Consider the following 53,248-nt stretch of genomic DNA (forward strand, 5'->3'; position numbering starts at 1 on the left):
ACTTCTTCTCCAGCACGACGTTGCGGCCGCGCGGGCCGAGCGTCACCTTGACGGCGTCGGCGAGGGTGTTCATGCCACGCTCGAGCCCGCGGCGCGCCTCCTCGTCGAACGCGATCTGCTTCGCCATGGGGGTGTAGTCCTCCGATTGGGATGACTTGAAGTCACGGTGTCGAGCGCGGCGCCCGCGACGGACGATCGACAACCCTGAGCCGATCTCACCCGCCCGACGACTGGCACTCTACCGTGCCGAGTGCCAGTGCCGGTTTTAGCACTCGGGACATACGAGTGCAAGGCGCCGAGCCCGACGCTACCTGGACCAGTTCACCGGCACCGCGGCACGAGGGTTACGCGCAGGTCAGGTTCCACACCCGGTCCACCCGGTCGTTACCGGCGGATCCGAAATACGTGATCTTCTGGCCGGGGCGCAGCGTGGCGACGAGCCGCTTCGAGCCGGTCCCCTTCACGTTCCAGAGCTCGACGGTGTACGCCGACCGGTTGTTCGCGGAGGTCCAGTGGCCGTCCTGCACATCCAGCGGGACGCAGTCGTCGAGGTTCCCGTTCGAGAGCCAGTGGGAGCCCGAGTGGGGCTCGAGGCCGATGTCGCGGTAGAGGCAGAGGTGTCCGGAGTTGCAGGTGGCCTCGGCCGCGGCGGTGCCGTTGAGACCGAGCACGGCCACCGAGACCGCGGCGAGGACAGCGAGAACGCGGTTCATGGTCTCCCAGATCGTCCAGGCGGCGCGAACGCCGATCCGTTCCGCGAACCGGGGTCGCCGCGGCGGGAGCTCGCCCGGTGATCTTCGGATCGCACGTGGATGCTCGACGAGCCGGCCGGTTCGGCGAAAGGTGCGAGCCGGTCGCGAAGCGCATGGATCTCGCCATTCGAGGAGAGACCCGCTCGTCCACCCGACGATCGGTACGGTAAGCGGTATGGCAACGAGGAAGGTCACCGTCTCGCTGGACGAGTCGGCGCTCGACCACGCGGAGCGCGCCGCACGCAAGGCGGGGCTCTCGCTGTCGGCGTGGCTGTCCCGGGCCGCTCGGCGGGAGGCGGTGCGGACCGGGTTCGGCCCCGGGCCGGCTGAAGCCGCGGTCACCGATGCGCTGGCCGACGAACGCGAGCACGAACTCGCGGAGGAGGACCTGCGTGCGGCGGGGTGAGCTCTACACCTACGAGCCGCAGGGCTCCCCGCGCCAGCAGCTCGTCGTGATCGTCTCCAGTGACGGGGTCAACGACTCGACGCGGCCGTGGCTGCTCGGCGTCCCCGTCCGGGCCGACGACCCCGAGGACATCCTCGCCGTACCGATCGATCACCACGGGTGGGCCGACGTCGCCTCGCTGACCCGCTTCTACCGACGGTGGCTCGCCAAGCGCGTGGACGCGCTCGATCCGGCGCTCGTCGACCGGATCGACAGCGCGCTGCGCGCCGCGCTCGACCTGTAGGGCCGAGGTCGCCCATGAACGCAACAGGGGGACCGGCGCAGCGCCGGTCCCCCTGTTGACGTTGACACCGTGACACCGCTGGAGCGGTGCCGTCGCCGGGTTCGGAGTTACCCGATCCGGCGGACGGCGTCGGCCTGGCTACGGCCGTCGCGGCCCGCCGTCGTCTCGAACTCCACGCGGTCGCCCTCGTCCAGGGTGCGGAAACCCTCGGACTGGATAGCGCTGTAGTGGACGAAGACATCCGGCCCACCATCGGTGGCGATGAAGCCGAAGCCCTTCTCCGCGTTGAACCACTTGACCGTGCCCTGGGCCACGGCACCTCCATGTTGCAGTGCTGCTTGCGCATGGTGCTGAACTGACCGCGCCGACGCTACCCCAGATCCGACCACTCGTCCGGGACGAAGACTCGCGGTCCGGCAGGATTGCTCCCGTGGCGAGCTCCCCGAGATCAGTCGACGAGCACCGCGCGGTCGTCGCCGCGCTGCTGGCCCCGATGCCGGTAGAAGACGTCCCCGTCGCGCAGGCCCGCGGCCGCGTGCTGGCGGCGGACGTCGTCGCGGGGGTCGCGCTCCCCTCGTTCGACAACTCCGCGATGGACGGCTACGCCGTGCGGGCGGCAGACCTCGCGGGTGCCCCCGTCGAGCTGCCGGTGGCCGCGGACATCCCGGCCGGGCGCACCGACGTCCCCCCGCTGCAGGCCGGCACGGTCCACCGGATCATGACCGGCGCCGCCCTGCCCGCAGGCGCCGACGCCGTCGTGCCCGTCGAGGACACCGACGGCGGCCTCGAGCGCGTCCGGATCGAGAAGGCGCCCGCCCCGGGCGCGCACGTGCGGCGCGCGGGCGAGGACGTGCGGGCGGGCGACGTCGTGCTGCCCGCGGGCACCGTGCTCGGCGCGCCGCAGATCGGCGTGGCCGCCGCGGTCGGCTGCGCCACCGTGCCCGTCCGGCGCCGACCCCGCGTGCTCGTGCTCTCCACCGGGTCGGAGCTCGTCGCCCCCGGCACACCGCTGCGGCCCGGCCAGATCTACGAGTCGAACGGGCCGATGCTCGCCGCCGCCGTCGAGGACGCCGGGGGCAGCGCCGAGCTGCTGCGCTTCGTCCCCGACGACGTCGAGGAGTTCCTCGGCCGGCTGCGCGAGCGGCTCACCGACGGGCCCGTGGACCTCCTGCTCACCTCCGGCGGCGTGAGCGCCGGGGCCTACGAGGTGGTCAAGGACGCCTTCACCGGCCGCGGGGTCGAGTTCGTCAAGGTCGCGATGCAGCCCGGCGGGCCCCAGGGCGCGGGCCGCGTCGCCGAACTCGAGGGCACCGGCGTCGTCACCCTGCCCGGCAACCCGGTGAGCTCCCACGTCTCCTTCGAGGTGTTCGTCCGGCCCGCGCTGCGGGCCGCGCTCGGCCATCCACACCCCGATCGGCCCATCGTCACCGCCACGCTGGGTGAGCGCTGGACCTCACCGCCCGGGCGCCGCCAGTTCCGCCGCGGCGTCCTCGACGCGGTCACCGGCACGGTGCGGGAGCTCGGCGGGCCGGCATCGCACCTGCTCGGAGCTCTCGCCCGGGCCGAGTGCCTGGTGGTCGTGCCCGAGGACGTCACGGAGGTCCCGGAGGGAACAGCCGTCGAGACCTGGTTGCTAGATGGGTGACAGCCCGGGTAGATTGTGGCCGGGATCACAATCGAAGACGGCAACGTTCATGGCTCTCGGAGCGTCTTACTGGTGAGCGTTCGGCCGATCGGTGCACATAACGGGGTTCCTGGCCCCGTGACCTGGACGATTGAACGGGGGCTCGGGGATAATTCGGGGGTGGACCGGGTAACCGGCTCACAACGCACAGGACCTACCGCCCGTCGCTGGGGAGCGGACGAGCGGTTCCACGGCCGGGGTCGTCGTCTCGGGGGATGGCGGCCCCGGCCCTTTGCGTTCTGCGGCTCGTCCCGCCCGCCCGGGTCTCCCCACGTCACAGCCCTCGTGGCGGAATGTGACCACGGCCGCACGCGGCCACCCCCGCTGGCGTACCGTAGCCGCCGCCACCGCGGCCCGACCGGGTCGCCACGCCGGAGGAGCCGATCCGCTTCCATGCACGACCCGACGCCACCTGTCGAGCCCGCGCCCGCCGCACCCGGCGCCGTTCCGCGGGGAAGCGGAACGGGGTTGTCGCTCCCGCACGTCGCCGGCCTGATCCGGGCCGCCGTCCCACCCATGCACCCAGGCGGGCGGCCGCTCGTCGCCGCGGTCGCGGGCGCGGCCGCCGCCCTCCGCCTCGCCACCGGGCGCGGCGCCGTCACCGGCCTGCTCGCCACCGCCGCCACCGCACTGTTCTTCCGCAACCCCCGCCGCGTGCGCCCACCGCTCACCGGCGTCGCACTCGCCGCGGCCGACGGCACCGTCGCCACCGTCTCCGACGTGCTCCCGCCCGCCGAGCTGGACCTGCCCCGCGAGCCCGCCCCCCGCGTCAGCGTGTTCCTGTCCGTGCTGGACGTGCACGTGCAGCGGGTGCCCGTCGACGGGCACGTCGTCGACGTCGCCTACCGCCCCGGCACCTTCCTGTCCGCCGACCTCGACAAGGCCAGCGAGGACAACGAACGCAACGCCGTCCTGTTCGAGGCCACCGACGGCAGCCGGATCGGCGTCGTCCAGATCGCAGGCCTCCTCGCCCGCCGCATCGTCTGCGACGTCGCCCCCGGCGACGAGGTCGCGGCAGGCGAGACCTTCGGGCTCATCCGCTTCGGCTCGCGCGTCGACGTCTACCTGCCCCGCGGCTCACGCGTCACCGTGGCGCCGGGGCAGCGCACGATCGGCGGCGAGACGGTGCTGGCCGAACTCCCCAGGAGCGACTGATGTCCGCCCCCCACTACCCCGCCGGGGTCCGGCTCCTGCCGAACGCCGTCACCGTCCTCGCACTGTGCTCCGGCCTGTCCGCCGTGTACTTCGCCCTCGGCGGGCGGTTCGAGCTGTGCGTCGCCGCCGTCGGCGCGGCCGCCCTGTGCGACGCCCTCGACGGCCGCCTCGCCCGCCTACTCGACGCCACCACTCGGATCGGCGCGGAACTCGACTCGCTCGCCGACCTCGTCTCGTTCGGCGTCGCGCCCGCGCTCGTCATCTACATCTGGGCGCTCGAGGGCAGCCAGTTCGGCTGGATCGTCGCCCTCGTCTTCGCCGTCTGCATGATGCTGCGGCTCGCCCGCTTCAACACCCTCCTCGACGAGGAGGACGAGTTCCCGTTCACCCGCGAGTTCTTCGTCGGCGTCCCCGCCCCCGCCGCCGCCCTGTCGGCGGGCATCCCGCTGTACGCCACCCTGCACTTCGGGCCCGGCTGGTGGTCGGCACCGATCCTCGTGGGCGTGTGGGCACTCGTCGTCGCGTCGCTCATGGTGAGCAGGTTCCCCACCCTCTCCTTCAAGAGCGTGCGCGTGTCGCCCAACTACATCGCGCCCCTGCTCGTCCTCGTCGCGATCGCCGCCGCCGTGCTCATCACCGTCCCGTTCCTCGGCCTGGCCATCGTGGCGCTCGCCTACCTCTGCTCGGTCCCCTACACCGTCCACCGCCACCACTGGCTCACCCAGCACCCCGAGGCGTGGGGCGTGCCGGTCCGCGAACGGCGCGCCATCGCCCGCGCCGCGCGCTCGGCCCGGCGGCTCGGGCTACGGTCCCCGCTGCGCCATCGCGTCGCCGGGCGCGCCAGCGCCGTCGCCCGCGCCGTGCGCCGGTTCGGCGACGACCCCGCGGGCGTCATGCAGCGCGCCGCCCGCCCCGGCAACGGCCGCGTACCCGGCCCCGGCCCTGGCCCCGCGGCGTCGTCCCAGTCGGCGCGCAACCGCCTCCGCCTCGGCCTCCGCCGCGCCCGCCGCCGCTGACCGGCGAGTCCCGCACCCCGAAGCGCGAGTCCCCACCCGGAGGCGCGAGTCCCCCGTCTCGGTGGGCGAGTCCCGCATCCGGCGCCGAGTCCCCCACCCAGGGCGCGAGTCCCCCGTCCGGTAGGCCGAAGAGCGCATCCGAAAGCACGAGTCCCGCGAACCCCGACCACCCGCGAGTCCCGCATGTGGTGGCTCGGTTCCACCTTCCAAGCGCGAGTCCCCCACGGCAAGGCGTGGGTTCCGCGTACGGCAGCGCGAGTCGCACATCCGGCCGCCTGAGTCGTCCGTTCACACCGCGAGTCCCGCATCCCGCGGCCCGAGTCCCGCGTCCAACGACGCCGGTCCTCGGGTGCGCATGCTGCGAACTGCAGTAGACGGCGCGCCGTTCGCGCGACTCGGCCGCCGAGTCGGGGACTCGCCCCGTTTGTTCGCGGGACTCGGCCTCCGAAACGGGAGACTCGCGTCTCCGGGGTGGGGCTCGAACTTCGAGGTGGGGGACTCGCCGGGGGCGGTGGGGGACTCGCCGGGGTCGGGCCTGGGGGTGCCCCGATAGCGTCTGCCGCGTGGTTCCCTCCATCACCCTGGTCGCCCGGCTCGCCGCCTCGGCGGCAGACGCGCGGCGCGGCGTCGTCCGGCTGCACCCCGAGGTCATCGACGCGCTCTGCCTGCGCTCGTGGGACGCGGTGACACTGACGGGCTCCCGGGTGACCACCGCCCTCGTCGCCCCCGCGACCGGGCCTGCGGGGCAGGCCACCCTCGACGACGTCACCCTCTCCAACGCGGGGCTCGCCGACGGTTCCACCGTGGTGGTGGCGCCGGCGCGGGTGGAGCCTGCGCGCAGGGTGCTGCTCACCGGGTCGCGGCTCGCTCGGGCCGCGCTCACGCCGGAGACGATCCGGCTGGCGCTGGTGGGCAAGGTCGTCACGGGCGGGGACGCGGTGTCGCTGCTCCCCCAGGACATCGAGCCCGCCCCTGGCCTGGACGCCCCCGCGGCCCGGCAGCGGGTGGCCGGAGCGCTCGGCAGCGCCTGGACCACCGAGCTGCTCACCGTGGCGTCCGTCGAGCCGGCGGGTGCGGTCGCCGTGCGCCCGAGCACCGTGGTGGGCTGGGAGGGTGGCCCGGCCACGGGGGCGTCCGCGCCGATCGCCGCCACACCGCAGACCACGAACGCTGCGGCACCGGCCCGGCCCGCCGCGGCCGCCGCGCCGCCCGAGCCCGCGCTCCCGGTGGAGGAGCTCGTCGGCAACACCGACGCCGCCCGCAAGCTGGTGGAGTGGCTCGAGCTCACCCTCGACCGCCCCGAGCTGCTCACTCGCCTCGGCGGAGCCGCCCGCCTCGGGGTGCTGCTCGTCGGCCCGGAGGGCGTCGGGAAGCTCACGCTCGCGCGCAGCACGGCCGCGGCCGTCGGCGCCACCACGGTGGAGCTCACCGCTCCGGGCGTCGCGGCGCTCGAGGCCGCCACCGCATCGCAGCGGGTGCACGAGATCATCGGCAAGGCCCGGGCCGGCACCCGCACCGTCCTGGTCGTCACGGACGTCGAGGCACTGCTCCCCGCCGCGTCCCCGCCGCCGCTCGCCACCGTCGTGCTGGACGCGCTGCGCACCGCGGTGGCCACGCCGGGGCTCGCGCTCGTGGCGACGACGTCGGCACCGGAATCGGTCGACCCGCGGCTGCGGGCTCCCGACCTCGTCGACCGCGAGCTCGGGCTCGCCCTTCCCGACCTGCGCACCCGGGCCGAACTGCTGCGCCGCCTGCTCGCGGGCGTCCCGCAGGCCGACGGGGTGGACCTCAAGGTGGTGGCCGAGCGCGCGCCCGGCTTCGTGGCCGCCGACCTGGTCGCGGTGCGCCGGGAGGCGGCCGTGCAAGCCGCGCTGCGGCACCCGGGCGAGGGCGAACCCCGGATCACGCAGGAGGACCTGCTCGACGCCGTCGGCTCGGTGCGCCCGATCTCGATGTCGTCGTCGGACACTCTCCAGACCGGGGGGATCACGCTCGACCAGGTCGGCGACATGACCGAGGTCAAGCAGGCCCTCACCGAGGCGGTGCTGTGGCCGTTGCAGTACCCGGACTCGTTCGCCCGCCTCGGCGTGGACGCCCCGCGCGGGGTGCTCGTCTACGGCCCGCCGGGCTGCGGCAAGACGTTCCTGCTCCGCGCACTCGCCGGCACGGGGCAGCTGAACGTGTTCGCCGTGAAGGGGGCCGAGCTGCTCGACAAGTACGTCGGTGAGTCGGAGCGCGCGGTCCGCGAGCTCTTCCGCAAGGCGGCCGACGCCGCGCCCGCGCTCGTGTTCCTCGACGAGGTGGACGCGCTGGCACCGCGGCGCGGGCAGTCGTCGGACTCGGGTGTGGCCGACCGCGTGGTCGCGGCCCTGCTCACCGAGCTCGACGGTGCCGAGCCGCGCCGCGACGTGATCGTGGTCGGTGCCACCAACCGGCCCGAGCTGATCGACCCCGCGCTGCTGCGTCCCGGGCGGCTCGAACGGCTCGTGTACGTCCCGCCGCCGGACGCGGCCGCGCGCACCGAGATCCTGCGGGCGGCGGGCCGGCACACCCCGCTCGCCCCGGACGTCGACCTCACCGAGCTCGGTGCCGAGCTGGAGGGCTACTCCGCCGCCGACTGCGCGGCCGTCCTGCGCGAGGCCGCGCTCACGGCGATGCGGGAGTCACTGGACGCGGCCGAAGTGACCGCCGCTCACGTCGCGGCGGCCCGGGCCGCCGTGCCGCCCTCCCTGGACCCGCTGCAGCTGGCCGAGCTGCAGGCCTACGCGGACCGCCGCCCGAGCTGAGGGGCTCAGCGCCCGTAGTCGTTCGTGACGATCACGATGATGCCGGGCGAGGCGTGCTGCAGGCCCTCGAAGCGCGGGTTGGCGCGCATCCCGAACTGCTCGGCCAGCGCCTTGGCGGCCGCTTCCTCCTCGGTGCCCGGCCGGTAGTAGACGGTGGTGGTGGGGATGATGCCGTGCGGGTAGTTGCCGATCTCGTCGATCGGCCAGCCCGCCCTGCGGAAGTCCTCGGCCGCACGCGTGGCCAGACCGCTGATCGTGCTGTTGTTGTAGACGCGCAGCGGCAGGTGGGCCACGGCCGTGCCACCGCCGCCGCTCCTCCCGGCGCCGGTGTCGCCGCCACCCGAGCGGGCGTTCCCGCTGCTGCCGCCACTGGGGGCTGGGGCCGGGGCAGCCATGGGGTCGCTGCCGCCTCCCGACGGGGCGGGAGGCGGAGCCTGCTGCGCGGCGGGACCGCCCGGAGGCGCCTGCTGGGGTGCGGGTGCTGGTGCTGGGGCCGGTGCATCGGGCGCGGGCGCGGGTGCCGGGGCGTCCGGACCAGGAGCGGGGGCGGGGGCACCCGGGTCGGCGGGCGCGGGCGCCGGAGCCGGGGCACCCGCCTCGGGCGCCGGTGCGGCGGGCGGGGGCGCGGCCTGGGGTGCCGGGGCGCCGGGCGGCAACTCAGCACCGGGTGCCGCCGGGTCTGGCGCGCCGGGCGGGAGGGCACCCGGGGCCGGCTCGGTGACCGAGGGGACCGGCAGCCCGGCCGCGTCGGTGGGCAGCGGCTCAGTGGGCAGCGGCTCAGTGGGCAGCGGCTCGGCGGGCGGCGCCGGGGGCGGCGGCTCCACGGCGGGTGGGGTCGTGTCGTTCGAGGCGTCGGCCGACGGGACCGCGGTGGGCTGGTCGCCGCTCGTGGCCGTGCTCGCCAGGCCGATGACGGCGGCGACCACCGCGACCCCGATCAGCCCGAGCCCGCCGAGCCGCAGCGGGGACGGTCCGCCTCCGGCCCCCGGCGTGGTCACGACCGGACCTCGACGACGGTCGCGAGCTCGATCACGCTGGCCTCCGTGTGCGTGGGGATTCCGGTCAGTGAGGGGTCGCCGGAGCGACCGGGTTGGTGATCATGCTGCCGTCACCACGGCTCGATTCCCAGGCGGCGCGCCGCACGGGTGCGCTGCCGGCTGGCGCGCAACCGGCGGAGGCGCTTGACGAGCAGCGGGTCGACCGCGAGCGCCTCGGGCTTGTCGACGAGGGCGTTGAGCACCTGGTAGTAGCGGGTGGCGGACATGTCGAACAGCTCGCGGATCGCCTGCTCCTTGGCGCCCGCGTACTTCCACCACTGGGCCTCGAAGGCCAGGATCTCGCGCTCCCGGCGCCCCAGTACCCGTGCCGTGCCGCCGACGGGAGGGCGCCCGCTGGTCTCGGTGGCCGACTCCATCACGCTCCTCGGGGGCCTCGCTCAGGACGAATAACAGTCCTGTCATTCGCGTCGGCCATTGAACCACGCGACCCCGACGAGAACGGGGGAGGCGCGCGCTGCCCGATCGGGGAACGCAGGCACCACGTAGGGTCGACTTGTGTCCGTCCGTCCCATCCGCATCATCGGCGACCCCGTCCTGCACCGGCCCACCCGCCCCGTCGAGTCATTCGACGACGAGCTGAAGGCGCTGGTCGAGGACATGTTCGACACCATGGCCGCCGCCGACGGGGTCGGGCTCGCGGCAAACCAGATCGGCGTCGACCTGCGCCTGTTCGTCTACGACTGCCCGGACGAGCAGACGCGCACGCGGGTGCGCGGCGTCGTCGTGAACCCGGTGCTGGAGACCTCAGAGCGGCCCGAGTCGATGCCCGACCCGGAGGACGACGAGGAGGGCTGCCTGTCCGTGCCCGCCGAGCACTTCCCGACGGGCCGGGCCGAGTGGGCCCGCGTCACGGGGGTGGACGCCGACGGCAAGCCGGTCGAGGTGGAGGGGCGCGGATTCCTCGCCCGGTGCCTGCAACACGAGACCGACCACCTCGACGGTCTCCTGTACATCGACCGACTCGTGGGTCGCAACCAGCGCGCCGCGAAGAAGGTGCTCAAGCGCAACGGCTGGGGCGTGCCGGGGCTGTCGTGGGACCCCGCCACGGAGGAGGCCGAGGACGTCTAGTCCCGGCCGGGCGCGACGCGGCGAGCCGCACACAGGGGCCGCCGCGGCGACCGTCACGTCATGCTCGCGCCGAGCGGCGGCGTTGGATCAGCGGGACCCGGGCCGACGATGCGCGATGGCAGCGAGCCGCACACACGTGTCGCCGCGACATCCGCAAGGTGCTGTTTGCGCCCTGATCAGCCGCGCCCGATCGAGCCGAGCAGCACACCCCTGCTGACGCCGCAACAGCGCAGTACGACTCGCGCCAACCGACGGCGACCGATCACGCCGAACAGCACCCCACAGCAGCACGCACAACCACCAAGTCCTTCCCGACGACTCCGCCCCGGCCGGCGAACGCGACGACAGCGAGCCGCACACGCGTGTCGCCCCGACAGCCTCCACGTGCTGATCGACGCCGGTCCGTTGATCAAGACCCGGCACCGCGACGGTGGTGCGGGAAGTACGCTCCGGCCGCATGCGGATCTACGCCGAGCGCCCGGGCCGGGCCGGGCTCCAGCTGCTGGCCGACCTGCTGGCGCTCGGTTGGATCTGGCTGACCGCCTTCGTCGCCCGCACGGTGCACGACTTCGTGCTCGCGATGCAGGGGCCTGCCCGGACGCTGGCGGGGGCGGGTGAGTCGGTGCGCGGGGCGTTCGACGACGCAGCGCGCACCGCGGCGTCGCTGCCGTTCGTCGGCGACGACCTCGCGCGGGCGCTCGGCGCAGGCACCGGCGCGGGCGAGTCGCTGGTGGCGGCGGGGCAGGAGCAGATGGAGGCGATCGCGCGGGTCGCGTTCGGGACCACCGTGGCCACGGTGGTGCTCGGGGCGATGCCGGTGCTGTTCGTGTGGCTGCCGCTGCGGGTGCGCTACGCGCAGCTGGCGCAGTCGGCGGTGACGGCCCGCGCCGTCGACTCCGACCTGCTCGCGCTGCGAGCGCTCACCCGCAGGCCGGTGCGGCAGCTCATGCGGGTGGCGCCCGACCCGGCGACATCGTGGCGGCGCGGCGAGCGTCCTGTGCTGCACGCGCTGGCGGCGCTGGAGTTGCGCAGCCTCGGCCTGCGCGCGCCGCGGACTCCGCCGGACTGAGCGCACCCGCGGTTCAGAACGCCACGTTCCTGAACCTGGGGTACAGCAACGTGGCGTTCCTGAACTTCGGGGCCTCACCCCGACACCGTCACCCGCTTGTCGTCGGACAGCACCGGGCGGCCCTCGCCGTCGGAGGGGTCGTCCTCGCTGATGCGCACCGTGTACTGGCCGGGTTCGAGGGTCACGGTGAAGGCGAAGGGGGCGAAGCGCTGGCCCTCGGCCGTGCTCGCGACGCCCTCGCGGACCACGGCGCCGTCGCGCAGCACCGCCCAGCGCACGGTGGCCTCCCACACGGCCGCCTCGCCGCTCACCTCGACCTCGCGGCCGACCTGGGTGTCGTCGGCGGGCGAGTCGATCTGCACGAGCGAGCGCACGGCGTAGGGGTCGCCGCGCCCGATCGGGGCGGAGGTGTCGACCGAGCCCCAGAGGGCGGACTCGGTGGAGCCGTCCACGAGGATCCGCACCGGGTCGGTCGACTGCATCGCGCCCTGCACCGTGTAGACGAGCTGCTGCACGGTGAGCTCGGCGAGGTGCGGGTCCGACGGGCCGGACCCGACGCCGGTGAGGTCGACGACGATGGCTCCGCCCTCGCGGCGCACGGGCCCGCGCAGGGCGCTGCCGGCCGGCCAGTGGCTGCGGTAGTCGGGGTCGATGCCGGTGGGGGCGGCGAGCATCTCCTGCACGGCCGCGCTCGCCGGGTCGTCCGTGACGACGGCGTGGAATTCCCGCTGCAGCCGCGGGCCCGCCGCGGTGTCGGCCACGTAGTACACGGGCACGGCGACACGCTCGCCGCCGCCGTCGGGCTGCGGCGCGGGGGACGGCCCGGGCGCGGGCTCGGGTGGGGCGGACGTGCCGGGGACGGGGGCGGGTGGCGTCCCGGGCACGGCGCTCGGCGGGGCCGTCACCGGCCCCGGAGCGGGGTTGCCGCAGCCGCCCAGCAACGCGAGGACGACGAGCACCCACCCGTGTCGCCCGTCCATCCGATCACCTCCGGGCACAGGTTCCCGCGAGCCGGTCGGGTCACCCGTCCGGCACGCCGCACCCGCTCGGGTGGCTGCCTCAGACGTCGACCTCGGGCGAGGAGGCCTGGGCCCAGTAGCGGCGGGGGATGCGCCCGGCGAGGCGAGCGGCGCGGCCCGCCTCGACCGCGAGTCGCATCGCGTGGGCCATGCGCTCCGGGTCACGCGCGCGGGTGACGGCGGTGGCGAGCAGTACGGCGTCGCAGCCCAGCTCCATCGCCTGGGCGGCCTCGGACGCCGTGCCGATGCCCGCGTCCAGCACGACCGGCACGCCGGCCTGCTCCACGATCATCTCGATGTTGTGCGGGTTGCGGATGCCCAGCCCGGTGCCGATCGGGGAGCCCAGCGGCATGACGGCCGCGCACCCGACGCCTTCGAGCTTGCGGGCGAGCACCGGGTCGTCGTTGGTGTAGGGCAGCACCGTGAACCCGTCGTCGACGAGCTGCTCAGCGGCGTCCAGCAGCTCGATCGGGTCGGGCAGCAGGGTGCGTTCGTCGGCCACCACCTCGAGCTTGACGAGGTCGGTCTCGAGGGCCTCCCGGGCGAGCCGGGCGGTGAGGACGGCCTCGGCGGCGGTGCGGCAGCCCGCGGTGTTGGGGAGGACCTCGATGCCGAGGCGGCGCAGGAGATCGAGCACGCCGGTGCCGGTGACGGCGTCGATGCGGCGCATGGCCACGGTGGTGAGCGCGGTGCCGGAGGCGACCAGGGCGCGTTCGAGGATCTCCAGGTTCGACGCGCCACCCGTTCCCATGATCAGCCGGGACGGGATCTTGCGGTCGCCGACGACCAGCATTTCGTCCATGGTCAGCCTCCCTGCACCGCTGTGAGCACCTCGACACGCGCACCGTCGGCGAGCTCGACGGACGGCCAGTCGGCCCGCGGCACCACCTCGCCGTCGACGGCGACCGCGACCCCGTGCTCCGGGGCGCCGAGCACGGCGAGCGCGTCACGCACGCGAGCACCGTCTGCGAGCTCGCGCTGCTCTCCGTTGATCCACACCTGCACGTGCTACCTCCTCACCATCGAGAACCGGGCGGGGTCTGCGGCGCGCACCGGCTCGGGGACGGCGCCGCCGCGCAGCAGGGCGAGCACGGCGTCAGCGCTGACGGGCGCGAGCAGCATGCCGTTGCGGTGGTGGCCGGTGGCCACGAGCAGGCCGTGGGGGCCGAGCGCCCCGATCAGGGGCAGGTTGTCCGGGCTGCCGGGCCGCAGCCCCGCCGCGCTCTCCACCAGCGCGTACTCGGCGATGCCGGGCAGGATGCGTTCGGCGTCGCGCAGCAGGTCGCGCACCCCGCCGACGGTGACCTGCGTGTCGAAGCCGAGCTCCGCCTGCGTGGCGCCGATGACGAGCCCGCCGTCGTCGCGGGGGACGACGTAGACCGGTCGGCCGTCCACGAGCGCCCGCACCGTGCGCTGCGGCGGCGGGAAGGCCCCTGCCCGGTGCGCGATACGCAGGATCTCCCCCTTGACCGGGCGCACCAGGCCGTCGAGGGCCGGGTGCAGCGCGGCCGAGTGGGCGCCCGCGGCGACGAGCACGAGGTCCGACTCGACGTCGCCGCCGTCCGTGCGCACGCCGGTGACCTGCTCGCCGTCGTCGAGGACGGCCCGGACGGGCTGCTCCACGACCCTGGCGCCCGCCCGCTCGGCCGCGACGCGCAGCGCGGCCAGCAGCACGCGGTTGTCGACGGCGAGGTCGCTGGGCACCGACAGACCGCCGCGCACGTCCGGGCCCAGCGCGGGTTCGAGGCGGCGCAGCTCCCGCCCGGAGAGCCGCTGCACGTCGCGGCCCAGCCGGCCCAGGAACGTGGCGAGGGTGTCCAGCTCGGCGCGGTCGCCCGAGCCGGTGGCAGCGACCACCGTGCCGTCGGTGCGCAGCCCTGCCGGGCGCCCGGCGGCGGACTCCAGCTCGGCGGCGAACGCGGGCCAGGCCCGCACCGCGGCCTCGCCGAGTTCCAGCAGCTCCTCCTCGCCCGGCCACGCCTCCGTGACGGGCGCGAGCATGCCCCCGGCCACCCAGGAGGCCCCTGACGAAGGCGCGGGGTCGAACACCGTGACCCGCAGTCCGGCCTGCGCCGCGCGCCAGGCGCAGGACAGGCCGATCACGCCTGCCCCGATCACCGTCAACGAGTTCGACATCATCTCCGCTCCCTGCGCCGGCATGACCCGGATCAGGTTCGACGGTCGGGATCTGTCGGATCCCCTCTCAGCCCGCAGTACGGACTCCCGTGCGCCACCTTGCTCTTCACCCTACGCCGTGTCGTTGGCCTCCGCTTCGCTCCGGCGGGCTCGCAGGCTCTCCAGGCCCGCTCGCTCGTCGCCGATGCCTCCCTCGTTCCCGAGGCAACGCGTAGGGTCGCCGAGCGTGCCTGCCCTCGACGGCGCCACCGTGCGCAAGCGACTGGACGACGCCCGCCTCTACCTCTGCACCGGCGCCCGCCGCCGCACCGGCGATCTCGCCGGGTTCGCCGACGCCGCGCTGGCCGGGGGCGTCGACATCGTCCAGTTGCGGGACAAGGGCCCGGACGGCCCGCTCGAGGCCCGCGACGAGCTGGCCGCGCTCGAGGTGCTCGCCGAGGCGTGCGCCCGCCACGGCGCGCTGCTGGCCGTGAACGACCGCGCCGACGTCGCGCTCGCGGCCGGGGCGGACATCCTGCACCTGGGCCAGGACGACCTGCCCGTCCGGTGGGCCCGCGAGGTGGTGGGGGACGAGGTGGTGATCGGGCGCTCGTCGCACAGCCCGGAGGAGACGGCGGCCGCCGCCGACGAGCCGGGGGTGGACTACTTCTGCGTCGGCCCGTGCTGGCCCACGCCCACGAAGCCGGGCCGCCCCGCTCCGGGGCTCGATCTCGTGCGCACGGTGGCGAGTCGCGCGCCTGAGCGCCCGTGGTTCGCGATCGGCGGCATCGACCACGCCCGTCTCGACGAGGTGCTGGCGGCGGGTGCGAAGCGCATCGTGGTGGTGCGCGCCATCACCGAGGCCGAGGACCCACGCGCGGCGGCGGCGGCGTTCGCGGAGAAGCTCCGCAGCTGACGTCCCCACGGTACGAGCGGCACCTCCGTCCGATAGAGCGGTACGGGTGTGCCGTTCGTCCGGCGGTCAGCGGGTGCGGAGCGTGCGGCGGGCCGCCCATCGCGCCCGGTACCAGCGGAGCACCCAGAGCCAGCCCGGCCGCTCGGCTCGCGCGCGATGGCGGCTGCCCACCGGTCGCCGCCGCGTGCTGCGGTGGCTCGTGGTGCCCACGACGCGGTCGAGCGGCGGGCGGTGCAGCGCCGAGTCGCCACGACGTTCTCCGACGAGCACCCACGCACGGGTGCCCGACCGCTGCCAGATCCGTGTTTCCGGCGCGGTCTGCGTGTGCGCGGCGACCTCCACGACGTCCAGGATGTCCTCCGGCCGCGCCCGAGTCGTCACGGCTCGCGGGCATCTCCACTACCGGCTGGCGGGGGTGCACGGCGCCGTTCGCGAGACGTAAGGATCATGCGCCCCGGTCCGGGGCTAGCGTCCTCCCGTGCCGGTCACCGTCGCGCGGAGATCGCGGATCTCCGGGAGCGCAGCCGATCTCGCCGTGGTGCTGGCGGCCGCGCTCGTCGTGGTGGCCGCGGCGGTGGTCGGACGGGCGCTGCTGGCGGGCGGCACCGACATCTTCCTGCCGTTCCCGCCCCTGCTCGCCGAGTGGCTGCCGCACGCGGGCCCGGGCACCCCGGCGGCCCTGGCCGTCGCGGCGCTGGTGGTGGCGCACGGGCCCGCGCCGGCGCAGCGGCTGACCTGGGGCCGGCTGCTCGCCGTGGCGTACGCGGGCGCGGTGGCGTGGACGGTGTCGCTCGCGCTCGTGGACGGCTGGCAGCGCGGGGTGGTCGAGCGGCTCACCAGCAGCCAGGAGTACCTGCACGACGTGCCACGCGTGGGCGACGTCGGCACGCTGCTGCGCACGTTCGCCGACCACATCCTCACCGACCGGCCCGGCTTCTGGACCACGCACGTGGGGGCGCACCCGCCCGGCGCGCTGCTCACGTTCGTCTGGCTGGACCGGCTCGGCCTGGGCGGCGGTGGTGCCGCGGGGCTGTTCGTGATGCTGGTGGGGGCGTCCGCGCCGGTCGCGGTGGCGGTGGCCGCGCGGGCCCTCGGCGCGGAGGACCTCGCCCGCCGCGCGCTGCCGTTCGGCGTGCTGCTGCCCGGCGCGGTGTGGGTCGGGGTCTCGGCGGACGGGATGTTCGCGGCCGTGCTCGCCTGGGGCGTGGCGCTGCTCGCGATCGGGAGCACCGGGCGGGGCCTGCGGGCCGACCTCGCGGCGGTGACGGCCGGGGTGCTGCTGGGCTGGTGCCTGTACCTGTCGTACGGGCTGGTGCTCGGCGGGCTGCCCGCCCTCGCGGTGCTCATCCACACCCGCAGGCTGCGGGCCGGCCTGTTCGCGGCCGCCGGGACGCTCGCGGTGGTCGCCGCGTTCACCGCGAGCGGGTTCTGGTGGTTCACCGGCTTCGAGCACGTCCGGGTGATCTACGCGGCCAGCATCGCGCAGACGCGGCCGTACTCGTACTTCGTGTGGGCCAACCTGGCCGCGGTGGCCTTCACGGTGGGGCCCGCGGTGGTGGCGGCGCTGCGGCGCGCCCAGGCCCTCCCCACCGGGGTCGTGCTGCTGGTCGGGGCCGCGGTCGCCGCGATCCTGCTGGCCGACCTGTCAGGGATGAGCAAGGCCGAGGTCGAGCGGATCTGGCTGCCGTTCGCCGGGTTCCTCGTGCTCCCGTGCGCCCTGCTCCCGCACCCCCGGCGCTGGCTCGGGGCGCAGGCAGCGCTGGCGCTCGCGGTCAACCACCTGCTGCTGACGGTCTGGTAGCGACGCCGAAGAGGAACAGGTGGACACCGGCCGCGACGGTGACGGCGATCTCCTCGTCGGTGGGCACGGCGCCCCGGTAGGACGGGTTGTCGGCCGCGATCAGCCGCATGAGCTGGAGGGCGGCGCGGTCGGGTTGGTCGATCCGTAGCAGCCCTCGCCCGGCCAGCTCACGCAGCCGCTCGCCCAGTGCACGGCGCACGCGGGCCGGCCCGATCTCCTGCCACGCGTCGATCGCCTCCTGCGGGATGTGCCCGACCTCGGCGTTGACCTGGCGGACCAGCGCGAAATGCGCCCCGTGCTCCTCCCGCACGGGGCCGGCGAAGGCGATCCCGAACTCGACGAGGTCGGCCTCCAGGTCGACCACCCGGTGCAGGTAGCGCTCGATGATCGCGATCTGGGCGTCGGCCACGCGGGCGGCGCTGTGCTGGATGACCGCGCTGAACAGCTCCGCCTTGTCGGTGAAGTGGTTGTAGACGGTGCGCGTCGACACGCCCGCCTCGGCGGCGATGGCGTCCATGCTCGCCCGGGTGTAGCCGTCGCGGGCGAAGACGGTGAGCGCGCCGTCGACGACCGCGCTGCGCTTGTCGCCCCTGACCATCGCCCCATCCTTCGTGTTGCCACGCTCGTTGTACTTATTGCTACGCTCGTTGTACTTTGACGCCATGGTACGCATCGCCATCGTCATCGGGAGCACCCGTCCCGTCCGCCGCACCGAGGTCGTCGCCCGCTGGGTCGCCGAGGCCTGCGCGCGGCACCCGGTCGCCCAGGCCGGGAAGGCGAGCTTCGACGTCATCGACCTCGCCGACCACGACCTGCCCGTGCTCGACGAACGCGCCGCCGCGCTGTGGGCCGACTACCGCGGCGCCCACACCCGCCGGTGGGCCGCGACGATCGCCCCGTACGACGGGTCGTCTTCGTCACCCCGGAGTACAACCACTCGTTCCCGGCCGCGCTGAAGAACGCGATCGACTACCTGTTCGCCGAGTGGAACGACAAGGCCGCCGGCTTCGTCAGCCACGGCGTGCACGGCGGGGTCCGCGCCGTCGAGGGGCTGCGGCTCGTGCTGGCGGAACTGAAGGTCGCGACGGTGCGCAGCCAGGTCGTCCTCAACACCTTCACGGACTTCGAGCTCACCGCCCCCGGCGACCCCGGGGTCTGCCGGCCCGGGGAGCACGAGCAACAGGCGCTGCACGACATGCTCGACGAGCTCGTGGCCTGGGCGGCGGCGCTCAAGCCGCTGCGCGAGACCGCGAGCGCGGCCTGAGCAGCAGCCGCACCGCGTAGAGCAGACCCGAGAGCACGAACATCGCGGCCACCAGGGCCAGCCATCGGCCCAGGTAGGGCTCCTGGTCGAGCCCGGTGGCCGCAAGGTGCGTCTCCCCTCCCTGGCGGATGATTCCCGGCAGGAAGACGAGAAAGGTCAACCCGGCGCCCAGCAACGGCACGCGCACGTGGTTGACCAGCGGAACCGGCAGCCGGGTGAGCAGCCGGTCGGCCAGCGCGTAGAGCGGGAACAGCACGAGGTCGTGCACCACGGCCGCGCCGACGAACCAGCACAGCACCCGCAGCAGCGCCGGGTCCCCCAGCAGGAACGAGGCGGCGTACGCGGCGGGGGCGACGCAGGCCAGCAGCGCCGCAAGGTGGGCGGGCGAGGCCCCGTAGCGGTCGGTGAACCGGCGCATCACGCCTCCCGGAACTCGATCGAGCGCACCCACTTGGTGCACCGGACGCCCGGCAGGGCCGGCACGACGATCCGCGCGGGGAAGCCGTGGTCGAGGCTCAGGTCGACCCCGTTCACCTGCAGCGCGAGCAGCCCGTCCGGGTCCAGCACCTGCCCGGGGGTCAGCGTCCCCCTGGCGAACGGTCCGTCCTCCAGGGACGCGACGGACGCCGCTGCCGGCCGGGGCACCCCGGCGAGCTCGGCGAGGTCGCGCAGCCGCACGCCGGTCCAGGTCTGCAGCGTCGACCAGCCCTCGACACACGCGATCGGCAACCGGGCGGTGTGCTGGGGCAGCGCCATCAGTTCGGCGCGGGTGAACGTCCGCGGTGTCGGGCCGGCGAGCTGCAGCGTCCAGTCTGCGGGCGGGGCCACCCCGGCCGCGGCGGCGGTGCGGTTCACCGGGAACCCGTTCGGGCCGTCCTCGGTGGTGCGGCCGCGGGGCAGCAGCAGGGCGAGGTGGCGCGCGGGGCCGTCGAGCACCTGCCCGATCGAGAGCGCTGCGAGCAGCGCGGATCCGCCCCCGACCAGGGCGAGCGCACCGCGGCGGCTCATCGTGGGCGGGGCCGGGTCGGGCGCGACGAGGCCGCCCTCGTCCGGCGGTTCCGGCACGGTGCCGGCGAGCGGGGTGGCGAGCTCGCGGCGCAGGGAGCGGGAACGCAGCCCTCGCACCATCGCCCCGGACTTGAGCACGACGTGCGCGGCGAACGCGCCGACGAACACCCAGGCCCCCAGGTAGTGGCCGGTGTAGAAGCTGAAGCCGAAGGCGTAGTCGTACTGGATGTTGAGCAGCCCGGTGACGATCTCGAACAGGATGCTGCCCACCAGCAACAGCAAGGTGCCCCGCTCCAGGGCCTGGGCGGGCGAGCGCACCGGCGGCCACGCGAACAGCTTCGGGATCACCGACCACAGCTTCGCCAGCACCACCGGCACCAGCACGATCCCGAGCCCGACGTGCAGGCCCTGCGTGAGCCGGAAGAGCCACGACGGGCGCGTCGGCCAGTCGAAGGGCGGCAGCTGCAGGAGACCGACGTCGCCGGGCAGGCCCTGACCGGGCCCGTACGCCACGCGGTCGAGCAGCCCGGTGATCACGAGGATCGGCATCCCGACCAGGAGCACGACGGCGAACACCGAGGTCAGCCAGGGACCGCGCAGAGGGCTGCGGAAGCGCATGGCGCCGAAGTTAAGGCGGCGGAGCAGCCCGGACGGGCCGCGACGGGGATCGGTGAGCGACCCGTAAGGCTTTCCGCCCGCTCTGGGTCAGGTGGCCGGGATGGGACGGTAGGTGTGGAGGACCGCGCCGGTGGCGAAGACCTTCGTGTCGACGAGCTCGACCGTGCCGGTGCTGGCGGGCCGGAACAGCGGCTCGCCGCCACCCTTGATGACGGGAGAGGTGCAGATCCGGTACTCGTCGAGCAGACCGGCCGCGACGAGCGCGTCGGTCAGCCGGCCGGTGCCCCAGGTGACGATCTCGCCGCCGTCGGTCTGCTTGAGCCGGCTGACCTCGTCGACCAGGTCGGAGCCGGCGACGACCACGGTCGGGTCCCACGCCGTGGTGTCGACCGGCTGGGAGGCGACGACGTACTTGGTGATCGCGTTGACGTGGTCGGCGAAGGGGTTCCCGCCCCGGGTGGGCCAGGCCTGGGCCATGCCCTCGTAGGTGGTGCGCCCGAGCAGGAGGGCGTCGGCGGCGAGCGTCGACTTGAGCGCGTAGGCCTGGAACTCCTCGTCGGCGTACGGGAACGACCACTCGTGCGGGTTGTCGATGTAGCCGTCGAGGGTGGCGTGGGTGAAGCTGACGATCTTGCGCAACGGTGGTTCCTCATCGCTTGCGGGTACTTCCGGCGGACCGGCGGCGTCGTGCCAGGCCGTCGGAAACGTCCTGGCAGGTGAGCAGCCTGTCGGCCCGGGTCGACGTCCGGCCAGACCGATTCGCGACAACCTGCAGCGGATTCTTGCCGGATCGCCCCGACCGCGACGCGGGGATCGGTGAGCGACTCGTAAGGCTCTCCCGTCGCGTCGGTCCATAAGCTCTGGTCATGACGGCTCGCGTGCTCGTGGTGGACGACGACGCGACGGTCCGCGACGTGGTGGGCCGTTACCTCGACGAGGCCGGCTACCAGGTCGACCTCGCCGCCGACGGTCCCACCGGACTGCGTGCGGCCCGCGAACGCGCCCCGGACGCCGTGGTGCTCGACCTGATGCTGCCCGGCATGACCGGCCTCGACGTCTGCCGCGCGCTGCGCGCCGACGACGACCGGCTCCCCATCGTGATGCTCACGGCCCTCGGGGAGGAGGACGACCGGGTGCTGGGCCTCGAGCTCGGCGCCGACGACTACGTGACGAAGCCGTTCAGCGCGCGCGAGCTCGTGCTGCGCATCGGGTCGGTGCTGCGGCGCTCCCGGCCACCGGAGGCGGCGGCCGAGGTGCTCGTCGACGGCGAGCTGCGGGTCGACCCGGCCGCGCGCCGCGCCTGGCTGGGCGAGCGGGAGCTGGCGTTGACCACCCGCGAGTTCGACCTGCTCGCGTACCTGCTCGCCCACCCCGGCCGCGCGTACAACCGTGCCGAGCTGCTGGCCGAGGTGTGGGGCTGGGAGTTCGGCGACCAGTCCACGGTCACGGTGCACGTGCGCCGGTTGCGGGAGAAGATCGAGGACGACCCGACCCGCCCGCGCCGGATCGCCACGATCTGGGGCACCGGCTACCGCTACGACCCGGCCGCTCCGTGAACGTCCTCGTCGAGCTGGCGAGGGCCGCGCCGATCGCGTTGCTCTCGGCGCTGCCGGTGGCGCTCGTCGGTGGCCTGGTGGTGCACCGGATGCGCCGCCGGTCGATGACCGCCACGATGACCGCGCTCGTCCTGGTGCCGCTGTTCGCCGCGCTGTTCGGCGTGGTGGCCACGAGCGGGTTCATGTACACGCCGCAGCTGGTGGGCACGGTCGCGGTGGTGGCAGTGGTCGCGGCGGTCACGGTGCCCGCGGGCATGATGCTCGGCCGCAGCGTGGCCCGGGAGACGCTGTGGCAGCGGGAGGCCCGCGAGGCCGAACGGCAGGCCGAGGCCGCGCGCCGCGAGCTCGTGGCGGGCATCGGCCACGACCTGCGCTCCCCGCTCGCCGGGATCCGCGGCATGACCGACGCGCTGCTCGACGGCGTGGTGCACCGGCCCGACGAGGTGAGCGAGTACCTGCACCGGATCCGCCGGGAGACCGTGCGGATGGCCGGGATGGTCGAGGACCTCTTCCAGCTGTCGCGGGCCACCTCGGCCGCTCTGCGGCTGCCCGCCGAGCGGCTCGCGCTCGGCGAGGTCGCCTCCGACGCGGTGGCCGCCGAGGCCGCGGCTGCGGAGGCCGCGGGCGTCGTCGTCACGGCGGAGGACCCCGCCTGCTGGCCCACCGTGCTCGGCAGCGACGCCGACCTCGTGCGGGTGCTGCGCAACCTGCTGTCCAACGCGATCCGGCACACCCCGGCGGGCGGGAAGGTGTCGATCTCGGCGGGCACGCGCGACGGCGAGGCCTGGCTGGCCGTACAGGACGCCTGCGGCGGCATCCCGGAGCCCGACCTCGACCGGCTCTTCGAGCCCGGCTACCGCGGAGCGGCGGCCCGCACCCCGGACGCGTCCACCGGCGCCGGACTCGGCCTGGCGATCGCGAAGGCGCTGGTGGAGGCCCAACACGGGCGCATCAGCGTCCGGAACGTGCCGCCGGGGTGCCGGTTCGGGATCACGCTCCGCCCGGAGCCCACCGCGGAGCAGTAGCGCCCGCGCGCCGAAGCTCGCTGAAGCTGCGCACGCCCGCGTGCGAGGTGATCACCTCGAGCCCGGCCGCCGCCGCGAACCCCCGCAGCGCGTCAGCGCCCACCACTGCCCACGGTACGGCCCGTCCCGCGCCCTCCGCGGTGTGCACCCGGGCCGTGCCGGTCCAGCACGCTGCAGGATCGGGGTCGGTCTCCACGAGGACACTGCCCCCGGGACGCAGCAGGGCAGCCGCCCGGCGCAGCAACCGGACGGGGTCACCGCCGATCCCGATGTTGCCGTCGGCGAGCAGCACGTGGTCCCAGCGCCCGGGGATCGCGGCGAACACGTCGCGGCGCAGCGCCGCCGCACCGCGGGCCCGGCAGCGCGCGACGGCGGCCGCGGACACGTCCACCCCCAGCGCGGGGATGCCCCGGCGGGTGAGCGCCACCACCAACCGCCCCGGCCCGCAGCCGAGGTCGACGACCGGGCCCGAGCACCGGCCGAGCAACCAGGCGTCCTCACCGGCGGCGTCGGCGTGCCACCGCTGCACGGCGAGGGGGACCTCGGCCCCGTCGCTGCGCACCAGCCGGGCGGGCGCCCCGCGCAACGCGGCGTCGAAGGCGGTGTCCGCGCGCCCCCACCCCGCTCCGCGCAGGGCCGCGGCACGGCGCCCGGTCGCGGCCGTCACGACGCGAGCTCGAACGCCGGGCACCGCTCCACCGCGGCGGCGAACCGCCCGCCGGGTGCCGCGTCGGCCACCGCGCGGGCGTCAGCTGCGGTGTCGACGTCGGTGAGCTCGGGGAGCAGCCCGATGCGCAGCCCACCGTCGCGCAGGGCCCGCAGCGTGCGCTCCCCGGTGTCGTCGCGGGACGTCGGGACACCCGCCACCAGCCGGGCCGCGTACGGATCCCGCAACCCCAGCGCCCACCAGCCGCCGTCGGTGGCAAGGCCCAGCACCCCGTCCGTGCCGGGAGCGCGCAGCCGATCGAGGCAGGCCGCGAGCAATCCGGCCCCGGCCTGCGGGGTGTCCATCCCGATCTGCAACGTCGGGCACCCGGCGAAAAGCGCCGCGGTGTCGGCGTGGGCGGCGGCGATCCGCTCGCCGAGCGCGGCGCCGCGCTGGGGCACCACCCGGAAGCCGCGCAGCGCCGCGGCCAGCTCCGCACGGCGGACCGCTCCCGCGAGGCGGCCGGTGAGCGCCACCACGGGCTGGGCGCCGGGCACGCCGGCGGCCGCGTCGAGCGTGTCGAGAAGGGCGGCCGCGGCCAGGTCGGCGGCCTCCGCCGGGGTGGCGGGCGGGCACAGCCGGGTCTTCACCCGGCCCGGTTCCGGCGCCTTCGCGAGCACGATGACCGCCGCTGACGGCGCGCTCACGAGATCCCCGCAGCCGCGAGGAGCCTGCCCATGTCGCGGACGGCGCGCGCCGTGCCCCGCACCGACCCGGACACCTTCGACCGCCCACCCGCCCGCGGCCGGTACGCGACGTCCACCTCGTGGAGCCGCCAGCCCGCCGCGCCGGCGCGCAGCAGCAGCTCCAGCGGGTAGCCGAACGCCCGGTCGGCGACCCCGAGGTCGAGCAGGGCCTGCCGCCTGCCCACCCGGACCGGGGCGATGTCGTGCACGGGCACCCCGCGTGTGCGCAGCAGCGCCGCGATCAGCGCGTTGCCCACCCGCGCGTGCCACGGCCAGGCTCGCGGCCGCGGCACGCGCCGCCCCACGGCGAGGTCGGCCCGGCCGTCGCGCACCGCGGTGGCCATCGGTTCGAGCACCGCGGGATCGAGCGAGCCGTCCCCGTCCAGCACGGCGACGAGCTCGCCCCGCGCCGCCACGAGACCGGCGTGGACAGCGGCGCCGTACCCGCGGCGGGGCTCGACCACCACCCGGGCGCCGAGCCGGGCGGCCACCGCCGCCGTGTCGTCGGTGGACCCGTTGTCCACGACGAGCACCGGCCAGCCCGCCGGCAGCTCGGCCAGCACGGCGGGCAGGGCCTGCGCCTCGTCGAGGCACGGCAGGACGATCTCCGGAGGGTGCACGTCAGCGATCATGGGCCCGAAGTGCGCCGATCGGCCCTTACCGAACGGTGACGGCCGGTGCCCGCAGGGGGTCGGCGGCGAAGGCGGCCACCCCTTCGGCGAACCCGACGGCGGCGGAGAAGCCCAGGCGGGCGCGCGCCTTCGCGGGGTCGGCGACGACGTGGCGCACGTCGCCCGGCCGGGCCCCGCCGGCCACCTCCGGCGCGGGCCCGCCCATCCGCTCGGCCAGCACCCGGGCCAGCTCCCCCACGGTGTGCGGCTCGCCCGAGCACACGTTCACCGCCTCGAAGCCGTCCACCTCGGTGGTCAGCGCGAGCGCGTTGGCCCGGGCGACGTCGGTGACGTGCACGAAGTCGCGGCGCTGCCGGCCGTCCTCGAGCACCCGCGGCGGCTCGCCCCGCTCCAGCGCGGAACGGAAGATCGCCGCGACGCCCGAGTACGGGGTGTCGCGCGGCATCCGCGGGCCGTAGACGTTGTGGTAGCGCAGCGACCAGACCGCACCCCCGCACTGCCGCGCCCACGCGCTCGCCAGGTGCTCCTGGGCGAGCTTCGTGGCCGCGTAGGTGCTGCGCGGGTCCGGTGGGGCGTCCTCCCCGACGAGCCCGCCCACCAGATCGCGGCCGCAGTGCGGGCACCTCGGCTCGTACCGGCCCGCGGCGAGGTCGGCCACCGCGCGGGGCCCGGGCCGCACCACCCCGTGCTCCGCGCAGTCGTAGCGCCCCTCGCCGTACACGACCATCGACCCCGCCAGCACCAGCCGGCGCACCCCCGCGGCGTGCATCGCGGCGAGCAGCACCGCGGTGCCCAGGTCGTTGTGCGCCGCGTAGGCGGGGGCGTCCGACGGGTCCACCCCGTGCCCCACCATCGCGGCCTGGTGGCACACCGCGTCCACCCCCGGCAGCAGTCGGGCCAGCAGGTCCGGATCGCGCACGTCACCGACGACGTGCTCGTGCGATGGCTCCCAGCCCCCCGCCCCGTGCGCCTGCGGCAGCAACGCGTCGAGCAGCAGCACGTCGTGGCCGTCGGCGGTGAGCCGGTCGGCGACGTGCGACCCGATGAACCCGGCTCCGCCCGTGATCAACACTCGCATCGATCGAGGCTAGGTTCGGGCGCCGCTCCCCGGACCAGCTCGTTCGTGACTCGTCACATCTGGCGGGGGCGGAGGCGCCGGAGGCCGCCGCCGCGCCTCACTCGTCCGGCGCCGGCTCCGAGGTCGGCAACTCGGGCGTGGGCTGCGGGGTGACGGTGACGGTGGCGGTGGCGCTGGGGCGCTCCCGGGTCGGCTCCGCGCCGGAATCCGGTTCGGCGCGGGCGCTCGGTCCGGCGGACGGGGTGGCCTCGTCCGACGGCGCGGATTCCGTGGTCGGCTCCGGGCTCGCCGTCGGCTCCTCGGACGTCTCCTCCTCGGCCGGGGCCGCGTCGCTGTGCCCGCCCGGCTCAGGCGTCAGCACCCGGCCGACCGAGGTGCCCGGCTGCCCGGTGGTGAGCGAGGAGCCCTTCGCCCACTCGAGCCCGGTGACCACCACCAGCGCGATGACGAAGGCGAGCACCGTCGCGCCCGCCCAGACCCACCACCGGCGGGGCCTGCGCAACACGGGCTCGACGCGCAACTGCGTGGTGGCCTGCTCCTCGACGGGTTGCCGCTGCCGGGGCACCGACAGCTGGACGGTCGGTGCATCGGAGACGTCGGCCTTGCGCCCGCCGGTGAGGCGGACCCGGGCGACGATCGTGTCGCGGGTGCGGTCGAGGGAGCGCTGGTAGAGCGTGGTGGCCACGGTGCTGGCCACGGAGCCCAGCGCGGCACCCGCCACGGTGCCGGTGGCCCCGAAGTACGACCCCAGCACGGCGCTGGTGGCCGCGGCCCCGGCACCGGCGAGCACCTTGTTGACCGTGAGTTCCGGTGCCTTCGCCGGCGCGGCGGCCGTGGGCTCCGCGCTCACGCGATCAACGGCGGGTGACGGTCGGGGCGCGCTGGGCTGGGGCATGGCTCCTGGCGTTCGTCGTGCGGCTGCTCTCCACCGTCTCCAACGGCGGTACGCGCGCGGTTCGCTCCCGACGATCAGGCTTCGTGAGCGTCTTCACGTGCGGGGACGGGCCGGCGTAGCCCGCCGTGCCCATCCGGTAGCGCCGAACGGAGGACGGGCCACGACAGGGCCACGCACAGCGCGACGAGAGGCCAGGTCAGCACGGTGCGCGCGATGCCGAGCGCGACCACCGCGTCGGCCGCGTAGAGGGGCAGGAACACGGCGAGCCGCACGACGTACTGGCCCACCCACACCCAGCTGGCGCGCTGGTAGCCACGCAGGAGGTGGGGGTCGCGCCGCCACCGCGTGCGCTGGCCGAGCGCAGTGCCGACGACGAGCCCCAGCAGGGGCCAGCGCACCACGATCGAGACGGCCCACGCGAGTGCGCTCGCCGCGTTGCTCACGATCTGGACGAGGAAGAAGTCGATGGCACGGCCCGTGTACAGGGCGACCAGCGCCGCCACCGCCACCCCGAGCAGGCCGAGGAGCACCGCGCGTGGCCGGCCGCCGCGCGCCAGCCGGATGGCAGCCACCACCGCACCCACGAGCACGGCCGCCCCGCCCGCCCACGCCACGGGGGAGGCCCAGCTCGACGCGTCGGCGACGGTGAAGGCCGCCACGAACGCCACCACCGGCACCGTGGCGTCGACGGCGCCGCCGCGGCCGCCGAGGACGTCCGCGAGGCCCGGCTCCGCGGGGCCCTTCCGTCTCGCCATGAGTTAAGGGTGCCCTATCCCCCCGAATGGATCACGCCTACTGGCGGAGGTCCCGGGTCCTGGGTGATATTTGGGAGTGCTTCACCCGTCGAGGCGGTGACGGGTCCGTGAACGGAAGGGGGCGATGGCCGATGCGACCCATCAGCAGCTTCCTCGCACTGGGGGACAGCTTCACCGAGGGCTTGGACGACTGGCGCCCCGACGGTACACCACGCGGCTGGGCAGATCGCGTGGCGGAGCAGCTGAGCGCCACGCGACCCGGCTTCCGATATGCCAACCTCGCGGTCCGCGGCAAGCTCCTCGACCAGATCGTGGAGGAACAGCTGCCGGTGGCCGAGCGGCTCCGCCCGGATCTCATCACGTTCTGCGCGGGCGGCAACGACATCATCCGGTTCTCGTGCGACACCGACGACCTCGCCCGCCGCTTCGACGCCGCGTTGGAGCGGGTCACGGCCACCGGCGCGCACGTGCTCGTGTTCACCGGGTTCGACCTCGGGCGGATGCACCCGATCCTGCGCCGCCTGCGCGGGCGCGTGGCCTGCTACAACGAGCTGATGCGCGCGAGCGCCGAGCGCCACGGAAGCACGGTGGTCGACCTCTGGGGCATGGCCCCGCTCGCCGACCCCCGCAGCTGGGGCCGCGACCGGTTGCACCTCACGGCCGAGGGCCACCGGCGGGTGGCGCTGCGCGTGCTGGAGGCGCTGGGCGAGCCCGTCACCGAGGACTGGCGCACCCCGCTCCCCGAGATGGCGCCCACCCCGTTCCGCGACTGGGTGCGCGAGGACCTGCGCTGGATGCGCGACTACGTGATGCCCTACATCCGCAGGCGGCTCCAGGGCCACCGCACGGGCGACGGCTACGTGCCGAAGCGCCCGGAGCTGTTGCCGCTGCGCACCCTGGACTACTCCTGATCAGGAGGCCGGCAGGCCGATGCCGTCGGCCACCCGGTCGGCGTGGAAGTCGCCGTCGCCGAAGGCGAGCGCACTGCTGGTGGCGTGCTGCAGGTAGTGGTGCAGCTCGTGCTCGGCCGTGAACCCGATGGCGCCGTGCACCTGGTGCCCGAGCGCGCACACCCGCTGGTAGGCGTCGCTCACCCAGGACTTGGCCACCGCCACCGTGAGCGCCACCTCGGCGGCGTCCTGACCGGGCGCCCCGAGCCGCCAGATCGCCTCGAAGGCGATGAACCGGGCGGTGAGGACGTCGATCGCCATGTCGGCGCAGTGGTGCTGCACGGCCTGGAAGCTGCCGATCGGGCGGCCGAACTGCTCGCGCTGCCCCGCGTACTCCACGCTCAGGTCGAGCACCCGCTGCGCGCCGCCCGCCATCTCGGCGGACGTCGCCGCGGCCCCGAACGCGGCGGCCGTGGCCGCCACCGCGGCGCCGTCGCCGACCCCGCCGAGCACGCGGTCGGCCGGCACCGCGACGCCGGAGAACCGGACGTCGTTCTCGGCGTTCGGGCCGATCACGTCGAGGCGCTCGGTGCTCACGCCCGCGGCGGTCCGGTCGACGAGGAACGCGGTAGGCCCCGCCACCACGAGCAGGGCGTCGACGGCGTGCGCGAACGGCACGAACCGCGCGGTGCCGTCGAGGACGTACCCGTCGCCGGACGCGGCGGCCGCGACGGCGGCCCCGTCGGCGAAGGCGATGGTGCGGCCCTCGGCGATCCCGGTGAGCCAACGCTCCCGCTGCTCGGCCGAGCCGTGGCGCTCGATGGTGGCGCCGCAGACCACGGTGTGCAGGAAGGGGCTGGGCACCTGGGCAGCACCCATCTCCTCCAGCAGCAGGCAGGCCTCGACGAAGCCCTCGCCGACCCCGCCGTACGTCTCCGGGACGGCCAACCCGGTCCAGCCGAGTTCGACCATCTCCTTCCACAGGTCGGCCGAGAAGCCCGCCGGGTCCCCGGCCACCGCGGCGACGCCGGCCGTGCCCTTCCGCCCGGCGAGCACGTCGCGGGCGGTGCTGCGGATGAGCTCCTGGTCTTCGGTCAGGGTCAGATCCATGTCGATCCTCCAGCTCCGACAGCGGCGAAGCCGCTCGTGGTAGCACGCCACCGGCACCGCGGCGGGTTCTCAGACGCTCTCTCGCGAGGACAGCGCCGACGTGGTGAATCGGCATTCATGAGGAGGCGATCCCGGAGCGAGAGGGCGTCTGAGGTTCCGCTACCCGCACCGCCACGCAAGGCGATCGGCATGCCTACTAGTTCTGCGGTGGGATCTTGTCGGAACGCACCCAGACCCCCGGGCGCTCCTCCCAGAAGAGCTGCACGAGCACGCCGCCGGCGTGCTTGGGGTGGATGAACGTGTGCTTCCACGCCGCGCCGTCCTTGACACCCTCCTCGTCGTCGAACGTGGGGATGTCGTGGACGCCGCACGCCGCGATCGCCGCGTCCCAGTCCGCCACCTCGAACGTCACGTGGTGGGCGGCGGCGCCGTTGCGGTCGAGGAACTTGTCGACGAACGAGTCCTCGCCGCGGCCCGTGATCACTTCCCAGCAGATGGTGGAGCCGGGGACGTTGAGCACGAGGTCGGCCATGTCGGGGATCTCGTCGTCAGCGGTGCGCCAGACCTCGACGAACCCGGCGAGGTCGGAGTACCAGCGCGACAGCTCGTCGCGGTCGCGGAACGCCTGGCAGATGTGGTCGATGCCGCGGATGCCGAGGGTCGGCCCGTTCGCGTCGACGGGCTTGACCTCGGTGGCGTCGTCGTCGCCGAGCATGGCGAGGTTGCCGGGGCCGCGCAGGCGCCACAGCACGCCGGGCCCGTGCTCGGGCGGGGACAGCGACGCCTCCACCCAACGGCCGGGCACGGAGTCGGTGACCGCCAGGCCCCGCTTGTCGAGCTCGGCAACCGCGGCGTCGAGGTCCGGCACCTCGGCGCCGACGTGGTGCAGGCCGGGACGCCCGCCCTTCTCGTCGAGCCACTTCTGCAGCGAGCCGCCCTCGCCGGACGGGGCGAGCACCACCCAGTACTGCCCGGCGGCGCCGGGGACGGCGAGCCGCACCCCCTTCACGCCCGCGTCGCGGTTGTCCCACACGTGGGTGCGCTGGAAGCCGAACAGGCCCTCCAGCAGCGCGAGCTGCTTGTCCAGGTCCGGTGTCGCGACGGCGACGTGGTCGATCCGGTAGATCTTCAACATTCGTCGGGGCTCCTCAGCTCGGGTGCGGCTCGATCCAGTCGTAGCCCGCGGTGACGAGCTCCTTCACGAGGCGGAGGTTGTAGCGGTTCATGGCGGCGATCCGCTCGGCGAGCCCGGCGACCTTCTCGTCGAACTCGTCGGCCGCGAACACGTCGTTGACCAGGCCCAGCTGCAGCGCCCGCTGAGCGTCCAACCGGACGCCGGTGAAGAGCATCTCCTTGGCCCTGGCCATGCCGATCCGGGCGGGCAGCCGCTTGAGCCCGCCCCAGCCGGGGGCGCTGCCGCCCACCTCGGGCTGGTCCGGGTCCTCCTTGCCGTCCATGAACTTCGGCTGGTAGGGCGGCCGCGCGGAGAGGGTGATCTCGACGAGCCCCATCTTCGCGTTGTCGGAGCAGACGATGAAGTCGGCACCGAGCGCCAGCTCGAGTCCGCCGCCGACCGCGTAGCCGTGCACCGCGGCGAACACCGGGATCGACAGCCGCTCCATCATCGCGAACGTCTTCTCGCCGAGGCGGCCCTGCTCGATCCGGTCGGCCTTGGTGAGCGACTCCGACCAGTCGAGGTCCATGCCTGCGCAGAACCCCTTCTCACCGGCCCCGCGCAGCACCGCGACGTGAACCTCGGGGTCGTCGTCGATGTCGGTGAAGACCTTGCGCAGGCCGTGCATCATGTCCGGGGTCAGCGCGTTGAGCTTGCTGGGCCGGTCGAGGGTGATCCAGCAGACGCGGTCCTTGACGACGACGTCCAGTCCTTCGGTCATGTGGTCCTCCTAGGAACGAGGGAGCCCGAGGCCCCTCGTGGCGATGACGTTGCGCTGGATCTCGGAGGCGCCGCCGAGGAAGGTGGCGGCGACGGCGTCCATGCGCATGTGGGTGAAGGCGGCGCCCAAGGGCGCGCCCCGGCGCTGCCACAGCTGCCCGTGCCGGCCGAACACGTGGGCACCGGTGCGCGCGAGCCGCTGGTGCAGCTCGGCGCTGAACAGCTGGTTGACCGACGCCTCGTACCCGGGCACCGGGTTGGTGACGCTGTAGCGGGCGATGTTGTAGAGCACCCGCACCTCGATGTAGCGCCGGGCGATCTCCTGGCGGGCGCCGCGCTCCCAGCCGTCCCGGAGCTGTTCGCGCCCCTCCGGGGTGCCGATGTGCTCGACGAGCCGGGCGATCGCCTGCTCGTACTTGATCGTGGCCCCGATCCCCGCGCGCTCGAAGCTCAGCGCGTCCATCGCGACGTACCAGCCGCGGTTCTCCTCGCCCACGCGGTTGGCGACCGGAACCCGCGCCCCCTCGAAGAAGATCTCCGAGAAGGGGGTGTCACCGCGGATGTCGCGGATCGGGCGGACGGTGACACCGGGGGTGTTCACGTCGACGAGCAGGAACGTGATGCCGCGGTGCTTCGGCGAGGCCTCCGGGTCGGTGCGGACGAGCACGAACAGCCAGTCGGCGTGGTGGCCGAGGGAGGTCCACACCTTCTGCCCGTCCACGACGTAGTGGTCGCCGTCGCGCACGGCGCGTGTCCGCAGGCCTGCGAGGTCGGAGCCCGCGCCGGGCTCGGAGAAGCCCTGGGCCCAGGTGCGCTCACCGCGGGCGATGGGGGGCAGGTGCTCGGCGCGCTGCTCGTCCGTGCCGTGGGCGAGCAGGGTGGGGCCGAGCAGGAAGGCGCCGATGCCGTTCACGGTGGGCACCCGCGCCCGCATCATCTCCTCGTGGAGGATGAACTCCTCCATCGACGACAGCCCGGCACCGCCGTACTCGACGGGCCAGTGCGGGGCGATCCAGCCGCGTTCGGCCAGCGCGGCGGCCCACTCGCGGGCGCCCGCCCGGCGAGCGGGGTCGGCGCTGCTGCGGTCGACCGGCCAGTTGTAACCCCACACGTCCTCGGGCTCGAGGCTCTGCTCGGCGTCCGGGTCGGGTGTGTAGGCGGCCGGGAACCGGTCGCGCACGAATGCGCGCACCTCCTCCCGGAACGCCGCCTGTTCGGGGCCATCATCCCAATTCACAGAGCCTCCCAGTTCATGCCGTCCGCCCGGGGGTCGCCTCCGCCGCCGCGGACGCCTGGGTGGCCCGCGTGCCGGGTGTCGCGCATTCGCGGTCCCAGGTACCCGGTGTCAGGCCGTGATCACCCATCGCGCGGAGGGTGTGCTTGGCCACCTTGTCGGTCGGGGTGCGCGGCAGCTCGTCGAGGAACTCGATGTAGCGCGGCACCATGAACGACGGCAGCTTGGCCGCGCAGTGCGCCGCGAGCTCGGCCGCGGTGAGCTCGGAACCGGGAGCCCGCACGACCGCCAGCTTGACGTCCTCCTCGCCGAGCTCGGAGGGCACGCCGAACGCCGCTGACTCGACGACGCCGGGATGCAGGTTGACCTCGCACTCGATGTCGAACGCCGAGATGTTCTCCCCGCGCCTGCGGATCGCGTCGGCGATCCGGTCGAGGAAGTAGAAGTAGCCTTCGTCGTCGCGCCACGCGCGGTCGCCGGTGTGGAACCACATGTTGCGGAACGCCCTGGCCGTGGCCTCGGGCATCCCGTAGTAGCCGGTGGTGATCACGAACGGTTGCTTCGGTCGCACCACGAGCTCGCCCGGCTCCCCCGCGGGTACCTCGCGGTCGTCCTCGTCGACCACGGCCACCTCGAAGCGCTCGGAGTGGGCCTGGCCCATCGACCCGAGCCGCCACTGCCCGTACGGGCTGCCGGTGGCGATACCGACCTCGGTGCTGGTGTAGGTCTCGGCCGACCGCACGCCGAAGCGTTCCTGCAGTGGCGCGTCCAGCGCGGACTTGCCCATGTAGAACGTCTCGAGGGGGTGGTCGCGGTCGCGGGGGCTCGGCGGGGCGCTGAGCAGGATCGGGATCATCGCGAACACGCTCATCGTGACCTGCGCGTCGAAACGGCGCACGTCGTCCCAGAATCGCGACGCGCTGAACCGTTCGACGATGCCGATCGGGTTGCCGGACAGCAGCGCGGAGAACACCCCGTCCCACAGGCCGGCGGCGTGGAACAGCGGAAGCGGGCAATAGGTCGTCTTGCCCCAGCGGTCGAGGAAGTCCAGGGAATCCCACGCGCAGGTCAGGGCCAGCGCGTGCGGCACCATCGCGCCCTTCGAGCGCCCGGTGGTGCCCGAGGTGTACATGATCGCCTGCAGGTCGGAGAACCGCGCGTCACCGTCGACCCGGTCGGAGCCGTGCCCGAGCAGGCGCGACATCGGGATCGCGCCCTCGCCGATGACGTCGAGAGCCGGTTCCTGCCCCCGGACGATCACCCGGATCGGGTCCGGGATGCTCGGCAGCACGGACGGCAGCCGGTCGGTGTACTCGGCGTCGATGAGCAGCGTCGAGATGTCGGCGCTGTCGAGCACGTGGCGCAGCAGCTCCCCGCGGTAGGCCGTGTTCACCGGCACCGCCACCGCGCCCACCCGCGAGAGCGCGACGATCACGGGCACGAACTCGGGGCAGTTCGGCAGCATCACCGCCACGTGGTCGCCGCGGCGCACGCCTTCGGCGGCGAACCCGTTGGCGTAGGTGTCGGCGGCGGCGTCCACCTCGGCGAAGGACAGCTCACCGTCCCGGAACTTGAGGAACGGCGCGGCCCCGTGGGACTCCGCGCGCGATCTCATCACGTCGCCGAGGACGAGGCCTTCCAGCCACCCCTGGCTCATCACACCTCCCTGGACCGGGCGAACGGCCGCCTCGCTCACGCGATGGCGGCCGTTCGCGACAGCCGGGGCGGAACCTCCCTCAGGAGGCCTCCGCCGTCGGCGCGGGCTCGACGATCAGCGGGTACACGCCGTTCTCGTCGTGCACCTCGCGTCCGGTCACCGGCGGGTTGAACACGCACACGGTGCGCATCTGCGTGCGCGGACGCAGCTGGTGGTGCTCGTGCCCGTTCAGCACGTAGACCGAACCCGGACCGAGCTTGTAGGTGACGTCGTTGTCCTTGTCGGTCAGCTCGCCCTCACCCTCGATGACCCAGACGGCCTCGATGTGGTTGGCGTACCAGAAGTCGTTCACCGAACCGGCGTCGAGCACGGTCTCGTGCAGCGAGAAACCGACGCCGTCACCGGCCAGCACGATGCGCTTGCTGCGCCAGTGCTCGGTCTTGACGTCGCGCTCGGTGTCGGTGATCTCTTCGATCGTGCGGACGATCACGCAGACATCCCTTCCGTCACGGCGCGGACGGCCTCACCGACCAGCCCGAGCCCCTCTTCCAGCTCGCCGTCGGTGATCGTGAGCGGCGGCATCAGCTTCATGACCTCGTCGCTGGGCCCGGCGGTCTCGATGATCAGACCGCGCTCGAACGCCGCGGCGCACGCCTTGGCCGCGAGCTCGGGCTGGGAGAACTGGAGCCCCCGGGCGAGACCGCGCCCCTTCGGGGTGAGCTCGACGCTGTCCGAGGACGCGGCGAGCTCGCCGAGGGCGGCCCCGATGCGCTCGCCCTTCGCGATGGTGCCGCGCTCGAGCGTGTCGTCGGCCCAGTACTCCTTCAGCGCGGCGGTGGCGGTGACGAACGCGGGGTTGTGCCCGCGGAACGTGCCGTTGTGCTCACCGGGGCCCCACTGGTCGAGCTCGGGCTTGATCAGCGTGAGCGCCATCGGCAGCCCGTAGCCGCTGATCGACTTGGACAGGCAGACGATGTCGGGCTTGATGCCCGCGGCCTCGAACGAGAAGAACGGGCCGGTGCGCCCGACGCCCATCTGCACGTCGTCGACGATGAGGATCAGGCCCTGGCGGCGGCACAGGTCCTCGAGCCCCTGCAGCCACTCGATGCGGGCCGGGTTGATGCCGCCCTCGCCCTGCACCGTCTCCACGATGACGCCCGCGGGCTCGTTCAGGCCGCTGCCCGCGTCCTCGAGCAGCCGCTCGAACATCAGGAAGTCCGGCACCGTGCCGTCGAAGTAGTTGTCGAACGGCATCGGGGTGGCGTGCACGAGCGGGATGCCCGCCCCGCCGCGCTTCATCGAGTTCCCGGTGACGGACAGCGCGCCGAGCGTCATGCCGTGGAACCCGTTGGTGAAGTTGATCATCGACTCGCGGCCGGTGATCTTGCGCGCGAGTTTCAGGGCCGACTCGACGGTGTTGGCGCCGGTCGGACCCGGGAACTGGACCTTGTAGTCGAGCCCCCGCGGTTTCAGCACGAGATCCTCGAAGGTGTGCAGGAACTCGGCCTTGGCCGTGGTGTACATGTCGAGGCCGTGGGTGATGCCGTCCCGCGCGAGGTACTCGAGCAGCGGACGTTTCAACGCATCCGGGTTGTGGCCGTAGTTGAGCGCACCGGCGCCGGCGAAGAAGTCGAGATATTTCTTGCCGTCGATGTCGGTGATGTGCGACCCTTTTGCGGTGTCGAAAACCACCGGCCAATTGCGGCAGTAGCTGCGGACCTCGGACTCGAGGTCGTCGAAAACGGTCGTTTCCACGGGCTCTCCCTGCGAAACGGTCGTGTGATCGTCAGGTCAGCGGTCGACCGGTCCGATCCGGAACAGGATTTCGGGTTCGTGGTCGGCACCGAGCAACTCGGAACCGAACAACTCGCTGCGGCGCACCGGTGCACCGCGCCGCTCGGCGAAGCGACTGAAGAGGGCGATCGACCCCTTGTTGTCCGGGGTCACGGTCGCCTCCAGGTGGTCCACCTCGGGTACCCGGTCGAACAGGTCATCGAGCATGGCGGCCGCCACACCCTGGCCACGGGCCGCGGCATCCACCCCGACCTGCCAGACGACCAGGGCAGACGGAGCATCCGGCCTGCGGTACCCGGTGACGAACCCCACCAGCTCCCCGTCGCGGCGCGCCACGACCGACGTCGCTGCGAAATCGCGGCACCACAACAGGTAGCTGTATCGGGAGTTGACGTCGAGAACCCCGGTGGCATCGGCAAGGCGCCAGCACGCCACACCGTCGGCAACCTCCGGGTGGCCGATCGCCAGCTGTTCCACCGTGTTTGAACCTACTCGGTCAGGGGATCCAGCAACTGCGGCCATGTCAGGGGAACTTAACAGGCCTGAAACCGGTCCGCCGAAGTGTGCTCGGCCAGTCCGGCTAGAAAATGTGACGGCTATCACATTCACGTTTGACGATCACCCAGGGCGGGAACGGCGTCGTTCCGCCAGGTCACAGCAGGATTTCGAGCCTTCTACACGCGGTCGATGAGCGCAGTTTCGCGCACGGATCACGGAATCGCAACGACCATCACACTCGGCTGGATCGTAAGCCTGTCGTTAGGCTCGCGCAGTGCCTCGCGTGCCCGCACCACGGTCCGTCGTCGTCACCGGAGGAGGTCGCGGCATCGGCCGCGCCGTGGTCGAACGGCTCCTGCAGGAGGGCGCCCACGTGGTCGCGATCGAGCTCGACGCCCACGCGCTCGGCTGGCTCGCCGCGCACCCGTTCGCGGCCGCGGTGGCTGGCAGCGCCGCCGACGAGGCGGTCACCGAGGAGGCCGCCGACCGCGCCGAGCGCGCCGCGCCCCTCACCGGCTGGGTGAACAACGCGGCCGTCTTCCGCGACGCCTCGGTGCACACAGCGCCGGCCCGCGAGGTCCTCGACCTCGTGCAGACCAACCTCGCCCCTGCCGTCGTCGGCGCCACCACCGCGGTGCGCCGCTTCCTCGCGGCGGGCACCGGCGGCGCGATCGTCAACGTCTCGTCGCACCAGGCCCAGCGCGCGGTGCCCGGCTGCACGCCGTACGTCACGGCGAAAGCGGCGATCGAGGGCCTCACCCGCGCACTGGCCGTGGAGTACGGGCCGCGCGGCGTGCGCGTGAACGCGGTGGCGCTCGGCTCGATCGCCACCGAGCGCTACGCGTCGTTCCTCGACGGCCTCGGCCCCGACGGCGCCGCGCACGTCGAGGACGAGATGCGGCGGATCCACCCGCTCGGCCGGGTGGGCCACCCCTCGGAGGTGGCGGGGGTGATCGCCCACCTGCTGTCGGACGACGCCGCGTACGTCACCGGCGCCACGGTCCCGGTGGACGGGGGCCGGTCGGTGCTGGCCCGCGACCCCGAGGCGCACGAGGACTGAGCCGTTCGGCGCTCGACAGCTGCCGGCGCCGGTGGTGCACTGGCCGACCCATCGCGCGAGGAGGTTCGAGATGGCCAAGTTCGCGATCTTCTTCAGCTACAAGCCGGAGACGTGGGACCGGATGGTGATGAAGCCCGGTGAGCGGACGACTGCTGTCCGGCAGCTCGCCGAGAGCGCCGGAGGGTCCCTCGAGAAGCTCTACTACATGTTCGGCGACCGGGACGGGTTCGTCGTCCTCGACTTCCCGGACTCGACCACCGCCGCCGCGGTGTCCGTTGCGGTGAGCAGCTCCGGCGCTTTCTCACACCTGGAAACCCGTGAGCTCATCGACGCGGAGGACCTGCCGGCATTGCTGGAGAAGGCGGCGTCGGCGCGGGAGTCCTACCGCCGTCCCGGCGACTGAGCACGGACGCGCGGCACGAGCAGCACGTGACCGTCGGGCCGCAGTCATGATCACCGCACTGGCGCGTTTCCCGACGCATCCCGTCGGCTTTCGCGCCCGTCCGCTGATCTTGGCTGTCGCCGATTCAAGAACCCAGCGCAGCGCGGATCACGTCGCACAGCTCGTCGTCGGACACCGCGTCGGCGTCCTCGGGCCGCAGCTGGATCGTCCCCTTGCTCGTCCTGAGCCCGGGGTGCCGGCCGGCGAAGGCGGCGACCGCCTCCTGCCCCCACCCGTAGAGCGACACGCCGTGGCGCCACACCCCCACGTGGAGCCGGCTGCGGCCGACCCGGTACGTCGGCATCCCGTAGGAGATGACGACGGCCGCATCCGGGTGGGTGGCGAGGATCAGCGCGTGCACCCGGTCGAAGAGCGGGCGGAATGCGGGGTCGATCGCGTCGACGTAGGCCTGAACGGCGGCGTCCATCCGCCCATCTTCACGCGTCGCCGGCCTGCTGGGATGGTCGGACGGCATGGAGCAGCTTCCGATAGGCGGTGTCCACGCCGAGGCCGCCGGGACCGGCTCTTGATCATCACGCATGAGGGGCTGGCGCACATCGAGGCGTGGGACGCGCAGGTGGCGGCGTGGTCGGCCGACCACCGCGTTGCCCGCTGGGACCGGCGCGGCTGCGGGCGTTCGCCGCGGCCCGCGGAGCAGTACTCGAGCGTGGACGACCTCGCCGCCGTCGTGCGTGCCGTGTCCGACGCGCCCGCGGCGCTCGTCGGCTGCTCGTTCGGGTCGCTGATCACGCTGCACTGCGCGCTCGACCACCCGGAGCTGGTGTCGAAGCTCGTGCCGACCGGACCGGTCGTCAGCGGCCTCCCGCCGAGCGAGCACTTCCTCACCCGCGGCGGTCGCGGCGTCCCCGCAGAACCTGCACCCGCCGGTGGAGCTGGAACGTCCGCCGGAGGAGCCCGCCCTCGGGCGGCTCGGCCAGATCGCGGTGCCGACGCTCATCGTCGTGGGCGAACAGGACATCCCCGATGTACACGCCCACAGCGGAGCGCTCGAGCCAGGCATCCGCGGTGCCACCCGGGTGGTCCTGCCCGGCAGCGGTCACCTGCCCCATCTCGAGGTGTCCGACGCGTTCAACCGGATCGTGCTCGAATTCCTCGCATGAGCACCGACGCGAAGGCCGACCTCCACCGCTACCTGCGGGCGGGGCGCGACGCAGTGTTGTCCAAACTCGACGGGCTGGCGGAGCGCGACATCCGCCGACCGCTGACCCCGACAGGAACCAACCTGCTCGGCCTGGTCAAGCACCTCGCCGGTGTCGAGCTCGGGTACTTCTGCGCCGTGTTCGACCGCCCCTTCGAGGTGCCCGGACCGTGGTTCGGGGAGGACGCGGAACTCAACGCCGACATGTACGCGACGGCCGAGGAGTCGCGCGAGGACATCGTCGAGCTCTACCGCCGGTCGTGCGCCCTGTCGGACGCCACGATCCGCGAGCTCCCGCTGGACGCGCCCGGGCACGTGCCGTGGTGGGGAGAACCGCGCGTCACCCTGCACCGCATCCTCGTGCACGTGATCGCCGAGACGCACCGCCACGCCGGCCACGCCGACATCCTGCGGGAGCAGGTCGACGGCACCGCAGGCCTGCGGCGGCCGGGCGACAACATGGCCGAAGGCGACGCGGCGTGGTGGGCCGCGTACCGCGAGCGGCTCGAGAAGCTGGCCGAAGGCTGACTCACGCCTGCGCGTTGCGCAGCCGGATGCCGCTGAACCCCAGCGTGCTCGCGACGATCGCCTCCCAGAGGGGCCACAGCCGCGGGAGCACGCGCAGCTCAATGCCGGCTTCCTCGTGGAGCGCGAAGAGATCACCCACGGGTTCCGGCGGCCCGAGCGGCCGCACCGCGACCTGCGCCACGTGGGCGTTCGGCTCCGGTTCACCGTCGCGCGCCGGCTCCGGCTCCGGGAACGGGCGGAACGGCGCCGCCGGGAGCCGGTAGGCGTACAACCGGACCGTGCGCATCCGCTCCAGCCACGCGTACTCCACCGCGTGCAGGCGGGATGACCCGGACGGCCCGAGGATCCGCTGCGCGTCCGCGGCCGTGGTGCCCGCCGTGGCCCAGGTGAGCACCCGCGGGCACTGGCGCGGGAACCAGTAGCTGGGCGCCTGCCCCGCGTCGACCGCCCACACGTAGGCGCCGGGGACGCGCGCGGTGGGGGTGACGTGCGGGACGAATTCCGTGATCGTCGGGTCCTCCGAGAAGTGGAGGACCTCGCCCTCACCCGGGCGCCCGGGGCTCACTTCCGGCCGTACTCGGCCTGCACGTCGTTCTTCCACGCCTCGTACTCGGCGCGGTCCTCCTGCAACCCCATCTCGGCCACGCAGTCGGCGCACCGGCCGACCACCCACAGCAGCGAGACCCGGGAACACCGCACGCACTGGCGCGGCTCCGCCATCACGTTGTCCTCGACAGCGACGCTCACGCCGCTGATCGTGCCACGCGGAGACCTTCAGTCGCTGCCCGGCTGCTCGTCCCCGGCGGCTTTCCGCTCTTCCGGGACGTCCCGTCCGAGCTTGCGGTTGAGCGCGTCAGCCGCCCGGATGCCGAGGAGGCACCCGCCGGTGCCGGCCAGCGCTGCCGCGACGAACCCGCGATCTGCAGCAGGGTCATGCATCACCTCGGGGTCGGGCGCCGCGGCGCGATCACTCGGAAGGGTGATCGAAACACGCGGCGGGGCCGGCCCTGGAACACGGGGCCCCGCTCAAGCGACGAGGTCCAGCCGGTAGGCGAGCGCGTGCAGGGGCGGCTCCGCCGCCAACCCGTAGTGCTCGGCGGAGTCGGTGTCGTGCGCGGGCGTGCGGCGGTACCCGAGGCGTTCGTAGAGCCCGATCGCCCGCGTCATCACCGACGTCGTGTGGAGGTACACGCTGGTGGCCCCCGCGGCGCGTGCCCGATCGGCGCAGCTGCGCATCAGGGCGGAGGCGATTCCGCCGCCCTCGCGGTCGGGCCACACGGCCACCCCGCGGACGTACGCCGCACCCGCCGGCAGGCCGAGGCCGTCCGGGCGCAGCTGCAGGCGGGCGGTGCCGACCAGCGCGTCGCCGTCGAGCGCGACGAGCACGGCGGCGCCGTCGGCCTCGATGTCGAGCACGTCGGCGAGGTACACCGGGAAGACCTCCTCCGCGACGGCCCCCGCGTACCGGCCGTACGCCGCGCGCAGCAGGCGTCTGATCTCGGCGTACCGCTGCGGGCGGGGGGCGAGCGCCTCGTCACCCTCGCGGTGCTGATGCGCGAGGCCTTCGTGACGCTCAACGACCTCGTCATGGCACGGCTCGCCGAACGCGGGCACACCGCGGTGCGCTCGGCGCACAGCGCGGTGTTCCAGTACCTGGACGACACCGGCACCACCGTGACCGCACTCGCCGAACGCGCACAAGTCACCAAGCAGGCCATGGCCGAGCTCGTGCAGCACCTCGAGGCCCACGGCTACGTCACCCGCACCCCGGACCCGACCGACCGGCGCGCCAAACTCGTCCGGCCCACCGACCGCGGGCGCGAACTGCTTGCGATCGCCCGGGAGCTCGTGCCCGCGCTGGACGAACGCGTGAGCCGGATCATCGGCGCGGAACGGGGTGCGCGAGCTCAAGGCAGACCTGGAGGCGATCCGCCGCGGCATCGCCGGGACCGGAGGCGACCGGGCCGCGGAAGCGGATTCCCCCGGAGCCTGACCACTGTTCCGGCGCGAAATCGAGCGTTCTCGACCCGGGGATGCGCCAACTCGACGATCGTGGGAAAGCATCGCTGAACCGCCGAGGATCGCAGGTCAGGGGCTTTCGAACCCCGGACCGATGCGCGAAATCACCTCTCGCCTGCCGCGTTCGGCTGAACGCAGCCCGGAATTCCGTGGAGCCGCCGCTCGCCAGATGCATGATCACGGGTTTGGCGCGAGAACAGGAGAAATCGACACGGGAACGCGGCAACGCTGCGATCATGGGCAGATGGTCGCTCGGCCCGAGTACCTCACGACGCCTCGGCTGGCAGTCCCCGTAGGGACCGACAGAGCAGCTTTCCCAGGAGGCCCCATGCCCGATCCCCGCACGCTGCCGGACGACCGCTTCGGGTACAGCGTCTACACGCTGGTCGCCCACGCCTCCCCGGAGCAGGTGCGGCTGGTGGCCGAGGTGCGGGATGCCGTCGGTCAGGAACGGGCCGTGATCCCGGCGCACGTCACGATCCGGGGCACCTTCTACGGGATCGACAGCCTCGATCAGATGCGCGACCTGCTGAGGCGGACGGCAGCCGGCCTGGAACCGACCCCGGTCGAGTTCGACCCGGACGGCTGGAAGCACCACAGCGACGGGGACCGCCACGGGTGCGTGATGCCGTGCGTGACGTCGCCGGCGCTGTGGTCGCTGCACGAGTCCTTCGACGCCGTCATCCGGCCCCGCTCCCGGGACGCCTACGGAAGCGGCTACCGGGCTCACCTGATGCTGTGCCAGGACTGCTCGCGCGAGCAGGTCGAACGGGCCCTCGCGCTGGTAGCCGAACGGGACGTCGGGACCGGCTTCGCCGTCGGTTCCGTGGAGCTCATGGGCCGGGTCGGGCCCGCCTTCGGGGGCTGGTGGACGTTGATCGAGTCGTTCCCCCTCGCCGCTCACGCGTCGTAGGCATGGGCGGCACCGTTGTCGTGCGCAGCGCGGTCGAGGGCGACGCCGAGGTTGTCGCTGCCGTCATCGCGGCGGCCTTCGCGCAGTACCGCGGCCGGCTCGTCCCCGAGTCGGGCGCCTTCCGCGAGACGGCCGAGAGGATCTCCCGCGAACTCGCGGACGGGGGTGGCGCGGTCATCGCCGAGCTGGGCGGCGAGACGGTGGGCTGTGTCATGACCAGGCCGGTCGATCGCGATCTGTACTTCGGCCGGCTGGCAGTGGTCCCGCCGGCGCGCGGCCGGGGCATCGCCCGGCGCCTGGTCGAGGCCGTCGAGGCGGAGGCGGCTCGGCGCGGGCTGGCCGGGGTGCGGCTGGGCGTGCGGATCGCGCTGACCGAGAACCAGCGGCTGTTCACCGCGCTGGGGTACGTCGAGACCTCGCGCGAAGCGCACCCGGGCTTCGACCACCCCACGTCGATCACGATGCGGAAGGCGGTCCCGCCCGTCCGGGATCACTCATGAAGGTCGGCATCGTCGGGAGCGTCACGCGCCCGGGCCGGCCGGGGTTCTGCTCATCGGCGATGCTCTGCTGCCGGCGGGCGTGCCCGAAGCCGACGTCGCCACGCTCGCCCGACCCCACGGAGGAGAGCCGATGCCGACCCACCTCGACCAGGCGCAGGTCCGCAGCCTGCTGAACTGGCCGACCGCCATCGACGCCCTCCGGCAGGCGCAGACGTCAGGGCCGGGCGCCGTGTCGGCCCCGGCCCGGACGAGCGTCCCCGCACCCGGCGGGCACGTTCTGGTCATGCCGGCGGTCGACGCCGACCACTTCGGGATCAAGATCGCAGGCGTCGCGCCCGAAAATCCCGCGCGCGACCTGCCCCGCATCACCGGCACCTACCTGCTGCACGACGCCACCACGCTGATGCCTGTGCTCGCCGTCGACGGCCCCGCCCTCACCCTCGTGCGCACGGCAGCGCTGTCCGCGCTCGCCGTCGACGCCCTCGCCGACCCCGGCGCGTCGAACCTGCTCGTGTACGGCACCGGCCCACAGGCCGCCGCGCACATCGAGGCACTGCGCACCGTCCGCGACTTCCGGACCGTCGCCGTCGTGGGGAGGACGGCCGAGTCGTCCCGGAGGTTCGCGGCGGAGCACGGCGTCGCCGAGGCCGGTCCCGGCGCGCTCGGTTCAGCGGACGTCGTCGCCTGCTGCACCAGCGCCCACACGCCGCTGTTCGACGGCACACGCGCGGGCCGTGACGTCACCGTCGTCGCCATGGGCGCCCACACGCTCGACGCCCGCGAGCTCGACGCAGCCACCCTGCGCGGCGCCCAGGTCGTGGTGGAGGACCCGGCCGCCGCGAGCCGCGAAGCGGCCGACGTCGTCGCCGCCCTGCAGGCGGGCGACATCGACGGCACCGTCCCCCTGCACGCGGTCCTGAACGGCGAGGTCCCGGTCGACCGGGGGCGCCGCCGGGTCTTCCGATCGGTCGGCATGGCGTGGGAGGACCTCGCGGTGGCCACGGCCTTGAGACGGATGCTCTCCTGACGCTATGGCGCTGCCCCGTACCGGGCCGCGATCGCGAGAGCGCGGTCGCGCACGGCGGTGCGCAACCATGTCGGGTCGAGAACCTCGAGGTCAGCGCCGAGCTGCCACACCGCCCACTCGGCGTGCCGCCGGTCCTGGAAGGTGAGCTCCAGCCGCAGCAGCCCGCCGTCGTCCGACTCCTCGCGGACGGCCAGCGCGGTGCGCAGCAGGCCCTCCCGCCGGGCCGGGTCGACCCGGACCAGCACGGTGACCTGCTCGCCGCCGACCCGAAACCGCGTGCTGCGTTCCTGCCACGCCTGGTCCAGGTCGACGTCGTCCGGGCGCTGCGCGGGCTCCATGAGCTCCTCCGCGGCCAGCACCCGCGACAGCCGGTACGTGCGATCCTCGCCGGACCGCGTGGCCAGCAGGTACCCCTGGCCGCGCACCGTGACCAGCCCGATCGGGTCGACCGTGCGCCACTCCGGGGGCTGGTCCACGGCCGCGTAGTGGATGCGCAGCTTGTGCCCGTCGAACACCGCGCGCCGGATCTCGGTCAGCACGGCGTCGGGCACGTCGTCGGCGACCACCAGCCGGCGTGCGAGCAGGTCGGCTTCCGGCTCGACGAGGAACCGGCGGGCCGCGTCACCCGCGGTGACTCGATGGCTCTCGGGCAACGCGTCGACCACCTTCAGCATGGCCGAGGCCAGCGCGGAGCCGAGGCCGAACACCTGCACCCCGCGCCGTGATCCGGCGACCAGCAGGGCGAGCGCCTCGTCGTGGTTGAGCCCGGTGAGCTCGGTGCGGAAGCCGGGCAGCAACGCGAACCCGCCGTGCCTCCCGCGTTCGGCGTAGACCGGGACGCCGGCCGCGGACAGCGCCTCGATGTCACGCATCACGGTGCGGGTGGTGACCCCCAGCTCCCGCGCCAGCCTGCCGGCGGTCAGCCTGCCGTGCCGGCGCAGCAGCAGCACCAGCGAGACCAGCCGGTCGGCGCGCACGCGGGAAGCGTATCCGGATACATGACCATGGATGTCACGATTCGTTGCGAGGCTCCTCGACGTAGCGAACGTCGATCGAGAAGGAGCAGAAGTGACGATGGTGCGGACGGCCGTCAACCCCGTGACGTGGTCGGTGGCGATGGGCTTCAACCAGGGAGAGGTCGTCTCCGGGCACACCCGGACCCTGTACTGCTCGGGCCAGACCGCGATGAGCGCCGACGGCACGCCCCAGCACGACGGCGACATGGCCGCACAGCTGGCGCTGAGCATCGACAACCTGGAGGCAGTGCTCGCCGACGCCGGCATGTCGCTCGCAAACCTCGTCCGGCTGGGCGTCTACACCACCGACGTGGATCTGCTCCTCCAGCACTACGGCGTGCTTGCCGGGCGCCTGGGCGCCGCGGGCGTGGCACCGGCCACCACCATGCTCGGGGTCACCCGGCTGGCGGTCCCCGGCCAGCTGGTGGAACTCGACGGCACAGCTGTCGCGTGAGCCCCGCGGCCTAGCAGCGGTACTCCGGACGAAGGACCGGGCCGAGATCTCCATCGACCGGCCCGGTCAACCGCGCGTGGAGCTCGGGGTCGGCGTGGATCGCAGCCGCGGCCTTCCACTCGTTGATGGTTCGTGCGAACAGACCCCAGTTGTCGAGCTCGGCACACGCCTCGATCGCGCGCGTGAAGTCGGCCGTGAACCGAGCCAGCTCGGCCGCGGGCAGCACGGCCGGCCACGGGACTGCCGAGGACCGCTCGGAGGGAGGAGGGGGCCTCACGGCCGGTGGCCGGGCCGGGGCAAGGTCCACAGGCCGCGCGGCTTGCGGTGGCGCGTCCCCCGGTACGGCCGGCTGACCGCCTCCTTGCAGAACCACCACGCGTCCTCCTCCGTCTCCGCCCACCCGTGCGAGGTCTTCCCCTCGTCCAGCACCACCGTCCACCGGTACCGGCCCGACCGCTCGCGGAAGCTCACCGAGGCACGCCCCTGCGCACGCGCGATCTCCAGCCGCGCCTCTGCCTCGTCTGCCGCCTCACCCATCGCGCACCCGCCTCCGGGGGTCTCCGTCCACCAGAACGCCACATGCGTACGATGCCGCATACTCCGCATACACCGTAAACAAGTCCGTAGACCGCACAGACGGCAGCGGCCGCATCTACCTGCGTTTACGGTCGAGATGTGGCAGAGGCCCGACTGGTGACCACGGCGGAGCTGGCGCGTGCCTTGGGCCTGGCGCCCCGCACGATCCAGAAGTACCGCAAGGACGGCCTACTGACCCCGGACCTCGAGTCGATCGGCGGCCACGCGAGGTGGAACGTCGAACGCGTCCGCGAGGAGCTGCGGCGGATCGCCGCCGAACGCCGCGGCGAACGCTAGGGGCAGCCCGACGGCCCCCGAGCATGATCCGAACTATCGGTTGTCCATCGCTGTCCCCACGACCACGGACACCCGGAACTCCGGATCTTGGCCGCGAAGGTCGCGAGTATCACGCGGGACCACCGCCGCTCGGGCACCCCGCTGCGTCGACTCAGGTGAGTCTGGACGACGTCCAGCTTCTGTCCAGAATCTGTGCAAGGATTGTGCATCCGTCCAGCTCGGTCGGGCGGTAGTGCAGGTCGAAGGACCACCACAGATACGGAAGGACGCATGATGCGCCGTCTGACTCTGGCCTTCGGCGGAGTACTCGCCGCTGCGGCCGCAACCCTGGGGGTCACCGCACCCGCCGCCGCCCAGGAGACCGCCTCCGTGTACGTCGTGCACGGCATCCCGGACACAGCCGTCGACGTCTACGTCGACGGGGCGCGCCTCCTGGACGACTTCCAGCCGGGCTCCGCCGCGGGCTCGGTGGACGTGCCGCGCGGTTCCCACGAGGTCGCCCTCTTCCCGGCAGACGCCGCCGACGGCTCGGGCTCGCCACTGCTGTCGGCGACGCAGGAGGTGCCGGGGGGCGGCAACGTCACCCTGGTCGCGCACCTGACCGAGGACGGGCAGCCGGCGGTCACGCCCTTCGCCAACGACGTCTCGTCCCTGCCCGCGGGGCAGGCACGTGTCGTCGTCCGGCACACCGCAGCCGCGCCGGCCGTCGACGTGCTCGCCGGTGGCAGCCCGGTGATCAGCGGCCTGGCCAACCCGGGCGAGAAGGCCCTCGAGGTCCCGGCCGGCACGATCTCCGCCGCGGTCGCGGCGGCAGGCACCACCGAGCCGGTGATCGGCCCGGCCGACCTCGACCTGCAGGAGGGCACCGCGACCTTCGTCCACGCCACCGGCTCCCTCGAGGCCGGGAACCTGGGCCTGGTCGTGGTCACGGTCGACGACCTGCACACCGCTGAGGGCACGGGCTGACCGTGCGCGCCCATGAAGCACCGCTCGCCGTGACGGTGCTGCGGCCGGCCGGAGTGGGGACCGACCCCGCTCCGGCCGGGCCACGGCCGGCGGACGAGCCGCCCGCACTCGTGCCGCTGCCGCGCGTCGGCGACCCCGACATCGCATCGAGCGACGAGCTGGCCCGTCGGTTCCTCCTGGGCGACGGCGCCGCGCTCGAAGAGGCCTACGACCACCACGCACGGCTGGTGTACTCGCTGGCGCTGCGGGCGCTGGGCGCCCACCACGATGCCGAGGACGTCACGCAGCAGGTGTTCGTCCGAGCGTGGCGGGGGCGCGCGGGGTTCGACCCCGGCCGCGGTTCGCTCGGGGGCTGGCTCGTGGGGATCACCCGCCGCCAGATCGCCGACCGGTTCGCCGCCCGTGCCCGCGACCGCGACCTCGCCGACCGCGCCGGGCGCGTTGCCGAGCCGGTGGTCGGTGACGCGCCCGACGACGTCGTCGACGCGGTGGTGGTCGCGGAGGAGATCGAAAGACTGCCCACCCACCAGCGGGACGTCGTCCGGTTGACGTTCTTCGCCGACCTGACCCACCAGCAGATCTCCGAGGTGACGGGGTTACCCCTCGGCACGGTGAAGAGTCATCTCCGGCGAGGACTGGAGCGGTTGCGGCGACGGTGGGAGCTCCGCCGTGTGGCATCCGGGAGCTGAACGAAGGCGCAGGGTGGGAAGCGGGGCCCGAGGGGTGCCCCGCAGCGCAGCCCGAACAGCGCGTGGCCGACGCGGCTGGAGTTGTCAAATGTTCGTCCAAAGTTTGTATGGTCTACCCATGGCAGCTGGGGAGGATCGAGCGCTCCTGCGCATCGGCGAGCTCGCGCGTCGGCTGGGAGTGAGCCAGGACGTCCTGCGCGCGTGGGAGCGTCGATACGGCCTGCTCCAGCCGGTGCGTTCGCCGGGTGGGTTCCGCTTGTACACCGCATCCGACGAACAGCGGGTTCGCCGGATGCAGGTCCACCTCGCCGGCGGCCTGGCCGCCGCCGAAGCAGCCCGCGCTGCCCTGACCGAGGAGGGTGATCGAACGGTTGTGACGCCGCCGGAGCAGCTGCCGGCGTCGGACCCGGTCCAGACACCGCTTCCACCGCCCGACCGCGGGCTCGCGCGCCTGACCGCGGACCTGCGTCGCGCACTCGACGCGCTGGACGAGCCGGCCGCAGAGGCGGTGTTGGATCGCTTGTTCGCCGACTTCAGCGTGGAGACCGCCCTGCGGGACGTCCTCCTGCCGTACCTGCACGAACTCGGTGCCCGGTGGGCGGTGAACGAGATCAGGGTCACCACGGAGCACTTCGCGAGCCACGTGCTCAGGGCGCGACTGGCGGGCCTGGCCCGTGGCTGGGGCCAGGGACGGGGGCCGTGTGCCGTGCTCGCCTGCCCGCCCGGCGAGCAGCACGACCTACCGCTCATGGCCTTCGGCGTCGCCCTGCACCGGAACGGGTGGCGGATCGTCTATCTGGGCGCCGACACCCCTCTTGCGGATCTCGGCCGGACGGTCGAGGAGAAGCGGCCCGAGATCCTGGTCCTCGCCTCCGTCGACGTCGACAGGTTCCGGCACTCGATCCCGGACCTCGCGGCGCTCACTCGACGCACCTCGCTCCGGTTGGCCGGCGCCGGCGCCAGCGCGGCGGTCGCCGACGCCGTCGGCGCGACGGTGCTGGCCGCCGACCCGGTCACCGAGGCCCAACGGCTCATGCCGCCAACCTGAGCGGATCGGGCCGGCCGCTGCCCACTTCTGCGTCCACCGGGCAGATCGACAGGACCACGGGCACCTATAACCGGGTCGCATCCACGTCGCCGGCGAGCCCGGGCCGGCGAGGACCCGCGGGCGTGGCGGGTGGTCAGGAGGCGTGGAGCCGGAGGTCGGGATCGAACCGACGACCTACCGCTTACAAGGCGGTTGCTCTACCACTGAGCTACACCGGCCGGTACGGGACCACATCCTAGTAGCGCGATCGACGCTCCCACCTACCCTGGGCGCCATGCCGCAGTCGATCGCCGCCGGCAGGGGCGGGGTCCTTCCTGGCCGGTTCCGATGACACCGGGTCAGAGGTTCACCCGTCGGGTCCGCAGCGCCATCCGGCGCGAGGCGCACGGGCTGCTGCACGCCGGCCCGCCCACCGTTCAGCTGATGCGGCCGCTGGGCCCGCAGGTGCCCGACGACGCGCGCGTGCAGCAGGTGCTCGACCTGTGCATGCGCGTGGGCGAGGTGCTGCTCTCCAGCGGCGAGAGCGTGGACGAGACGTCGCAGACGATGCTGCGGCTGGCGGCCACGGCGGGGCTCTCGGCCGTGGACGTCGACATCACGTTCAGCTCGATCACGATGTCCTGCCACCGGGGGATGGCGGCGGCGCCGGTCACGTCCATGCGGCTGGTGCACTACCGCGCGCTCGACCTCACCCGGTTGGAGGAGGTCGCGAAGATCGTCGAGCGGGTGGAGCGGGCCGAGCTCGACATCGAGGCTGCGTCGGTCGCCCTCTACGAGGCGGTCAGCGCGCCGCACCCGTACCCGCGGTGGGTCGCCACGGCGGGGTGGGCCGGGCTGGCCGGGTCGGTGGCGCTCCTGCTCGGCGCAGCGCCGGTCACGGCGCTCGCGGCGTTCCTCGTGACGGGTCTCATCGACCGGCTCGGCCGGCTGCTGAACCGCTGGGGACTGCCCGCGTTCTTCCGGCAGGTCGTCGGCGGGGCGATCGGCACCGGCGCCACCCTGGCCCTCTTCGCGGCCGGGGTGATCCCGCCGGGCACCCGGCCGTCCCTGGTGGTCGCGGCGAGCATCACGGTGCTGCTGTCGGGACTGTCTGTCGTCAGCACGGTGCAGGACGCGATCTCGAGCTACTACGTCACGGCGGCGGGACGGGTGGCCGAGATCGCCCTGCTCTCTGCGGGCCTGCTCACCGGTGTCGTCCTCGCGCTGCGGATCGGCAACGAGTTCGGCGTGCGGCTGGAGGTGGCGGGCGAGCTGCCCACGAGCGCGGGCCGGTTCGGCCTGTCCGTGCTGGCGGCCGCGCTGGCGGCGGCCTCGTTCTCCCTCGCCGGTTACGCGCGCTGGCGGCCGCTGCTGGCGGCTGGGCTCGCCGGGGCTGCGGGCTGGGGGACGTACGGCGTGCTCACGCAGGTCTTCTCCATCGGCCTGATCGCGGCCACCGGCGCCGCCGCGATCGTGGTGGGGATCGCCGCCGGCCTGCTGCGCCGCGGCGGCGGCATCTCACCGCTGGTCGTCACGCTCGCCGGCATCACGCCGCTGCTGCCGGGCTTCACGGCCTACCGCGGCTTCTACCAGCTGTCCGTCGAAGGTCTCGCCGAAGGCCTGGTCACGATCACGGTCGCGCTGGGCATCGGGCTCGCGCTCGCCGCGGGCGTCGCGTTCGGTGACTTCCTGGCCCGGCCGCGCCGCCCCTCCGTCCCCGTGACGGCCGAATCACCCCCATCGGAGCCCGACCGGCAGTAGGCTCGACCGCGCTGATCCCACGAGGAGGAACATGCCGTCGGGCACCGCGCAGTCCGCTGATTTCGTGGTCGTGGCCAACCGCTTGCCGGTTGACCTGGAGAAGCTGCCCGACGGCAGCAGGCGCTGGAAGCGCAGCCCCGGTGGGCTCGTCACCGCACTCGAGCCGATGCTGCGCAGCCGCGACGGCGCGTGGGTGGGGTGGCCCGGCCTGCCCGACGCCGACGTCGAGCCGCTGGTCGAGGACGGCCTGCACCTGCATCCGGTGCGGCTCTCGGCCAAGGAGGTCGAGGAGTACTACGAGGGCTTCTCCAACGGCACGCTCTGGCCGCTCTACCACGACGTGGTCGCCCCGCCGGTGTTCCACCGCCACTGGTGGCAGGCGTACGTCCGGGTCAACGAGCGGTTCGCCGAGGTCACGGCGCAGGTGGCGGCGAAGGGCGCCACGGTGTGGGTGCAGGACTACCAGCTGCAGCTGCTCCCGGCCGCGCTGCGCGAGCTGCGGCCCGACCTGCGGATCGGCTTCTTCCTGCACATCCCGTTCCCGCCCACCGAGCTGTTCATGCAGCTGCCCTGGCGCAAGCGGATCGTGGAGGGCCTGCTGGGCGCCGACCTCGTCGGCTTCCACACGCCCGGCGGCGCCCGCAACTTCCGCTGGCTCGCCACCCGGCTCGCCGGCGCGAGCCCGGGCCACGGGCGCACCGAGGTCATCGTCGGCGACCGCCCCGTCAAGCTCGGGCCGTTCCCGATCTCGATCGACTCGGGCGAGCTCGACCGCATGTCGCGCAGCCCCGAGGTGCAGGAGCGGGCCAAGCAGATCCGCGCCGACCTCGGCGACCCGAAGCGCGTCGTGCTCGGGGTCGACCGGCTCGACTACACCAAGGGCATCGACGTCCGGCTGCAGGCGTTCGAGGAGCTGCTGGCCGAGGGCCGCATCGACGCCGAGGACACCGTGATGATCCAGCTCGCCACACCGAGCCGGGAACGCGTCGAGCACTACCAGCGGATGCGCGCCGACATCGAACAGGCCGTGGGCCGCATCAACGGCGAGTACGCCCGCGTCGGCCATCCCGCGGTGCACTACCTGCACCAGTCGCTGCCGCGGGAGGAGCTGGTGGCGTTCTTCGTGGCGGCCGACGTCATGCTCGTCACGCCGCTGCGCGACGGGATGAACCTCGTCGCCAAGGAGTACGTCGCCTGCCGCAGCGACAACGGTGGCGTGCTCGTGCTCTCCGAGTTCGCCGGGGCCGCGCTCGAGCTCAAGGACGCCCTGCTCGTCAACCCGCACGACACCGACGGTGTCAAGAACGCCCTGTACGCCGCGCTCACGATGGACCGCGACGAGGGCCGCCGCCGGATGCGGGCGCTGCGCAGACAGGTGCTGAGCCACGACGTCGACCGGTGGGCGCGCTCGTTCCTCGACACGCTCGGGCTCCCGCCGCCGGAGGAGTCGAAGTCGTGACGGACCTCCAGGCGGCGGTCCGTGCGCTGGCCCGTGCCCGGCACCTGCTCGTCGCACTCGACTTCGACGGTGTGCTCGCGCCGATCGTTCCCGTGCCGTCCGACGCGCGTCCCCTTCCCGAGAGCGCGGCGGCCATCCAGGAGCTGGCGGCGCTGCCCGGCACCAGCGTCGCGCTGCTCTCCGGCCGTGGACGCGCCGACCTGGCCACGGTCTCCGGTCTCGGCAGCCCGATCCGGCTGATCGGCAGCCACGGCAGCGAGTTCGACGACGGTGCCGCCCTCCTCGACGACGAGCAGCGCGCCCGCCTCGAGAAGCTGGCGGCCGAGCTGCGGGAGCTGGTGGACGGGGAGCCGGGGGTCACCCTGGAGCCCAAGCCCACGGGGGTGGCGGTGCACGTCCGCAACGCGCCACCGGATGTCGGCGCACGTGTGCTCGACGCCGTGCGGGCCGGGCCGGCCGCCCGGGAGGGGATCGAGGTCACCCCGGGCAAGGCCGTGCTCGACCTGTCCGTCGCGCGAATGGACAAGGGCGCCGCGCTGGAGCTGCTCCGCGAGCAGGTGGGGGCCGACGCGGTGCTGTTCGCGGGCGACGACGTCACCGACGAGACCGCGTTCGCCCGGCTGCGGCCCGGCGACGTCGGTGTGAAGGTCGGCCCCGGCGACACGGCTGCGGAGCACCGGGTGGACGCGCCACCCGACATCACCGCCCTGCTCCAGCAGCTGGTCGAGGCCCGCCGCGCCTGAAAGATCTTGCCACTGGCAAGATATGCACTAAGGTGGCACCGTGCCCTACCACCACGGCGATCTGCGTCGCGCCCTCCTCGACACCGCACTCGAGGCCGTCGGGGAGCAGGGGCCGGCGGCGGTGAGCCTGCGCGACGTCGCCCGGCGCGCCGGAGTCTCCCACGCCGCGCCGACCCACCACTTC

At 73.7% G+C, this 53,248-nt stretch carries 65 protein-coding genes, 1 tRNA gene, 2 pseudogenes and 1 riboswitch (1 of these 69 cut by a window edge); of the genes and pseudogenes, 32 read left to right on the top strand and 36 right to left on the bottom strand.

What is annotated here, in order from left to right; translation table 11 throughout:
- Positions 1–344 precede the first annotated feature (344 nt).
- Entirely contained in the window at positions 345–713 is a 369-nt protein-coding gene (locus ACFPL3_RS15920; RefSeq protein ID WP_343945705.1) for a peptidase inhibitor family I36 protein, read from the bottom strand.
- A 214-nt stretch (positions 714–927) separates the two neighbouring features.
- On the opposite strand from ACFPL3_RS15920, the gene ACFPL3_RS15925 reads away from it, so the two are divergent.
- Both ACFPL3_RS15925 and ACFPL3_RS15930 read left to right on the top strand, forming a co-directional pair.
- Positions 928–1,158, top strand: a complete 231-nt coding sequence (locus ACFPL3_RS15925) for a hypothetical protein (RefSeq protein ID WP_343945706.1) — start codon at positions 928–930, stop codon at positions 1,156–1,158.
- Positions 1,145–1,441, top strand: coding sequence for a type II toxin-antitoxin system PemK/MazF family toxin (locus ACFPL3_RS15930; protein ID WP_343945707.1), 297 nt, complete (start codon positions 1,145–1,147; stop codon positions 1,439–1,441). The genes ACFPL3_RS15925 and ACFPL3_RS15930 overlap by 14 nt, the downstream gene beginning before the upstream one ends.
- Positions 1,442–1,548: 107 nt before the next feature.
- On the opposite strand, the gene ACFPL3_RS15935 is transcribed toward ACFPL3_RS15930, so the two are convergent.
- Positions 1,549–1,755: a cold-shock protein gene (locus ACFPL3_RS15935; RefSeq protein WP_147257060.1), complete on the bottom strand. Its 207-nt coding sequence runs from the start codon at positions 1,753–1,755 to the stop codon at positions 1,549–1,551.
- Positions 1,756–1,862: 107 nt separating this feature from the next.
- On the opposite strand from ACFPL3_RS15935, the gene moeA reads away from it, so the two are divergent.
- The 4 genes from moeA (at position 1,863) to ACFPL3_RS15955 (ending at position 8,082) form a co-directional block, all read left to right on the top strand.
- On the top strand, positions 1,863–3,086 hold the full coding sequence (moeA, locus tag ACFPL3_RS15940; protein ID WP_343945710.1) for a molybdopterin molybdotransferase MoeA: 1,224 nt from the start codon (positions 1,863–1,865) through the stop codon (positions 3,084–3,086).
- 432 nt (positions 3,087–3,518) lie between these two features.
- Positions 3,519–4,280: a phosphatidylserine decarboxylase gene (locus ACFPL3_RS15945; protein ID WP_379589215.1), complete on the top strand. Its 762-nt coding sequence runs from the start codon at positions 3,519–3,521 to the stop codon at positions 4,278–4,280.
- Positions 4,280–5,296 (top strand): CDP-diacylglycerol--serine O-phosphatidyltransferase, encoded by a 1,017-nt coding sequence (pssA, locus tag ACFPL3_RS15950; protein ID WP_379589217.1) that lies wholly within the window; start codon positions 4,280–4,282, stop codon positions 5,294–5,296. Before ACFPL3_RS15945 ends, pssA begins: the two co-directional genes overlap by 1 nt.
- A gap of 563 nt (positions 5,297–5,859) precedes the next feature.
- A complete protein-coding gene (locus ACFPL3_RS15955; RefSeq protein WP_343943852.1) occupies positions 5,860–8,082 on the top strand; it encodes an AAA family ATPase in 2,223 nt (740 codons plus the stop codon).
- A gap of 5 nt (positions 8,083–8,087) precedes the next feature.
- Here the strand turns inward: ACFPL3_RS15955 and ACFPL3_RS15960 are convergent, their stop codons facing one another.
- Together ACFPL3_RS15960 and ACFPL3_RS15965 are read right to left on the bottom strand one after the other, a co-directional pair.
- On the bottom strand, positions 8,088–9,080 hold the full coding sequence (locus ACFPL3_RS15960) for a LytR C-terminal domain-containing protein (RefSeq protein WP_379589219.1): 993 nt from the start codon (positions 9,078–9,080) through the stop codon (positions 8,088–8,090).
- 110 nt (positions 9,081–9,190) lie between these two features.
- A complete protein-coding gene (locus ACFPL3_RS15965; RefSeq protein ID WP_343946976.1) occupies positions 9,191–9,496 on the bottom strand; it encodes a DUF3263 domain-containing protein in 306 nt (101 codons plus the stop codon).
- 139 nt (positions 9,497–9,635) lie between these two features.
- On the opposite strand from ACFPL3_RS15965, the gene ACFPL3_RS15970 reads away from it, so the two are divergent.
- Together ACFPL3_RS15970 and ACFPL3_RS15975 are read left to right on the top strand one after the other, a co-directional pair.
- On the top strand, positions 9,636–10,208 hold the full coding sequence (locus ACFPL3_RS15970; RefSeq protein ID WP_343946975.1) for a peptide deformylase: 573 nt from the start codon (positions 9,636–9,638) through the stop codon (positions 10,206–10,208).
- Positions 10,209–10,665: 457 nt separating this feature from the next.
- Positions 10,666–11,277, top strand: a complete 612-nt coding sequence (locus ACFPL3_RS15975; protein ID WP_343946974.1) for a hypothetical protein — start codon at positions 10,666–10,668, stop codon at positions 11,275–11,277.
- A 74-nt stretch (positions 11,278–11,351) separates the two neighbouring features.
- On the opposite strand, the gene ACFPL3_RS15980 is transcribed toward ACFPL3_RS15975, so the two are convergent.
- From ACFPL3_RS15980 to thiO, 4 genes are all read right to left on the bottom strand, one after another.
- Positions 11,352–12,257 (bottom strand): GerMN domain-containing protein, encoded by a 906-nt coding sequence (locus tag ACFPL3_RS15980; protein ID WP_343946973.1) that lies wholly within the window; start codon positions 12,255–12,257, stop codon positions 11,352–11,354.
- 79 nt (positions 12,258–12,336) lie between these two features.
- Positions 12,337–13,098 (bottom strand): thiazole synthase, encoded by a 762-nt coding sequence (gene thiG / locus ACFPL3_RS15985; RefSeq protein ID WP_343946972.1) that lies wholly within the window; start codon positions 13,096–13,098, stop codon positions 12,337–12,339.
- 2 nt (positions 13,099–13,100) lie between these two features.
- Complete coding sequence (gene thiS, locus ACFPL3_RS15990; protein WP_343946971.1) at positions 13,101–13,301, bottom strand: sulfur carrier protein ThiS; 201 nt, start codon at positions 13,299–13,301, stop codon at positions 13,101–13,103.
- A 3-nt stretch (positions 13,302–13,304) separates the two neighbouring features.
- The gene (thiO, locus tag ACFPL3_RS15995; RefSeq protein WP_343946970.1) at positions 13,305–14,435 is read right to left on the bottom strand and encodes a glycine oxidase ThiO; all 1,131 of its coding nucleotides are present in this window, start codon (positions 14,433–14,435) and stop codon (positions 13,305–13,307) included.
- Positions 14,425–14,533, bottom strand: a riboswitch (TPP riboswitch). It overlaps the preceding gene by 11 nt.
- A 125-nt stretch (positions 14,534–14,658) precedes the next feature.
- Between thiO and thiE the strand changes: the two genes are divergently transcribed.
- The gene (thiE, locus tag ACFPL3_RS16000) at positions 14,659–15,327 is read left to right on the top strand and encodes a thiamine phosphate synthase (protein WP_343946969.1); all 669 of its coding nucleotides are present in this window, start codon (positions 14,659–14,661) and stop codon (positions 15,325–15,327) included.
- A gap of 66 nt (positions 15,328–15,393) precedes the next feature.
- On the opposite strand, the gene ACFPL3_RS16005 is transcribed toward thiE, so the two are convergent.
- The gene (locus ACFPL3_RS16005) at positions 15,394–15,708 is read right to left on the bottom strand and encodes a hypothetical protein (protein WP_343946968.1); all 315 of its coding nucleotides are present in this window, start codon (positions 15,706–15,708) and stop codon (positions 15,394–15,396) included.
- 97 nt (positions 15,709–15,805) lie between these two features.
- Here ACFPL3_RS16005 and ACFPL3_RS16010 point away from each other — a divergent pair, with 97 nt between their 5' ends.
- Positions 15,806–17,128, top strand: a complete 1,323-nt coding sequence (locus ACFPL3_RS16010; RefSeq protein WP_343946967.1) for a hypothetical protein — start codon at positions 15,806–15,808, stop codon at positions 17,126–17,128.
- On the opposite strand, the gene ACFPL3_RS16015 is transcribed toward ACFPL3_RS16010, so the two are convergent.
- Complete coding sequence (locus ACFPL3_RS16015; protein ID WP_343946966.1) at positions 17,100–17,726, bottom strand: TetR/AcrR family transcriptional regulator; 627 nt, start codon at positions 17,724–17,726, stop codon at positions 17,100–17,102. The two genes, ACFPL3_RS16010 and ACFPL3_RS16015, sit on opposite strands and share 29 nt — an antisense overlap.
- Before the next feature lie 64 nt (positions 17,727–17,790).
- On the opposite strand from ACFPL3_RS16015, the pseudogene ACFPL3_RS16020 reads away from it, so the two are divergent.
- Positions 17,791–18,392 (top strand): annotated as a pseudogene (locus ACFPL3_RS16020) (NADPH-dependent FMN reductase).
- Here ACFPL3_RS16020 and ACFPL3_RS16025 read toward each other — a convergent pair.
- From ACFPL3_RS16025 to ACFPL3_RS16035, 3 genes are all read right to left on the bottom strand, one after another.
- Positions 18,358–18,810, bottom strand: a complete 453-nt coding sequence (locus ACFPL3_RS16025) for a hypothetical protein (RefSeq protein WP_343946965.1) — start codon at positions 18,808–18,810, stop codon at positions 18,358–18,360. The pseudogene ACFPL3_RS16020 and the gene ACFPL3_RS16025 overlap by 35 nt on opposite strands.
- Positions 18,810–20,018 carry a molybdopterin-dependent oxidoreductase gene (locus ACFPL3_RS16030; protein WP_343946964.1) on the bottom strand — a complete coding sequence of 403 codons (1,209 nt, stop codon included), beginning with the start codon at positions 20,016–20,018 and terminating at the stop codon, positions 18,810–18,812. The genes ACFPL3_RS16025 and ACFPL3_RS16030 overlap by 1 nt, the downstream gene beginning before the upstream one ends.
- Before the next feature lie 87 nt (positions 20,019–20,105).
- Entirely contained in the window at positions 20,106–20,657 is a 552-nt protein-coding gene (locus ACFPL3_RS16035) for a dihydrofolate reductase family protein (protein ID WP_343946963.1), read from the bottom strand.
- Positions 20,658–20,884: 227 nt separating this feature from the next.
- Here ACFPL3_RS16035 and ACFPL3_RS16040 point away from each other — a divergent pair, with 227 nt between their 5' ends.
- Together ACFPL3_RS16040 and ACFPL3_RS16045 are read left to right on the top strand one after the other, a co-directional pair.
- Positions 20,885–21,574: a response regulator transcription factor gene (locus tag ACFPL3_RS16040; protein ID WP_343946961.1), complete on the top strand. Its 690-nt coding sequence runs from the start codon at positions 20,885–20,887 to the stop codon at positions 21,572–21,574.
- Positions 21,571–22,599 (top strand): sensor histidine kinase, encoded by a 1,029-nt coding sequence (locus tag ACFPL3_RS16045; RefSeq protein ID WP_343946960.1) that lies wholly within the window; start codon positions 21,571–21,573, stop codon positions 22,597–22,599. The genes ACFPL3_RS16040 and ACFPL3_RS16045 overlap by 4 nt, the downstream gene beginning before the upstream one ends.
- On the opposite strand, the gene ACFPL3_RS16050 is transcribed toward ACFPL3_RS16045, so the two are convergent.
- The 6 genes from ACFPL3_RS16050 to ACFPL3_RS16075 form a co-directional block, all read right to left on the bottom strand.
- The gene (locus tag ACFPL3_RS16050) at positions 22,565–23,266 is read right to left on the bottom strand and encodes a methyltransferase domain-containing protein (protein WP_379589224.1); all 702 of its coding nucleotides are present in this window, start codon (positions 23,264–23,266) and stop codon (positions 22,565–22,567) included. The genes ACFPL3_RS16045 and ACFPL3_RS16050 overlap by 35 nt on opposite strands.
- Positions 23,263–23,952 (bottom strand): TIGR04282 family arsenosugar biosynthesis glycosyltransferase, encoded by a 690-nt coding sequence (locus ACFPL3_RS16055; RefSeq protein ID WP_379589226.1) that lies wholly within the window; start codon positions 23,950–23,952, stop codon positions 23,263–23,265. Before ACFPL3_RS16055 ends, ACFPL3_RS16050 begins: the two co-directional genes overlap by 4 nt.
- On the bottom strand, positions 23,949–24,611 hold the full coding sequence (locus ACFPL3_RS16060; RefSeq protein WP_379589227.1) for a glycosyltransferase family 2 protein: 663 nt from the start codon (positions 24,609–24,611) through the stop codon (positions 23,949–23,951). The genes ACFPL3_RS16055 and ACFPL3_RS16060 overlap by 4 nt, the downstream gene beginning before the upstream one ends.
- A 37-nt stretch (positions 24,612–24,648) precedes the next feature.
- Positions 24,649–25,701, bottom strand: a complete 1,053-nt coding sequence (locus ACFPL3_RS16065; RefSeq protein WP_343940558.1) for an NAD-dependent epimerase/dehydratase family protein — start codon at positions 25,699–25,701, stop codon at positions 24,649–24,651.
- 97 nt (positions 25,702–25,798) lie between these two features.
- Positions 25,799–26,551, bottom strand: coding sequence for a hypothetical protein (locus tag ACFPL3_RS16070; RefSeq protein ID WP_343940560.1), 753 nt, complete (start codon positions 26,549–26,551; stop codon positions 25,799–25,801).
- 119 nt (positions 26,552–26,670) lie between these two features.
- Positions 26,671–27,351, bottom strand: a complete 681-nt coding sequence (locus ACFPL3_RS16075) for a DUF3159 domain-containing protein (RefSeq protein WP_343940562.1) — start codon at positions 27,349–27,351, stop codon at positions 26,671–26,673.
- Between the two features lie 131 nt (positions 27,352–27,482).
- Between ACFPL3_RS16075 and ACFPL3_RS16080 the strand changes: the two genes are divergently transcribed.
- A complete protein-coding gene (locus ACFPL3_RS16080) occupies positions 27,483–28,262 on the top strand; it encodes an SGNH/GDSL hydrolase family protein (protein ID WP_343940564.1) in 780 nt (259 codons plus the stop codon).
- Here ACFPL3_RS16080 and ACFPL3_RS16085 read toward each other — a convergent pair whose 3' ends face one another.
- The 8 genes from ACFPL3_RS16085 to ectA all read right to left on the bottom strand — a co-directional run bounded on the left by ACFPL3_RS16085 (position 28,263) and on the right by ectA (position 36,407).
- Complete coding sequence (locus ACFPL3_RS16085; protein WP_343940566.1) at positions 28,263–29,351, bottom strand: acyl-CoA dehydrogenase family protein; 1,089 nt, start codon at positions 29,349–29,351, stop codon at positions 28,263–28,265.
- Between the two features lie 196 nt (positions 29,352–29,547).
- Positions 29,548–30,486 carry a VOC family protein gene (locus tag ACFPL3_RS16090; protein WP_343940568.1) on the bottom strand — a complete coding sequence of 313 codons (939 nt, stop codon included), beginning with the start codon at positions 30,484–30,486 and terminating at the stop codon, positions 29,548–29,550.
- A 13-nt stretch (positions 30,487–30,499) separates the two neighbouring features.
- A complete protein-coding gene (locus tag ACFPL3_RS16095; protein WP_343940570.1) occupies positions 30,500–31,246 on the bottom strand; it encodes an enoyl-CoA hydratase/isomerase family protein in 747 nt (248 codons plus the stop codon).
- 9 nt (positions 31,247–31,255) lie between these two features.
- Positions 31,256–32,482, bottom strand: a complete 1,227-nt coding sequence (locus ACFPL3_RS16100; RefSeq protein ID WP_343940572.1) for an acyl-CoA dehydrogenase family protein — start codon at positions 32,480–32,482, stop codon at positions 31,256–31,258.
- Between the two features lie 13 nt (positions 32,483–32,495).
- Positions 32,496–34,136, bottom strand: a complete 1,641-nt coding sequence (locus ACFPL3_RS16105; protein ID WP_343940574.1) for an AMP-binding protein — start codon at positions 34,134–34,136, stop codon at positions 32,496–32,498.
- Between the two features lie 79 nt (positions 34,137–34,215).
- Positions 34,216–34,626, bottom strand: coding sequence for an ectoine synthase (locus ACFPL3_RS16110; protein ID WP_343940576.1), 411 nt, complete (start codon positions 34,624–34,626; stop codon positions 34,216–34,218).
- On the bottom strand, positions 34,623–35,891 hold the full coding sequence (gene ectB, locus ACFPL3_RS16115; RefSeq protein WP_343940578.1) for a diaminobutyrate--2-oxoglutarate transaminase: 1,269 nt from the start codon (positions 35,889–35,891) through the stop codon (positions 34,623–34,625). The genes ACFPL3_RS16110 and ectB overlap by 4 nt, the downstream gene beginning before the upstream one ends.
- Positions 35,892–35,927: 36 nt before the next feature.
- A complete protein-coding gene (gene ectA / locus ACFPL3_RS16120; protein ID WP_343940580.1) occupies positions 35,928–36,407 on the bottom strand; it encodes a diaminobutyrate acetyltransferase in 480 nt (159 codons plus the stop codon).
- A gap of 304 nt (positions 36,408–36,711) precedes the next feature.
- On the opposite strand from ectA, the gene ACFPL3_RS16125 reads away from it, so the two are divergent.
- Both ACFPL3_RS16125 and ACFPL3_RS16130 read left to right on the top strand, forming a co-directional pair.
- Complete coding sequence (locus ACFPL3_RS16125; protein ID WP_343940582.1) at positions 36,712–37,488, top strand: SDR family NAD(P)-dependent oxidoreductase; 777 nt, start codon at positions 36,712–36,714, stop codon at positions 37,486–37,488.
- Positions 37,489–37,558: 70 nt separating this feature from the next.
- On the top strand, positions 37,559–37,891 hold the full coding sequence (locus tag ACFPL3_RS16130) for a GYD domain-containing protein (RefSeq protein WP_343940584.1): 333 nt from the start codon (positions 37,559–37,561) through the stop codon (positions 37,889–37,891).
- A gap of 124 nt (positions 37,892–38,015) precedes the next feature.
- Here ACFPL3_RS16130 and ACFPL3_RS16135 read toward each other — a convergent pair whose 3' ends face one another.
- Complete coding sequence (locus ACFPL3_RS16135; RefSeq protein WP_343940586.1) at positions 38,016–38,357, bottom strand: iron chaperone; 342 nt, start codon at positions 38,355–38,357, stop codon at positions 38,016–38,018.
- Positions 38,358–38,390: 33 nt separating this feature from the next.
- Here ACFPL3_RS16135 and ACFPL3_RS16140 point away from each other — a divergent pair.
- The 3 genes and pseudogenes from ACFPL3_RS16140 to ACFPL3_RS16150 form a co-directional block, all read left to right on the top strand.
- Positions 38,391–38,741: pseudogene (locus ACFPL3_RS16140) on the top strand (alpha/beta fold hydrolase); the annotation flags it as partial.
- Positions 38,742–38,817: 76 nt separating this feature from the next.
- Positions 38,818–39,051, top strand: a complete 234-nt coding sequence (locus ACFPL3_RS16145) for an alpha/beta fold hydrolase (protein WP_343940588.1) — start codon at positions 38,818–38,820, stop codon at positions 39,049–39,051.
- Positions 39,048–39,617 carry a DinB family protein gene (locus tag ACFPL3_RS16150; RefSeq protein WP_343940590.1) on the top strand — a complete coding sequence of 190 codons (570 nt, stop codon included), beginning with the start codon at positions 39,048–39,050 and terminating at the stop codon, positions 39,615–39,617. The genes ACFPL3_RS16145 and ACFPL3_RS16150 overlap by 4 nt, the downstream gene beginning before the upstream one ends.
- Before the next feature lies 1 nt (position 39,618).
- On the opposite strand, the gene ACFPL3_RS16155 is transcribed toward ACFPL3_RS16150, so the two are convergent.
- From ACFPL3_RS16155 to ACFPL3_RS16170, 4 genes are all read right to left on the bottom strand, one after another.
- Complete coding sequence (locus tag ACFPL3_RS16155) at positions 39,619–40,182, bottom strand: DUF6886 family protein (RefSeq protein ID WP_343940592.1); 564 nt, start codon at positions 40,180–40,182, stop codon at positions 39,619–39,621.
- Positions 40,179–40,364 carry a hypothetical protein gene (locus ACFPL3_RS16160; RefSeq protein ID WP_343940594.1) on the bottom strand — a complete coding sequence of 62 codons (186 nt, stop codon included), beginning with the start codon at positions 40,362–40,364 and terminating at the stop codon, positions 40,179–40,181. The genes ACFPL3_RS16155 and ACFPL3_RS16160 overlap by 4 nt, the downstream gene beginning before the upstream one ends.
- 27 nt (positions 40,365–40,391) lie before the next feature.
- Entirely contained in the window at positions 40,392–40,556 is a 165-nt protein-coding gene (locus tag ACFPL3_RS16165; RefSeq protein ID WP_343940596.1) for a hypothetical protein, read from the bottom strand.
- Between the two features lie 87 nt (positions 40,557–40,643).
- Positions 40,644–41,048 carry a GNAT family N-acetyltransferase gene (locus tag ACFPL3_RS16170; RefSeq protein WP_465269431.1) on the bottom strand — a complete coding sequence of 135 codons (405 nt, stop codon included), beginning with the start codon at positions 41,046–41,048 and terminating at the stop codon, positions 40,644–40,646.
- A 120-nt stretch (positions 41,049–41,168) separates the two neighbouring features.
- On the opposite strand from ACFPL3_RS16170, the gene ACFPL3_RS16175 reads away from it, so the two are divergent.
- From ACFPL3_RS16175 to ACFPL3_RS16190, 4 genes are all read left to right on the top strand, one after another.
- Entirely contained in the window at positions 41,169–41,687 is a 519-nt protein-coding gene (locus ACFPL3_RS16175; RefSeq protein ID WP_379589234.1) for a MarR family winged helix-turn-helix transcriptional regulator, read from the top strand.
- Between the two features lie 277 nt (positions 41,688–41,964).
- Positions 41,965–42,549: a 2'-5' RNA ligase family protein gene (locus ACFPL3_RS16180; RefSeq protein WP_343940602.1), complete on the top strand. Its 585-nt coding sequence runs from the start codon at positions 41,965–41,967 to the stop codon at positions 42,547–42,549.
- A 2-nt stretch (positions 42,550–42,551) separates the two neighbouring features.
- On the top strand, positions 42,552–43,049 hold the full coding sequence (locus tag ACFPL3_RS16185) for a GNAT family N-acetyltransferase (protein ID WP_343940604.1): 498 nt from the start codon (positions 42,552–42,554) through the stop codon (positions 43,047–43,049).
- A 130-nt stretch (positions 43,050–43,179) separates the two neighbouring features.
- A complete protein-coding gene (locus ACFPL3_RS16190) occupies positions 43,180–44,076 on the top strand; it encodes an ornithine cyclodeaminase family protein (protein ID WP_343940606.1) in 897 nt (298 codons plus the stop codon).
- A gap of 2 nt (positions 44,077–44,078) precedes the next feature.
- Here ACFPL3_RS16190 and ACFPL3_RS16195 read toward each other — a convergent pair whose 3' ends face one another.
- A complete protein-coding gene (locus ACFPL3_RS16195; RefSeq protein ID WP_343940608.1) occupies positions 44,079–45,053 on the bottom strand; it encodes a helix-turn-helix transcriptional regulator in 975 nt (324 codons plus the stop codon).
- 97 nt (positions 45,054–45,150) lie between these two features.
- On the opposite strand from ACFPL3_RS16195, the gene ACFPL3_RS16200 reads away from it, so the two are divergent.
- Entirely contained in the window at positions 45,151–45,546 is a 396-nt protein-coding gene (locus ACFPL3_RS16200) for a RidA family protein (RefSeq protein ID WP_343940646.1), read from the top strand.
- 10 nt (positions 45,547–45,556) lie between these two features.
- Here ACFPL3_RS16200 and ACFPL3_RS16205 read toward each other — a convergent pair whose 3' ends face one another.
- Both ACFPL3_RS16205 and ACFPL3_RS16210 read right to left on the bottom strand, forming a co-directional pair.
- Positions 45,557–45,772: a hypothetical protein gene (locus ACFPL3_RS16205; RefSeq protein WP_343940609.1), complete on the bottom strand. Its 216-nt coding sequence runs from the start codon at positions 45,770–45,772 to the stop codon at positions 45,557–45,559.
- A gap of 47 nt (positions 45,773–45,819) precedes the next feature.
- Positions 45,820–46,083: a hypothetical protein gene (locus tag ACFPL3_RS16210; protein ID WP_343940611.1), complete on the bottom strand. Its 264-nt coding sequence runs from the start codon at positions 46,081–46,083 to the stop codon at positions 45,820–45,822.
- Between the two features lie 138 nt (positions 46,084–46,221).
- On the opposite strand from ACFPL3_RS16210, the gene ACFPL3_RS16215 reads away from it, so the two are divergent.
- The 4 genes from ACFPL3_RS16215 to ACFPL3_RS16230 all read left to right on the top strand — a co-directional run bounded on the left by ACFPL3_RS16215 (position 46,222) and on the right by ACFPL3_RS16230 (position 49,122).
- Positions 46,222–46,419 carry a MerR family transcriptional regulator gene (locus ACFPL3_RS16215; protein WP_343940612.1) on the top strand — a complete coding sequence of 66 codons (198 nt, stop codon included), beginning with the start codon at positions 46,222–46,224 and terminating at the stop codon, positions 46,417–46,419.
- A 270-nt stretch (positions 46,420–46,689) separates the two neighbouring features.
- Entirely contained in the window at positions 46,690–47,385 is a 696-nt protein-coding gene (locus tag ACFPL3_RS16220; protein WP_343940614.1) for a DUF4397 domain-containing protein, read from the top strand.
- 29 nt (positions 47,386–47,414) lie between these two features.
- Positions 47,415–48,074 (top strand): RNA polymerase sigma factor, encoded by a 660-nt coding sequence (locus ACFPL3_RS16225; RefSeq protein WP_343940616.1) that lies wholly within the window; start codon positions 47,415–47,417, stop codon positions 48,072–48,074.
- Positions 48,075–48,162: 88 nt separating this feature from the next.
- Positions 48,163–49,122 (top strand): MerR family transcriptional regulator, encoded by a 960-nt coding sequence (locus tag ACFPL3_RS16230; protein WP_343940617.1) that lies wholly within the window; start codon positions 48,163–48,165, stop codon positions 49,120–49,122.
- 143 nt (positions 49,123–49,265) lie between these two features.
- Here ACFPL3_RS16230 and ACFPL3_RS16235 read toward each other — a convergent pair.
- A tRNA-Thr gene (locus ACFPL3_RS16235) sits at positions 49,266–49,340 on the bottom strand.
- Between the two features lie 205 nt (positions 49,341–49,545).
- On the opposite strand from ACFPL3_RS16235, the gene ACFPL3_RS16240 reads away from it, so the two are divergent.
- The 4 genes in view from ACFPL3_RS16240 to ACFPL3_RS16255 are tightly spaced (at most 40 nt apart) and all read left to right on the top strand, a layout consistent with a single transcriptional unit that may run on beyond the window.
- A complete protein-coding gene (locus ACFPL3_RS16240) occupies positions 49,546–50,862 on the top strand; it encodes a threonine/serine exporter family protein (protein WP_343940619.1) in 1,317 nt (438 codons plus the stop codon).
- A gap of 31 nt (positions 50,863–50,893) precedes the next feature.
- The gene (locus tag ACFPL3_RS16245) at positions 50,894–52,321 is read left to right on the top strand and encodes an alpha,alpha-trehalose-phosphate synthase (UDP-forming) (RefSeq protein WP_343940620.1); all 1,428 of its coding nucleotides are present in this window, start codon (positions 50,894–50,896) and stop codon (positions 52,319–52,321) included.
- Positions 52,318–53,064: a trehalose-phosphatase gene (gene otsB / locus ACFPL3_RS16250; protein ID WP_343940621.1), complete on the top strand. Its 747-nt coding sequence runs from the start codon at positions 52,318–52,320 to the stop codon at positions 53,062–53,064. The genes ACFPL3_RS16245 and otsB overlap by 4 nt, the downstream gene beginning before the upstream one ends.
- A 40-nt stretch (positions 53,065–53,104) precedes the next feature.
- On the top strand, positions 53,105–53,248 hold the start of the coding sequence (locus tag ACFPL3_RS16255; RefSeq protein WP_343940622.1) for a TetR/AcrR family transcriptional regulator. It continues 417 nt past the right edge of the window; 144 of the gene's 561 nt are visible here — the first part of the coding sequence; the start codon lies at positions 53,105–53,107; its stop codon lies beyond the right edge, outside the window.

Source organism: Pseudonocardia zijingensis (genome assembly GCF_042657305.1).
In the GTDB taxonomy this organism is placed as follows: Bacteria; Actinomycetota; Actinomycetes; order Mycobacteriales; family Pseudonocardiaceae; genus Pseudonocardia; species Pseudonocardia zijingensis.

Excerpts from the sequence above, each read along its gene's own strand:
- ACFPL3_RS15920 (WP_343945705.1), bottom strand. The coding sequence starts at position 713 with ATGAACCGCGTTCTCGCTGTCCTCGCCGCGGTCTCGGTGGCCGTGCTC.
- ACFPL3_RS15925 (WP_343945706.1), top strand. The coding sequence starts at position 928 with ATGGCAACGAGGAAGGTCACCGTCTCGCTGGACGAGTCGGCGCTCGAC.
- ACFPL3_RS15945 (WP_379589215.1), top strand. The coding sequence starts at position 3,519 with ATGCACGACCCGACGCCACCTGTCGAGCCCGCGCCCGCCGCACCCGGC.
- pssA (WP_379589217.1), top strand. The coding sequence starts at position 4,280 with ATGTCCGCCCCCCACTACCCCGCCGGGGTCCGGCTCCTGCCGAACGCC.
- ACFPL3_RS15965 (WP_343946976.1), bottom strand. The coding sequence starts at position 9,496 with ATGGAGTCGGCCACCGAGACCAGCGGGCGCCCTCCCGTCGGCGGCACG.
- ACFPL3_RS15975 (WP_343946974.1), top strand. The coding sequence starts at position 10,666 with ATGCGGATCTACGCCGAGCGCCCGGGCCGGGCCGGGCTCCAGCTGCTG.
- ACFPL3_RS15980 (WP_343946973.1), bottom strand. The coding sequence starts at position 12,257 with ATGGACGGGCGACACGGGTGGGTGCTCGTCGTCCTCGCGTTGCTGGGC.
- thiG (WP_343946972.1), bottom strand. The coding sequence starts at position 13,098 with ATGGACGAAATGCTGGTCGTCGGCGACCGCAAGATCCCGTCCCGGCTG.
- thiO (WP_343946970.1), bottom strand. The coding sequence starts at position 14,435 with ATGATGTCGAACTCGTTGACGGTGATCGGGGCAGGCGTGATCGGCCTG.
- ACFPL3_RS16015 (WP_343946966.1), bottom strand. The coding sequence starts at position 17,726 with ATGGTCAGGGGCGACAAGCGCAGCGCGGTCGTCGACGGCGCGCTCACC.
- ACFPL3_RS16025 (WP_343946965.1), bottom strand. The coding sequence starts at position 18,810 with ATGCGCCGGTTCACCGACCGCTACGGGGCCTCGCCCGCCCACCTTGCG.
- ACFPL3_RS16030 (WP_343946964.1), bottom strand. The coding sequence starts at position 20,018 with ATGCGCTTCCGCAGCCCTCTGCGCGGTCCCTGGCTGACCTCGGTGTTC.
- ACFPL3_RS16040 (WP_343946961.1), top strand. The coding sequence starts at position 20,885 with ATGACGGCTCGCGTGCTCGTGGTGGACGACGACGCGACGGTCCGCGAC.
- ACFPL3_RS16065 (WP_343940558.1), bottom strand. The coding sequence starts at position 25,701 with ATGCGAGTGTTGATCACGGGCGGAGCCGGGTTCATCGGGTCGCACGTC.
- ACFPL3_RS16075 (WP_343940562.1), bottom strand. The coding sequence starts at position 27,351 with ATGGCGAGACGGAAGGGCCCCGCGGAGCCGGGCCTCGCGGACGTCCTC.
- ACFPL3_RS16080 (WP_343940564.1), top strand. The coding sequence starts at position 27,483 with ATGCGACCCATCAGCAGCTTCCTCGCACTGGGGGACAGCTTCACCGAG.
- ACFPL3_RS16085 (WP_343940566.1), bottom strand. The coding sequence starts at position 29,351 with ATGGATCTGACCCTGACCGAAGACCAGGAGCTCATCCGCAGCACCGCC.
- ACFPL3_RS16090 (WP_343940568.1), bottom strand. The coding sequence starts at position 30,486 with ATGTTGAAGATCTACCGGATCGACCACGTCGCCGTCGCGACACCGGAC.
- ACFPL3_RS16095 (WP_343940570.1), bottom strand. The coding sequence starts at position 31,246 with ATGACCGAAGGACTGGACGTCGTCGTCAAGGACCGCGTCTGCTGGATC.
- ACFPL3_RS16105 (WP_343940574.1), bottom strand. The coding sequence starts at position 34,136 with ATGAGCCAGGGGTGGCTGGAAGGCCTCGTCCTCGGCGACGTGATGAGA.
- ACFPL3_RS16130 (WP_343940584.1), top strand. The coding sequence starts at position 37,559 with ATGGCCAAGTTCGCGATCTTCTTCAGCTACAAGCCGGAGACGTGGGAC.
- ACFPL3_RS16135 (WP_343940586.1), bottom strand. The coding sequence starts at position 38,357 with ATGGACGCCGCCGTTCAGGCCTACGTCGACGCGATCGACCCCGCATTC.
- ACFPL3_RS16150 (WP_343940590.1), top strand. The coding sequence starts at position 39,048 with ATGAGCACCGACGCGAAGGCCGACCTCCACCGCTACCTGCGGGCGGGG.
- ACFPL3_RS16165 (WP_343940596.1), bottom strand. The coding sequence starts at position 40,556 with ATGCATGACCCTGCTGCAGATCGCGGGTTCGTCGCGGCAGCGCTGGCC.
- ACFPL3_RS16175 (WP_379589234.1), top strand. The coding sequence starts at position 41,169 with ATGCGCGAGGCCTTCGTGACGCTCAACGACCTCGTCATGGCACGGCTC.
- ACFPL3_RS16180 (WP_343940602.1), top strand. The coding sequence starts at position 41,965 with ATGCCCGATCCCCGCACGCTGCCGGACGACCGCTTCGGGTACAGCGTC.
- ACFPL3_RS16185 (WP_343940604.1), top strand. The coding sequence starts at position 42,552 with ATGGGCGGCACCGTTGTCGTGCGCAGCGCGGTCGAGGGCGACGCCGAG.
- ACFPL3_RS16190 (WP_343940606.1), top strand. The coding sequence starts at position 43,180 with ATGCCGACCCACCTCGACCAGGCGCAGGTCCGCAGCCTGCTGAACTGG.
- ACFPL3_RS16200 (WP_343940646.1), top strand. The coding sequence starts at position 45,151 with ATGGTGCGGACGGCCGTCAACCCCGTGACGTGGTCGGTGGCGATGGGC.
- ACFPL3_RS16210 (WP_343940611.1), bottom strand. The coding sequence starts at position 46,083 with ATGGGTGAGGCGGCAGACGAGGCAGAGGCGCGGCTGGAGATCGCGCGT.
- ACFPL3_RS16220 (WP_343940614.1), top strand. The coding sequence starts at position 46,690 with ATGATGCGCCGTCTGACTCTGGCCTTCGGCGGAGTACTCGCCGCTGCG.
- ACFPL3_RS16230 (WP_343940617.1), top strand. The coding sequence starts at position 48,163 with ATGTTCGTCCAAAGTTTGTATGGTCTACCCATGGCAGCTGGGGAGGAT.
- ACFPL3_RS16240 (WP_343940619.1), top strand. The coding sequence starts at position 49,546 with ATGCGGCCGCTGGGCCCGCAGGTGCCCGACGACGCGCGCGTGCAGCAG.
- ACFPL3_RS16245 (WP_343940620.1), top strand. The coding sequence starts at position 50,894 with ATGCCGTCGGGCACCGCGCAGTCCGCTGATTTCGTGGTCGTGGCCAAC.